Annotated in this window: 51 protein-coding genes (2 of these 51 only partly in view); 35 read left to right on the forward strand and 16 right to left on the reverse strand. The window is 58.5% G+C overall.

The features are described from left to right. The 3 genes from pyrF to ACNA0J_RS05885 all read right to left on the reverse strand — a co-directional run. A protein-coding gene (gene pyrF, locus ACNA0J_RS05875; protein WP_415817355.1) for an orotidine-5'-phosphate decarboxylase crosses the window boundary here: on the reverse strand, positions 1-338 show its 5' portion. 481 nt of this gene lie to the left of the window's left edge; 338 of the gene's 819 nt are visible here — the first part of the coding sequence; its start codon is at positions 336-338; its stop codon lies off the left edge, out of view. Positions 339-388: 50 nt separating this feature from the next. Beyond that, positions 389-1720, reverse strand: a complete 1332-nt coding sequence (locus tag ACNA0J_RS05880) for an NAD(P)/FAD-dependent oxidoreductase (RefSeq protein WP_415817356.1) — start codon at positions 1718-1720, stop codon at positions 389-391. 134 nt (positions 1721-1854) lie between these two features. Continuing rightward, positions 1855-2250: a diacylglycerol kinase gene (locus tag ACNA0J_RS05885; RefSeq protein WP_415817357.1), complete on the reverse strand. Its 396-nt coding sequence runs from the start codon at positions 2248-2250 to the stop codon at positions 1855-1857. Between the two features lie 169 nt (positions 2251-2419). Between ACNA0J_RS05885 and ACNA0J_RS05890 the strand changes: the two genes are divergently transcribed. From ACNA0J_RS05890 to ACNA0J_RS05930, 9 genes are all read left to right on the forward strand, one after another. After that, a complete protein-coding gene (locus tag ACNA0J_RS05890; RefSeq protein WP_415817359.1) occupies positions 2420-3124 on the forward strand; it encodes a FadR/GntR family transcriptional regulator in 705 nt (234 codons plus the stop codon). Next, positions 3121-4152 (forward strand): L-idonate 5-dehydrogenase, encoded by a 1032-nt coding sequence (locus ACNA0J_RS05895; protein ID WP_415817361.1) that lies wholly within the window; start codon positions 3121-3123, stop codon positions 4150-4152. Before ACNA0J_RS05890 ends, ACNA0J_RS05895 begins: the two co-directional genes overlap by 4 nt. A gap of 72 nt (positions 4153-4224) precedes the next feature. Then, positions 4225-5199 carry a sialic acid TRAP transporter substrate-binding protein SiaP gene (locus ACNA0J_RS05900; protein ID WP_415817363.1) on the forward strand — a complete coding sequence of 325 codons (975 nt, stop codon included), beginning with the start codon at positions 4225-4227 and terminating at the stop codon, positions 5197-5199. Between the two features lie 72 nt (positions 5200-5271). Further along, entirely contained in the window at positions 5272-5907 is a 636-nt protein-coding gene (locus ACNA0J_RS05905; RefSeq protein WP_415817365.1) for a TRAP transporter small permease, read from the forward strand. Positions 5908-5928: 21 nt separating this feature from the next. Continuing rightward, positions 5929-7335, forward strand: coding sequence for a TRAP transporter large permease (locus tag ACNA0J_RS05910; RefSeq protein ID WP_415817367.1), 1407 nt, complete (start codon positions 5929-5931; stop codon positions 7333-7335). A gap of 35 nt (positions 7336-7370) precedes the next feature. Continuing rightward, positions 7371-8891: a UxaA family hydrolase gene (locus ACNA0J_RS05915; RefSeq protein ID WP_415817752.1), complete on the forward strand. Its 1521-nt coding sequence runs from the start codon at positions 7371-7373 to the stop codon at positions 8889-8891. Between the two features lie 66 nt (positions 8892-8957). After that, positions 8958-10169: a D-mannonate dehydratase ManD gene (gene manD, locus ACNA0J_RS05920; RefSeq protein ID WP_415817369.1), complete on the forward strand. Its 1212-nt coding sequence runs from the start codon at positions 8958-8960 to the stop codon at positions 10167-10169. After that, the gene (locus tag ACNA0J_RS05925; RefSeq protein WP_415817371.1) at positions 10169-11689 is read left to right on the forward strand and encodes a mannitol dehydrogenase family protein; all 1521 of its coding nucleotides are present in this window, start codon (positions 10169-10171) and stop codon (positions 11687-11689) included. Before manD ends, ACNA0J_RS05925 begins: the two co-directional genes overlap by 1 nt. A gap of 114 nt (positions 11690-11803) precedes the next feature. After that, positions 11804-12880, forward strand: a complete 1077-nt coding sequence (locus ACNA0J_RS05930; RefSeq protein WP_415817373.1) for an Ldh family oxidoreductase — start codon at positions 11804-11806, stop codon at positions 12878-12880. Between the two features lie 7 nt (positions 12881-12887). Here the strand turns inward: ACNA0J_RS05930 and ACNA0J_RS05935 are convergent, their stop codons facing one another. From ACNA0J_RS05935 to ACNA0J_RS05950, 4 genes are all read right to left on the reverse strand, one after another. Next, a complete protein-coding gene (locus ACNA0J_RS05935) occupies positions 12888-13817 on the reverse strand; it encodes a YihY/virulence factor BrkB family protein (RefSeq protein WP_415817375.1) in 930 nt (309 codons plus the stop codon). An 81-nt stretch (positions 13818-13898) separates the two neighbouring features. Further along, positions 13899-14285 (reverse strand): copper homeostasis periplasmic binding protein CopC, encoded by a 387-nt coding sequence (gene copC / locus ACNA0J_RS05940; protein ID WP_415817377.1) that lies wholly within the window; start codon positions 14283-14285, stop codon positions 13899-13901. Positions 14286-14313: 28 nt separating this feature from the next. Further along, positions 14314-15213: a copper resistance protein B gene (locus ACNA0J_RS05945; RefSeq protein WP_415817379.1), complete on the reverse strand. Its 900-nt coding sequence runs from the start codon at positions 15211-15213 to the stop codon at positions 14314-14316. Positions 15214-15239: 26 nt separating this feature from the next. Next, positions 15240-17099: a copper resistance system multicopper oxidase gene (locus tag ACNA0J_RS05950; protein WP_415817381.1), complete on the reverse strand. Its 1860-nt coding sequence runs from the start codon at positions 17097-17099 to the stop codon at positions 15240-15242. 253 nt (positions 17100-17352) lie between these two features. Between ACNA0J_RS05950 and ACNA0J_RS05955 the strand changes: the two genes are divergently transcribed. Together ACNA0J_RS05955 and ACNA0J_RS05960 are read left to right on the forward strand one after the other, a co-directional pair. Then, positions 17353-18036, forward strand: a complete 684-nt coding sequence (locus ACNA0J_RS05955; RefSeq protein ID WP_415817383.1) for a heavy metal response regulator transcription factor — start codon at positions 17353-17355, stop codon at positions 18034-18036. Continuing rightward, on the forward strand, positions 18026-19435 hold the full coding sequence (locus tag ACNA0J_RS05960; protein WP_415817385.1) for a Cu(+)/Ag(+) sensor histidine kinase: 1410 nt from the start codon (positions 18026-18028) through the stop codon (positions 19433-19435). Before ACNA0J_RS05955 ends, ACNA0J_RS05960 begins: the two co-directional genes overlap by 11 nt. Before the next feature lie 132 nt (positions 19436-19567). On the opposite strand, the gene groL is transcribed toward ACNA0J_RS05960, so the two are convergent. Together groL and groES are read right to left on the reverse strand one after the other, a co-directional pair. Then, entirely contained in the window at positions 19568-21208 is a 1641-nt protein-coding gene (gene groL, locus ACNA0J_RS05965) for a chaperonin GroEL (protein ID WP_415817387.1), read from the reverse strand. Between the two features lie 32 nt (positions 21209-21240). Continuing rightward, complete coding sequence (gene groES, locus ACNA0J_RS05970) at positions 21241-21528, reverse strand: co-chaperone GroES (protein ID WP_012250823.1); 288 nt, start codon at positions 21526-21528, stop codon at positions 21241-21243. Positions 21529-21797: 269 nt separating this feature from the next. On the opposite strand from groES, the gene ACNA0J_RS05975 reads away from it, so the two are divergent. Further along, on the forward strand, positions 21798-22973 hold the full coding sequence (locus ACNA0J_RS05975) for an MFS transporter (RefSeq protein WP_415817389.1): 1176 nt from the start codon (positions 21798-21800) through the stop codon (positions 22971-22973). Positions 22974-23045: 72 nt separating this feature from the next. Here the strand turns inward: ACNA0J_RS05975 and panD are convergent, their stop codons facing one another. After that, complete coding sequence (panD, locus tag ACNA0J_RS05980; protein ID WP_415817391.1) at positions 23046-23426, reverse strand: aspartate 1-decarboxylase; 381 nt, start codon at positions 23424-23426, stop codon at positions 23046-23048. 356 nt (positions 23427-23782) lie between these two features. Here panD and ACNA0J_RS05985 point away from each other — a divergent pair, with 356 nt between their 5' ends. From ACNA0J_RS05985 to ACNA0J_RS06045, 13 genes are all read left to right on the forward strand, one after another. Beyond that, positions 23783-25231, forward strand: a complete 1449-nt coding sequence (locus tag ACNA0J_RS05985) for an aldehyde dehydrogenase family protein (RefSeq protein ID WP_415817393.1) — start codon at positions 23783-23785, stop codon at positions 25229-25231. Positions 25232-25250: 19 nt separating this feature from the next. After that, positions 25251-26282, forward strand: a complete 1032-nt coding sequence (locus ACNA0J_RS05990; RefSeq protein ID WP_415817395.1) for a Bug family tripartite tricarboxylate transporter substrate binding protein — start codon at positions 25251-25253, stop codon at positions 26280-26282. Positions 26283-26301: 19 nt separating this feature from the next. After that, positions 26302-27279 carry a Bug family tripartite tricarboxylate transporter substrate binding protein gene (locus ACNA0J_RS05995; protein ID WP_415817397.1) on the forward strand — a complete coding sequence of 326 codons (978 nt, stop codon included), beginning with the start codon at positions 26302-26304 and terminating at the stop codon, positions 27277-27279. 36 nt (positions 27280-27315) lie between these two features. Beyond that, positions 27316-28479 (forward strand): iron-containing alcohol dehydrogenase, encoded by a 1164-nt coding sequence (locus ACNA0J_RS06000; protein ID WP_415817399.1) that lies wholly within the window; start codon positions 27316-27318, stop codon positions 28477-28479. Between the two features lie 114 nt (positions 28480-28593). After that, entirely contained in the window at positions 28594-29763 is a 1170-nt protein-coding gene (locus ACNA0J_RS06005) for an ABC transporter substrate-binding protein (protein ID WP_415817401.1), read from the forward strand. 23 nt (positions 29764-29786) lie between these two features. Next, a complete protein-coding gene (locus tag ACNA0J_RS06010) occupies positions 29787-30653 on the forward strand; it encodes a branched-chain amino acid ABC transporter permease (protein WP_415817403.1) in 867 nt (288 codons plus the stop codon). Positions 30654-30657: 4 nt separating this feature from the next. Continuing rightward, positions 30658-31677, forward strand: coding sequence for a branched-chain amino acid ABC transporter permease (locus ACNA0J_RS06015; RefSeq protein WP_415817405.1), 1020 nt, complete (start codon positions 30658-30660; stop codon positions 31675-31677). Then, complete coding sequence (locus tag ACNA0J_RS06020; protein WP_415817407.1) at positions 31674-32438, forward strand: ABC transporter ATP-binding protein; 765 nt, start codon at positions 31674-31676, stop codon at positions 32436-32438. The genes ACNA0J_RS06015 and ACNA0J_RS06020 overlap by 4 nt, the downstream gene beginning before the upstream one ends. Then, positions 32431-33123 carry an ABC transporter ATP-binding protein gene (locus tag ACNA0J_RS06025; protein WP_415817409.1) on the forward strand — a complete coding sequence of 231 codons (693 nt, stop codon included), beginning with the start codon at positions 32431-32433 and terminating at the stop codon, positions 33121-33123. The genes ACNA0J_RS06020 and ACNA0J_RS06025 overlap by 8 nt, the downstream gene beginning before the upstream one ends. Then, positions 33120-33959, forward strand: a complete 840-nt coding sequence (locus ACNA0J_RS06030) for an N-acyl homoserine lactonase family protein (protein WP_415817411.1) — start codon at positions 33120-33122, stop codon at positions 33957-33959. The genes ACNA0J_RS06025 and ACNA0J_RS06030 overlap by 4 nt, the downstream gene beginning before the upstream one ends. An 87-nt stretch (positions 33960-34046) precedes the next feature. Next, positions 34047-35078 carry a LacI family DNA-binding transcriptional regulator gene (locus tag ACNA0J_RS06035; protein ID WP_415817414.1) on the forward strand — a complete coding sequence of 344 codons (1032 nt, stop codon included), beginning with the start codon at positions 34047-34049 and terminating at the stop codon, positions 35076-35078. A gap of 45 nt (positions 35079-35123) precedes the next feature. Next, positions 35124-36215, forward strand: a complete 1092-nt coding sequence (locus ACNA0J_RS06040; protein WP_415817416.1) for an NADH:flavin oxidoreductase/NADH oxidase — start codon at positions 35124-35126, stop codon at positions 36213-36215. 37 nt (positions 36216-36252) lie between these two features. After that, positions 36253-37389, forward strand: a complete 1137-nt coding sequence (locus ACNA0J_RS06045; protein WP_415817418.1) for an NADH:flavin oxidoreductase/NADH oxidase — start codon at positions 36253-36255, stop codon at positions 37387-37389. A 37-nt stretch (positions 37390-37426) separates the two neighbouring features. Here ACNA0J_RS06045 and ACNA0J_RS06050 read toward each other — a convergent pair whose 3' ends face one another. The 3 genes from ACNA0J_RS06050 to ACNA0J_RS06060 all read right to left on the reverse strand — a co-directional run bounded on the left by ACNA0J_RS06050 (position 37427) and on the right by ACNA0J_RS06060 (position 40004). Beyond that, the gene (locus ACNA0J_RS06050; protein WP_415817420.1) at positions 37427-37804 is read right to left on the reverse strand and encodes an EF-hand domain-containing protein; all 378 of its coding nucleotides are present in this window, start codon (positions 37802-37804) and stop codon (positions 37427-37429) included. Positions 37805-37812: 8 nt separating this feature from the next. Continuing rightward, positions 37813-38043 carry a glycine zipper 2TM domain-containing protein gene (locus ACNA0J_RS06055; protein ID WP_415817422.1) on the reverse strand — a complete coding sequence of 77 codons (231 nt, stop codon included), beginning with the start codon at positions 38041-38043 and terminating at the stop codon, positions 37813-37815. A 158-nt stretch (positions 38044-38201) separates the two neighbouring features. Further along, entirely contained in the window at positions 38202-40004 is a 1803-nt protein-coding gene (locus ACNA0J_RS06060; RefSeq protein WP_415817424.1) for an acyl-CoA dehydrogenase, read from the reverse strand. Positions 40005-40223: 219 nt separating this feature from the next. On the opposite strand from ACNA0J_RS06060, the gene ACNA0J_RS06065 reads away from it, so the two are divergent. The 7 genes from ACNA0J_RS06065 (at position 40224) to ACNA0J_RS06095 (ending at position 47565) form a co-directional block, all read left to right on the forward strand. Next, entirely contained in the window at positions 40224-41177 is a 954-nt protein-coding gene (locus ACNA0J_RS06065; RefSeq protein WP_415817427.1) for a tripartite tricarboxylate transporter substrate binding protein, read from the forward strand. Positions 41178-41208: 31 nt separating this feature from the next. After that, positions 41209-42030: an IclR family transcriptional regulator gene (locus tag ACNA0J_RS06070; protein ID WP_415817429.1), complete on the forward strand. Its 822-nt coding sequence runs from the start codon at positions 41209-41211 to the stop codon at positions 42028-42030. Between the two features lie 68 nt (positions 42031-42098). Further along, positions 42099-44183, forward strand: a complete 2085-nt coding sequence (locus ACNA0J_RS06075) for a 3-hydroxyacyl-CoA dehydrogenase NAD-binding domain-containing protein (RefSeq protein WP_415817431.1) — start codon at positions 42099-42101, stop codon at positions 44181-44183. 23 nt (positions 44184-44206) lie between these two features. Further along, complete coding sequence (locus ACNA0J_RS06080; RefSeq protein ID WP_415817433.1) at positions 44207-45385, forward strand: acetyl-CoA C-acyltransferase; 1179 nt, start codon at positions 44207-44209, stop codon at positions 45383-45385. A gap of 26 nt (positions 45386-45411) precedes the next feature. After that, positions 45412-46188: an SDR family oxidoreductase gene (locus tag ACNA0J_RS06085; protein WP_415817435.1), complete on the forward strand. Its 777-nt coding sequence runs from the start codon at positions 45412-45414 to the stop codon at positions 46186-46188. Positions 46189-46229: 41 nt separating this feature from the next. Next, positions 46230-46910 (forward strand): 3-oxoacid CoA-transferase subunit A, encoded by a 681-nt coding sequence (locus ACNA0J_RS06090; RefSeq protein WP_415817436.1) that lies wholly within the window; start codon positions 46230-46232, stop codon positions 46908-46910. A 7-nt stretch (positions 46911-46917) separates the two neighbouring features. After that, entirely contained in the window at positions 46918-47565 is a 648-nt protein-coding gene (locus tag ACNA0J_RS06095) for a 3-oxoacid CoA-transferase subunit B (RefSeq protein ID WP_415817438.1), read from the forward strand. Positions 47566-47624: 59 nt separating this feature from the next. On the opposite strand, the gene ACNA0J_RS06100 is transcribed toward ACNA0J_RS06095, so the two are convergent. Further along, positions 47625-48593 carry a LysR family transcriptional regulator gene (locus tag ACNA0J_RS06100; protein ID WP_415817440.1) on the reverse strand — a complete coding sequence of 323 codons (969 nt, stop codon included), beginning with the start codon at positions 48591-48593 and terminating at the stop codon, positions 47625-47627. A 149-nt stretch (positions 48594-48742) separates the two neighbouring features. Between ACNA0J_RS06100 and ACNA0J_RS06105 the strand changes: the two genes are divergently transcribed. From ACNA0J_RS06105 to ACNA0J_RS06115, 3 genes are read left to right on the forward strand one after another with little or no spacing between them, the layout of a single operon-like run. After that, positions 48743-52063: an acetyl-CoA carboxylase family protein gene (locus ACNA0J_RS06105; protein WP_415817442.1), complete on the forward strand. Its 3321-nt coding sequence runs from the start codon at positions 48743-48745 to the stop codon at positions 52061-52063. 29 nt (positions 52064-52092) lie between these two features. Further along, complete coding sequence (locus ACNA0J_RS06110; RefSeq protein ID WP_415817444.1) at positions 52093-54543, forward strand: CaiB/BaiF CoA-transferase family protein; 2451 nt, start codon at positions 52093-52095, stop codon at positions 54541-54543. A 56-nt stretch (positions 54544-54599) separates the two neighbouring features. Then, complete coding sequence (locus ACNA0J_RS06115) at positions 54600-55607, forward strand: tripartite tricarboxylate transporter substrate binding protein (protein WP_415817446.1); 1008 nt, start codon at positions 54600-54602, stop codon at positions 55605-55607. Between the two features lie 32 nt (positions 55608-55639). Here the strand turns inward: ACNA0J_RS06115 and ACNA0J_RS06120 are convergent, their stop codons facing one another. Then, positions 55640-56683 (reverse strand): TRAP transporter substrate-binding protein, encoded by a 1044-nt coding sequence (locus ACNA0J_RS06120; RefSeq protein WP_415817448.1) that lies wholly within the window; start codon positions 56681-56683, stop codon positions 55640-55642. A 217-nt stretch (positions 56684-56900) separates the two neighbouring features. Further along, positions 56901-57671, reverse strand: partial view of a TauD/TfdA family dioxygenase gene (locus ACNA0J_RS06125; protein WP_415817450.1) — the 3' portion only. 312 nt of this gene lie beyond the right edge of the window; the window shows 771 of its 1083 coding nt (coding positions 313-1083); the start codon falls outside the window, past its right edge; its stop codon occupies positions 56901-56903.

A 57671-nucleotide genomic window follows, 5' to 3' on the forward strand; every position in this document is an offset into this window, starting at 1 on the left:
CGCTCATAGGCCTCGCGCGCGTAGTTTTCGGCCGTCGAGCCGATGTCGCCGCGTTTGGCGTCCAATACGATCGGCAAGCCGGGATGTTTGTCACGGATATGGGCACACAACGCCTCGAGTTGGTCCTCGGCGTGATTCGCCGCAAAGTACGCAATCTGCGGCTTGAAGCTGCACGCGTAGGGCGCGGTGGCGTCGACGATGTCGCGGCAAAACTGGAAAATCGCATCCGGCTTGCCGTCGAGTTCGCGCGGAAGGCGCTGAGGATCAGGGTCGAGGCCGACTTGCAGCAGAGTGTTGCCGGTGGCCCAGGCTTGTTCGAGTTGTTGAATAAAGGTCATTAGTCGCGTCGAAAAATCTCAGCTGTCATGCCGGAGAAAGAGAGGAGCCGTCAGTGTAATTTGACGCGCGGATGCGTACGGCGCAGCAACAAGCGTGCCAGCGCCAGCGTCCCCGTGCGCCAAATGCCCAGCACCGCATGGTGATGCATCAGGTGCAGGCTCATGTACATCAGGCGCGCCAGTGTACCGCTGACAAACAATCCACGTCCTGCCAGTTTGCCCATCAAACTGCCTACGCCAGCATCCTGGCCCAGCGATACCAGCGAACCATGATCATGATAGACGTATGGCTTTGTCGGCTCGTCGGTGTTGCGGATACGGGCAGTGAGCTTGTCCATCAAATAGCTGGCTTCCTGGTGCGCGGCCTGCGCGCGGGCGGGCACCGTGCGGCCATCCTCGCCCATGGGCACGGCGGAGCAATCGCCCAGCGCCAGAATATTGGGATCGGGTGACTCCAGGCGGCCATTGAGGATCAACTGGCCGATCCGGTTCAGCGGTAAATCCAGTGTTTTCATCAACGGCAGGCCTTGAATGCCGGCGGCCCACATACATAGGCCCGCTGCGAACTCACGACCATCCGCGGTCTTGATGCTATCGGGAGTGACCTCGGCCACGCGGCAGTTGGTTTCTACACGGATGCCCAACTCTGTCAGACGTTTGAGGGCGGCATCGGAAATTTTTTCCGGCAGCGCCGACAAAATGCGCGGGGCGCCTTCGACCAGCGTGATGACCAGATCCCTATCCGCACGGAAATTCGGCAAGCCATAGGCGGCCACAATACCGCCGGCCTCGCGCAGCTCGACGGCCAGTTCGACGCCCGTCGCGCCGCCACCCACGATCACCACATTCAACTCGGCAGACGGATCATTGACCTTGGCCTGATCGACCTGCACCATGGCCTTGAGCATGGTGAGCCGAAAGGCTTCGGCATTCTCGGTCGAGTCCAGCGTCACAGCATGTTCTGCCGCGCCGGGGGTATTGAAAAAGTTCGATTCGCTGCCCAGCGCCAGCACCAGCGTGTCGTAGGGTAGTTCACGCTCGGGCAACACGATTTCGCCCAGCGCATCCCGCACCTCTGCCACATTGACGGTGCGGCGTTCGCGGTCCACGCCTTGTACCGCGCCCAGCGCGAAGGTGAATCCGCACAAGTTGGCCAACATCAGATATGACAGGCCCTCTTGGTAAATATCCAGCGTTCCCGCGGCGGCCTCGTGCAACGAGGGTTTCCAGATGTGGATCGGCCGGCTGTCGACGAGGGTGACGTGTCTTGGGCCATGTTTGCGGCCGAGCTTTGCGGCCAGCTCCAGGCCGCCGGCGCCACCGCCGACGATAATGACATGATGAGGTTGGCCTGATGCCGGCCTGGCGGGTGCTTGATTCATAGCGGCCAGTATAAAGTGTGCCGCTCGAAATCGTGCCGAAATTTCGGTCTTATAAAAGACTAGAAGTTCTCTAAGCTATTGATTGAAAACGTATTGTGCAGTGCAAAAAGTGTTGCAAATACATTCGTCCCCATCTACATGACAAATCGGCTGATTGCCACGCCGACCCACACGGCGATGGTGAACAACAGCATGAGCATGACTGCCGCGCTGCCGAGGTCTTTGGCGCGCCCTAATAGCGGATGGGTCTCGACTGACAAGGCATCGGCCAGCGCCTCGACGGCAGAGTTCAGCAGTTCCACCACCAATACCAGAACGACCGAGGCAATCAGAATAAAGACCTCGTCCGTGCTGCGCCCCAGGAAAAATGCCGCTGGAATCAGCAGAATCGCTAACGCCAGTTCCTGACGGAATGCCGCCTCGTATTTGAACGCGGCATGCAGGCCCTGCATCGAATAGCGCAGCGCGTTCAGCACGCGGCGCAGGCCGCCCGTGCTTTTGTAGGGCGAAGGGTGCGGAGTATGAGACATGAATTCAGCAAGTAGATGAGAGGCGCGTCGTTTTTAACAGATTCGCGTTGCGCGCGTCAGGGGGATTGCCAATCCGCGCCTAGCGGAAACCCTAATTGTGAGGCTTATCCATATCGGCGCAAGATGCGGAACAAATTGGTCAGGCCACTTTACCTCCTAACCGGTCGTCATGCCCTTTCAGCCTATTGAGCCTCGTCGTCTATACCGTCAGATCGCAGATCAGATCCGCTTGTTGATCCAGGGCGGTGAATTCCCGGTGGGCGCGCGCCTGCCTCCTGAGCGCGACCTGGCGATCAAACTCGGCGTATCGCGGCCGTCTGTACGCGAGGCGTTGATTGCGCTCGAGGTGGAAGGCCTGGTTGAGGTCCGCATGGGTTCGGGCATCTATGTGCACAGCAGCCACGCCGCCGATAGCGTCGTGGCCGAAAGTCCGTTGGAAACCATCCGGGCCAGGCAATTGGTCGAGGGCGAACTGGCTGCCCAGGCTGCCGAATTAGCCCAGCCGGCCCAAGTCGCCGGACTACGCGAGGCGCTGCAAGCCATGCAGGCAGAGGCCGCGGCCGGACAGATACCTATCCAGGGCGACCGCCTATTTCATTTGCGCATTGCCGAGATCAGCAACAACTCCGTATTGCTGCGCGTGGTGGGCGATTTGTTCGACGAACGCCACAACCCGTTATCGGTCAAGCTCGGCGATTATTTTGAAAACCCCTCGAGCTGGAAGGCTGCGATTTCGGAACACGGCCTGGTAGTCGATGCCATTGCGGCAGGCGATGCCGTACGTGCACGCGATGCCATGCGGCATCACCTGTCTTGCTCGCACGATCGTCTGACCGCCAATTGGGCGCCCGCATCCGACAAGGTGAAAACATGACCCTGGCCTGTAAGATCCACGGCGCGCGCGACCTGCGTCTGGAGCATGACGACGAACGCGCGCTCGCGCCGCATGAGGTCGAGTTGCGGCTGGGCGCAGCAGGAATTTGCGGATCCGACCTGCACTATTACCTGCATGGACGTGTCGGGGCCTTTGTCATTCGCGAGCCCTTGATCCCTGGCCATGAGGCCTCGGGCGTCGTGCTGCGCGTGGGCGATGCGGTCACGCGCGTACAGCCCGGCATGAAGGTCGCAATCAATCCGTCGCATCCCTGTGGGCAGTGTGATTACTGTCGTGCCGGACGCGACAACTTGTGCCGCAATATGCGTTTCCTGGGCAGCGCCAGCATCTATCCGCATGTGCAGGGCATGTTCCGCGAGCGTTTTGTCATGGGCGAGCGGCAGTTGACCCCTGTGCACGAAGACATCTCGTTGGGTGAGTTGGCCTGTGCCGAGCCGCTGTCCATCGGCCTGCATGGCGTGAATCGCGCCGGCGCCTTATTGGGCAAAACCGTGCTGGTCACAGGCGGCGGCACCATCGGCTGTATGAGCGTGATTGCGGCTCGACTCGCTGGCGCAGCGCATGTGATCGTGACGGACGTTGCAGATCGTCCGCTGCAGATGGCTAGCCAGGTGGGCGCCGACGAGACTATTCGGTCTGATCAAGCCGATCCTGGCGCTTTGGCGGATATCGCCGATGTTTCTATCGAGGCTGCCGGTAATCCCGCCGCGCTGGACACTTGCCTGCGCGCCACGCGCCGTGGTGGCCGCATTGTGCAAGTGGGCACGCTGCCCGCCGAGGGGATTGCCTTTCCCGCCAACAACATCATGGCGCGCGAACTGGATTACGTCGGTGCATTCCGCGCCGGTATCGAATTCGATTGGGCGGTTTCGTTCTTGCGTTCTCGACGGGTCGATGTGCGGCCGTTGATGAGCGCGCAATTACCGCTCGATCGTGCTGTGGAAGCTTTTGAATTGGCGGCCGACCGCCAGCGTAGTACCAAGGTGCAACTCGTATGTGAACCCTGACCACCACCAAAGGCAACGGCAATCATAAAAAACACCGCTGTCGCCTGCTTAATCGCAAGAGAGGAGACAATAATGATGCAAGGTAACGCTCTCAAGGTATTGCTAGCCGCTGCTGCCCTGGCTGCATCGGGTAGCGCATGGGCCCAGACCACGCTGAAATGGGCACACGTGTATGAAACCTCCGAGCCGTTCCACACCAGTTCGGTATGGGCGGCCAAGGAAATCGAAAAACGCACCAACGGCCGCTATCACATCGATGTGTATCCGGCTTCGCAACTGGGCAAGGAAAACGACATCAACCAGGGCCTGACACTGGGTACGGTTGATATGATCATCTCCGGTTCCAGCTTTGCCGCCAAGAGTTTTCCGCGCATCGGCGTGACGTATTATCCCTATACCTTCCGCAGTCCCGAGCATCTGCTGGCCTACACCAAGAGCGATATCTACAAGACGCTGACCAAAGGCTACGAGGAAAAGAGCCGCAACCACATTGTGGCGACCACGTATTACGGCACGCGCCATTCCACCTCCAATCGTCCTTTCTCCAGTTGCGAGGAAATGAAGGGCCTGAAAATGCGCGTGCCTGATGTGCCGGCCTACTTGGCCATGCCGCGCGCATGCGGGGTGAATACGTCGCCCATCGCCTTTGCCGAGGTCTATCTGGCATTGCAGAACGGCACGGTAGAGGCCCAGGAAAACCCGTTGACCACCATCGAAGCCAAGAAATTTTTCGAGGTGCAAAAGAACATCATCCTGACCGGGCATATCGTTGATCACTTGAATACGGTGATTTCCGGAAAACTGTGGAAGAGCCTGTCCGAAGAAGACCGCAAGATCTTTGCCGAGGTCGCGCAAGAGGCTGCCGCCAAGGCATCGCTCGAGGTCATCGCCCGTGAAAAAGAACTGGTCGATGTGTTCCGCAAAAAAGGGTTGACCGTGACCGAGGTCGATACCGCCGCCTATCGCGACACCGTGCTCAAGAAAGTGCCGTTCGAGCAATACGGCTACGAGAAAGCCGATTGGGAAGCTATCCAGGCAGTCAAGTAATCGCCCACTGACGGGGTCGTAATTGGCCCCGGTTGGTACACGCCACAGGTACATAACCGACAGAGGGAAAGCATGCACGTCAATACAGGAGCCGGCCCGAGCGTCATGGCTCAATACCGCAACGACGGCGAACGTGTCGCAACGACACATCATGAATCGTCCGTCGAATCGATTGTCCACAGCTTCGAAGAAGCCGACCAGAATCAGAAAGTCGATCTCTCACATTACGCGTTCGAAGACTGGCTCTGTTTGATCCTGTTCTGGATTATGGGCGGCCTGGTTTTTCTGCAATTCTTTACGCGCTATGTAATGAACGATTCATATGCGTGGACCGAAGAGCTCGCCGTCTATGCCCTGATAGGAGTCGTTTTCCTCGGATCGGCCATGTGCGTGCGCGCTTGCCGTCATATTCAGGTGGACTTTCTTTACCGGTACCTGCCCAAAGCCGTGGCACGCGTGCTGTCCACGGTGATCGATATCGTGCGGACGGTGTTTTTCGGCTACGCAGTCTGGCTCGTATACAACTATATCGATCTGGTTGGCGTAGAGCCGATGACCACTATCTCGTGGGACAAGAGCTATGCATACTGGCTGGCCGAGGCTGGCTTCGTGATGATGTTTGTGCGCTCCATACAAGTCAGCGTGCAGAACTGGCGCCAGGGATATTCGTCGCTGGATAACCCCGCCGCTTATCAAAGTCTGGACTGACCTGACGCCCAAGGAGCCAGTATGGGAATTCTGATCGGAACCTTTCTGTTATTGATGATCTTTGGCGTGCCGGTAGCCGTGTCTATGGCCGGTGCGTCCTTATTGTTTCTGCTGTGGTCTGGCAGCGTGCCCGACGTGGTGATCGCGCAGCGCATGATCGCTGGCGTCGAATCGTTTCCGTTGCTGGCGGTACCGTTTTTTATCCTGGCCGGCAACTTGATGAATATCGCCGGGATTACAGGCCGCATTTATAACTTTGCCGTGGCGCTGGTAGGGTGGATGCGAGGCGGATTGGGGCAGGTGAATATCATCGGCTCGGTGGTGTTTGCTGGCATGTCGGGCACCGCGATCGCCGATGCCGCAGGGCTGGGCACCATCGAGATCAAAGCCATGAAGGACCATGGCTATGAGACGGAATTTGCGGTAGGCGTCACCGCTGCCTCGGCGACGTTGGGCCCGATCTTGCCGCCGTCCTTGCCATTCGTGATCTACGGCATGATGGCCAACGTGTCTATTGGCTCGTTGTTTCTGGCAGGCATTGTTCCCGGTGTCGTGTTGACGCTGCTGATGATGTTCACCGTCGCGTATTTCGCACGCAAGAACAATTGGGGCGGCGACGTGGCCTTTGATTGGAAACGGCTCGCTGGCGCGTCCCTCGAGGTGTTGGTGGTGTTGGCATTCCCGTTCAGTATTTGGGTAATGACCCAATTTGGCGTCTCCGCCAATACCGCCACGTTGATTGCCTTCGCCGCATTGCTGGCGGTCGACTGGTATTTCGATTTTTCTGCAGTGATGGCACTGATGGCGCCGGTGATCTTGATTGGCGGCATGACGATGGGGTGGTTCACGCCCACTGAGGCGGCCGTTGCCGCGGTGATCTGGGCCTTGTTCCTGGGCTTGGTGCGTTATCGCTCGATGAGTCTGCGTACCTTGGCCAAGGCTACCTTCGACACCATTGAGACCACGGCATCGGTGCTGTTCATCGTGACGGCGGCATCGGTGTTCGCCTGGCTGTTGACCACGACCCAGGCCGCGCAGACCCTGACCGACGCCATTCTGGCGGTGACCCATAACAAATGGGTATTCCTGCTGTTGGCGAACCTGTTGATCCTGGTGGTGGGCTGCTTCATCGATACCATTGCGGCGATCACCATTCTGGTGCCGATTCTGCTGCCCCTGGTGTTGAAGCTGGGCATCGATCCCATCCACTTTGGATTGGTGATGACGCTGAACCTGATGATAGGCCTGCTGCATCCGCCACTGGGGATGGTGCTATTTGTCTTGGCGCGGGTGTCAAAGCTATCCGTCGAGCGCACCACGATGGCGATCTTGCCATGGCTCGTGCCGCTGTTCATCGCCCTGATTGTCATTACTTATATTCCCAGTGTCAGCATGTGGTTACCCGATCTGGTCGGAGGTGGTAAGTGAGTCACGCAGCACAAGCCGGCGCGCGGGCCGGCGATATTCCAATTATTCGTATTCATGCCGCTGATAATGTCGTGATTGCGCGCCGTCAATTGGTAGGCGGTACAACGTTGCCGACCGAGGGCATCACCGTGGCCGGGTTGATTCCGCCCGGGCATAAGGTCGCAGTGCGCGCGATTGCTGCGGGGCAGCCCGTGCGCCGCTATAACCAGGTCATCGGCATTGCGCGGCAAGACATTGCGCCGGGTCAACATGTGCATACGCATAATCTGGCGTTCTCCGATTTCGAGCGCGACTATGCTGTGGGACAGGATGCTCATGAGACGGACTACGTGGCGCAGTCCGCCACGTTTGACGGCATCGTCCGCGCCGACGGACGTGTGGCTACGCGCAACTACATCGGCGTGCTGACGTCGGTGAATTGCTCTGCCACGGTGGCGCGCGCCATCGCCGATCATTTTCGGCGCGACATCCATCCGGAGGCCTTGTCTGCCTATCCCAATGTCGATGGCGTCGTAGCGTTGACGCATGGCGCGGGGTGTGCCACTGGCAGCGACGGAGAACCCTTGCGGGTATTGCGTCGTACCTTGGGCGGTTACGCGCGTCATGCCAATTTCGGTGCGTTGATGGTAGTGGGCCTCGGCTGCGAAACCAATCAGATCGAAGGCCTGATGGAACAGGAACATCTGCGGGAAAGCGGCCGGCTGCATACCTTCAGCATCCAAGGCACCGGAGGCACTCGACGTACGGTAGCACGTGGCATCGAGCTGATCGAACAGATGCTGGAGGAAACGAATCGCGTGCAACGTCAACCCGTGTCGGCCAGTCATCTGACCATAGGCCTGCAATGTGGCGGGTCAGACGGCTATTCGGGGATCAGTGCAAATCCGGCGCTCGGGGCGGCGGTGGACTTGCTGGTGCGCCATGGTGGCTCTGCCATCCTGTCCGAGACGCCGGAAATCTATGGCGGCGAACATCTGCTGACGCGCCGCGCCGTGTCTGCCGCCGTGGCCGACAAGCTGCTCGCGCGACTGCGCTGGTGGGAAGATTACTGTTCCCGCAATGACGCCGAGATGGATAACAACCCGTCGGCAGGGAACAAGGCCGGCGGCTTGACGACTATCCTGGAAAAATCTCTAGGCGCCATTGCCAAAAGCGGCACGACCAATTTGGTGGATGTCTATGAATACGCGCAGCCCGTCACGGCACGGGGGCTGGTGTTTATGGATACGCCGGGCTACGACCCCGTGTCTGCGACTGGGCAAGTCGCAGGTGGCGCGAACCTGATCTGCTTCACGACAGGCCGTGGCTCGGCCTATGGCTGTGCACCGTCGCCCTCATTAAAGCTCTCGACCAATACCGAATTGTGGCGGCGTCAGGAGGATGACATCGACATCAACTGTGGTGAGGTCGTCGACGGCGATAGCGATGTGCAAGCCATGGGCGAGCGAATTTTTCAGTTGATGCTGGACACGGCTTCGGGCCGGCGCAGCAAGAGCGAAATCCACGGTTATGGACAGAATGAGTTCGTGCCCTGGCAATTGGGCGCTGTGATGTAGCGATCCCGGTCGATTTGATTTTGCCGCGCCTTGACGCGCGCGGATACCTGTTTCTCGGAGCTTCGGATGAAGATCAGCAACGCACGTGTCATCGTGTGCAGTCCTGGACGCAACTTCGTTACCCTGAAAATAGAAACCGACGAGGGCCTCACCGGCATCGGCGATGCGACGCTGAATGGCCGCGAATTAGCGGTGGCCAGTTACCTGACCGATCATGTCATACCCTGCTTGATCGGCCGCGATGCTCATCAGATCGAGGACATCTGGCAGTTCCTGTATCGCGGCGCCTATTGGCGGCGCGGGCCGGTCACCATGTCGGCCATCGCGGCAGTCGATACGGCGCTGTGGGATATCAAGGCCAAGGCCGCTGGCATGCCGCTCTATCAACTGCTGGGCGGCAAGAGCCGCACCGGTGTCATGGTATACGGCCACGCCAATGGGCGCGACATCGACGAAACGGTTGACGAGGTGTTGCGCTATCGCGACATGGGCTACCGCGCCATCCGGGCGCAAAGCGGCGTGCCTGGCCTGAATGCGGTCTACGGCGTAGGTCGTGGACGTATGTTTTACGAGCCCGCCGATGCAGATCTGCCATCCGAGCACGACTGGTCTACCGAGAAATATCTGGACCACGCCCCTAAACTGTTTGCACGCGTGCGCGATGCCGTGGGCTGGGACACGCATCTGCTGCACGACGTCCACCACCGCCTGACGCCCATCGAGGCAGGGCGCTTGGGCAAGTCGCTGGAGCCTTATCGGCTGTTCTGGATGGAGGACGCCACCCCTGCCGAGAATCAAGAAGCGTTCCGGTTGATCCGCCAGCACACCGTGACGCCATTGGCGGTGGGCGAGATATTCAACACCGTATGGGACTGCAAAGACCTCATCCAGAATCAATTGATCGACTATATCCGCACCACCGTGGTCCACGCGGGAGGCATCACGCATCTGCGCCGGATCGCTGATCTGGCATCGCTGTATCAGGTACGCACCGGATGCCATGGCGCGACAGACTTGTCGCCAGCGTGCATGGGCGCTGCGCTGCATTTTGATCTGTGGGTGCCTAATTTCGGGATCCAGGAATACATGCGTCATACCGACGAGACTGATGCGGTCTTTCCCCATGCCTATTCCTTTGCCGACGGCATGATGTATCCGGGCGATGCGCCGGGGCATGGCGTGGATATCGATGAAAAGCTTGCAGCGAAGTATCCGTATCAGCGTGCGTATCTGCCGGTGAATCGTCAGGCGCACGACGGTACGTTGTGGAACTGGTGATGAGGTCTTCCCGCTCTGAGACTCAGCGGCTGGGGGCCAGCAGCTTGGCTCACTTACCCGCTGATATTGGGCGCCCAGGTTACGACCGAGCACAGTTGCTGCCAGGTATTGTTCACCTGGGCATCGGTGCATTTCACCGTGCCCATCAGGCGCCTGTCACCGACATGGCGCTCGGGGCCACTGGTGATCTGCGCTGGGGAATTATTGGCGTATCGTTGCGCAGTCCCGATACGCGCGACGCTTTGTTGCCGCAAGACGGCTTTTATACGCTGTCACTGCGCGACACGGATGCCGGCGGCGCATCGCGCGAGACGTTATCCATCGTAGGTTCGGTTCTGCGTGTGTTGGTGGCAACTGAGGACCCAGGCGCCGTACTGGCACAGATTGCGCATCCCGGCACCCGTATCGTCAGCCTCACCGTGACCGAAAAGGGCTATTGTCACGAGCCCGCCACGGGACGTTTGCGTCGCGACGATCCGGATATCGCTCACGACTTGGCTGACAGCGAGACGCCACGCAGCGCCATCGGCATGCTGGTGCATGGTCTCGCACGCCGTCGCGATGTCGGTTTGCCGCCGGTTACCTTGCTCTCATGCGATAACCTGCCTTCTAACGGCGATACGCTACGCGGCTTGGTGCTGGAATTTGCGAGGCTGCGCAATCCTGGTCTGGCGGAATGGATCGCCGCGCATTGCACCTTTCCCAATTCCATGGTGGATCGCATTGTGCCGCGCACGACCGATGCCGACCGTCAGCGTATCGCGGCACGGTTGGGGATGGACGATGCCTGGCCTGTGGTCGGAGAACCGTTTCTCGAATGGATCATCGAGGATCGCTTCGTCAACGGCCGCCCTGCGTGGGACCAACCCGGTGGCGCCCGTTTTGTCGAACACGCTGCGCCATTCGAGCATCTGAAGCTGCGCATGGTCAATGGGCCGCATTCCGCGCTGGCCTATCTGGCGGCATCCGCAGGGCTGGACACGGTCAGTCAGGCGATGGCCGACCCTGCATTGCATGACTATCTCGATGCCCTGATCAGAGAGGAAATTGCCCCCACACTGCGGTCTGTGCCCGGCGTCGATCTCGCTGCGTTACGCAAGCGTCTGTTGATGCGCTTTGCCAACGCTGCGTTGCCGCATCGCACACAGCAGATCGCCATGGACGGATCCCAAAAACTGCCGCAGCGCTTGCTGGGGACAGTGCGCGACCGTATGCATGCAGGAGCCGGTTATCAACGATTGGCTTTGGCATTGGCGGCTTGGATGCATTATTTGCGGGGGCATGACGAGCAGGGAAAAGCCTATCCGATACAGGATCCCTTGGCAGAGGAATTGCGAGCCCGCCTCGCATCCGTGGAACAGGAGCGCGACATCGATATTCAACGCGCGCGTGCATTGATCGGCTATGCACCGGTCTTCGGCGATCTTGCCGGATGTGAGGAACTCATTATCGAGGTGGCGCGCCATGCGGCGGTATTGAGACAACAGGGCGTGCGCGCTGCGGCGCGACAGGCAGTGTGAGCACCGTGCCGAGGTACGAGAGGCTCCCGTTGTCTGGCGATGGATCCGCCGTGTTTCTATCGACCGCCGCGGTTTGTCGGGCGGTCGGTTTTTTCTGATGGGATGAGCGTGGATATGACTACGGACGACACATCGAATTTATTGCGTCATTGCGGCACCGCCACGCTGCGGGAATGGGGGCGAGACTGTCTGCTGGCCATGGACGTTTCCGAGACCGACGCGGCCTGTGTGGCAGATAGCCTGGTCCAGACCAGTCTATGGGGTATAGATTCTCACGGTATCGCGCGTTTGCCGCATTATCTGAATCGCCTGGCGCATGGCTCCATCCTGCCGCGCCCGGACATCCGCGTCGTGCAGAGCGGCCCCGCCACGGCACAAGTGCATGGCGGCCAAGGCTTGGGTATTGTCGTCGCGCATCGCGCCAATGCACTGGCCATGGACCTGGCACGAGAAACAGGCATCGCTGCGGTAGGCGTCAGCGACTCGTCTCATTGCGGTGCCGTCGGTCTCTACAGCCGTGCCGCTGCCGAGGCTGGCCTGATCGGCCTTGCGTTTACGCACTCTGATTCCATCGCAGCGCCTTTTGGCGGCTATGTCCCATTTTTAGGCACCAATCCCATTTCCGTGGCGGTACCTCGCCACAATGCTGCCCCAGTATGCTTGGACATGGCCTCGACCGCTATCCCTTGGAACCGAGTGATGAACGCTCGTCGCGAGGGCCATGAACTCCCGCCGGGTATGGCCTTTGATGTAGATGGCAACGAAGCCACCGACCCTCAGTTAGCTCGTGCATTACGCCCGCTAGGCGGCCCGCAACAAGGGTACAAGGGCTACGGCCTCGCGTTGATGATCGAACTGCTGTGTGGACCATTGAACGGCAATCCATTCGGTCCGCATATCTCACCGATGTACGAACAGTTGGACGTGGCTCGCCGATTGGGGGCGTTCTTTATCGTGATAGACCCTGCGCGTTTTGCCGGCGGCCCTATGTTGGGCGCTGTGGTTGCTCAAATGGCGCAAGAGCTCGCGGCGCAACCGGGCCAGCCTCGCATGCCCGGCGACCCCGAGCAGTCGGCCCAAGCGCAGCGTCTGCATGATGGCATTCCCATCGAGCCCGGGCTATGGCGGGAGTTTATGCAATGGAGTGATCGGTTACATCTGTCGCCACCCACAGTCGCTGATGCGGCATGACTATCGACTACACCGTCCCGGGGTCGTCGCCTGGGGCCTCGGCAATGACTTCCTCGGCCTGCCTGCTGCCGAATCGCTCGGCAAATTGGCGTGTGAATACCGCGCCAAAAAAGAAAATCTGCGCGGAATAATAAATCCACAACAACAGCGCAATCATCGACCCTGCAGCGCCATACGCAGATACTGCGCCGCCACGGCCCAAGTAAAGGCCTATCCCCCACTTACCGATCAGAAACAGGCCGGCGGTCACAATCGCACCAGGGATAACGTCACGCCAGGGGATATTGATGCTGGGCAGCAGCTTGTACACCACAGCAAACAGCGCTGCCACCACTGCAAAGGAAAACAGATTCGACATCCATTCGGCCACCGTCGCGAAAACCGAGTTCGTCCACAGATCGCCGTAATACGCCTTGGCCCCGCCCAGCGCCGCGTTCATCATCAGCGACAGCAGCAAAAACATCGCCAGCACCAGCACCAGCCCAAAAGACACCATCCGGCTGCGAACCATGCCTTGCAGACCCGATTTGCGGTTCTTGGTCGCGTCCCACAGCTCATCCAGGCTGGCCTGCAGTTCCGCAAATGCGGTCGTCGCGCTGAATACGAGAATCGCAATGGACAGCAGCGCCGCGATCCAGCCCCCGCCCGACTCGTGGGCGCTGGCCAGCACAGTCTGGATCACCTCGGCTCCGCGTGTCCCTATCATGTCGTGGACTTGCGCAAAGAGCTCCGAGCGGACGGCTTCCTCGCCGAAAAATACGCCCGCCACCGCAATCACCAGAATCAACATCGGCGCCAGCGAAAACACCATATACAGCGATAGTGCGGCGCCCTTGCTCGATGCGCGGTGTTTGGACCACTGCTTGCCTGATTCGACAAGCAGTCCATAGATCTCCGAGGGACGCAGTAATTTCAGCAGACGGGCAGGGATAGGCATGGCGTGCGGCGGAATGCAGTCAGAGTGTCTGCATTGTAGGGGGCGTTCCCGTGATGTTACAAATCCCCCCGTGCTGATCACTTACTTCACTTGAAAAGTCATTTTCCCGACAGCAGGGAGCGCGTCCGACGAGACGGCACGCCAGTCCACTCGATACGTGCCTGCACTCAACTTACTGGCGGGTGTGATGACCATTGTCTTGCCGTCGCCGGCACCCGCCACGCTGATTTTCATCTTCATTTCGCCATGGTTCGCCATGCCCGGCATGCTCGTCATGGTCAAGCTTGCTGCCGACGACTGCGTCGCCAGAGTTTCGGAGAACTTCAGTTCAATAGCGGTCGGCGCCGCTCCTTCTGATTTGTCTTTCGGTGTAGAAGACAACAGCTCGGGTTGCGCAATCGCAGCGGTAGCAAATAGTGTGCCGGCGGCTGCCATCGCGAGCTGTGCTGCAAGGCGGGAAATGTACATGGAAACTCCAGTTGCATTGAGGTTCAAGTTAAAACCAGAAGCGCACGCCCGCCACGAAACGAGTCTGTGTCGTTCGTTCACCCTCGGCGCGCACGTAGTCGGCGGTCTTTCCAAAAGTCGCGGCCTGTTCTATGCCTATGTAGGGCGCAAACTGCCGGTGCAGTTCGTAGCGCAAGCGCAGTCCAACCGCGCCCTCGGACAAGCCGCTGCCGATTTGGCGAGCGGGATCGTCTTTACCAAAGAGCTGGACCTCGACCTTGGGTTCGAGTATCAGTCGCTGGGTGAGGAGCATTTCATAGCTCGCCTCGAGACGCAGCGCGGTGCGGCCGCCGCTGCCAACGTAGGCCGTGGCATCGACTTCAAACCAATAGGGAGCCAGCCCTTGTACGCCAAATGCCAGCCACTCCCGATTAGGGCCTTCGCCGGCGTCCAAGCGCACACCCAGCTGGCTGTCCCAGTACGAAGAAATCGCGTGGCCCCATAGCAGTTCGGTCCGGGACTCTTGCAGCTTTCCTTCGGCCCACTCGCCCTCGGCCTTCATCACCAGCCGGTCGTATGTGGTGCCATACCAGCCTTGCAGAGAATAGGCTGTGCTGTCGGCGCCCTTGCGGGCAAAGCGGCGTTCAAAGGTATCGGCGCGCAGCGACATGAAACGGTGTTCTCCGTGGAGCATCAGTTTCGGAACTCCTGGCACCGCGTAGTCACCTTCGCCCAGCTTCAAACCATTGGAGTAAGCATTCGGGTCGCGTGCATCCGGTGGAGCCGAGCCACCCTGCATTTGCATGTCACCGTGATCCATTGATGGCTCGGATGCGGTGGCATTCTGTTCAGTGCCGTGGCCTGCGTGTGGGTCAGCCGCATTTACCGCAATGCTTGTCAGGGAAGCAACAGCCATGGCCAGTGCTCTGATAGGTGCTAGTTTTGACATCAACGTTTCCTTTTTTCTGCACTGGCTCAAGACACCACGACCTCGCGGAACATGCCCGCATCCATGTGGAACATCAGGTGGCAATGCCACGCCCAACGGCCAAGTGCATCGGCGGTCACCAAGAAACTCACCCGCTGCGCCGGTTGCACGGGCAGGGTGTGGCGGCGTGCCAGGAACTTTCCGTCCGGGCTTTCCAATTCGCTCCACATGCCATGCAGGTGCATCGGATGCGTCATCATGGTGTCGTTGTGCAAGATCACCCGCAGCCGCTCGTTATGGCGGAAGTGGATCGGCGTGGATTTGCTGAATTCCAATCCGTCGAACGACCAGGTGTAACGCTCCATATTGCCCGTCAGATGCAGCTCGACTTCCCGGCCCGCCCCGCGCGCGTCCATCGGGCCAGAGGGGGTGTGCAAATCAGCGAGCGTCAGTACTCGCCGTCCGTTGTTGCGCAGCCCTATGCCGGGATCGTCAAGATTGGTGCGAGCCATATCCACGCGCATATCCGTGCTCGGTCCGTATTCGGTACGGGCGTGGCGTGCCGTCGTTGACGGCGCAGTCAGGCCTCCCGCTGCAGCGGTGTGCTGACTGTGATCCATCGCCATGGCGCCATGGTTCATCCCCGCCATCGCGCCATGATTCATACCGGTCATCCCAGTCATTTCGGTCGTATCAGCCATGCCGGTCATCGAACCATGGTCCATCGATCCTTGTCCCATGGACCCATGATCCATCGACCCCATCATGTCCGCCATGCTCAGCCACTCAGCCGCATCGATTGCCGGTACGGCCGCCTGCAGTCCTTCCCGCACGGCCAGTGTTGCCCGCGCGAATCCGGAACGATCCATCGATTGGGCAAAGATCGTGTACGCATCATCACGAGGTTCGACGATCACGTCGATCGTTTCTCCGGGACCAAAGCGGAACTCGTCCACAGTCACAGGCTCGACATCGACGCCATCGACCTGCACGACTCGCAGCTTCAAACCGGGAATACGCACGTCATAAAAAGTATTGCCAGCCCCATTGACCATCCGCAACCGTACGCGCTCACCGGGGCGGAAAAGCGCTGTCCAGTTACCTGCGGGCGTGACGCCGTTGGCCAGGTACGTCAACGTTTCCGAGGACAGATCGGCCAGATCGGTCGGGCTCATCCGCATCTCGTTCCACATCTTGCGCTTGTCGAACGCCGCGCCGACGCCGTCCTGCGCCGCATCGCGAAAGAAATCGAGGACCGTAGGCTGGTGATAGTTGTAGTAGTCGCCCTGTGACTTGAGCTTGCCGAATACCCGCATTGGGTCCTCATCGGTCCAGTCGGAAAACACCAGCACGTGATCCCGATCTGCTTTGATGGTCTCGGCGCCGGCGGGATCGATGATGATGGCCCCGTACATGCCGGTCAGTTCCTGCATGCCCGAGTGCGAGTGGTACCAGTAGGACCCGCTTTGCTGGACTTTGAAGCGATAGGTGAATGTGGCTCCCGGAGGAATGCCCGCAAAACTGATCCCAGGCACGCCATCCATCTGGTAGGGCAGGATGATCCCGTGCCAATGAATGGAGGTCGCCTCGCGCAGCTTGTTGGTCACGCGGATCGTGACCGTCTCCCCCTCGCGCCAGCGCAGTGTAGGGGCGGGCAGCGAGCCGTTGATTGTCGTCGCCACACCGGGCTTGCCCGTGAAGTTCACCGGAGATTCGGCCACCACCAGGTCGAATTCGTTGCCACGTAAAATCGGCGCTGCACCAAAATTCGTCTTGGCTCCCTGGGCCATCGCCTGCATTGCCGGAACCGACAAGCTGGCTAGTACGCCGCCTGCCGCCAATCCCTGCACAAAGCGCCGGCGGCTCCGGCCAAAGGGAGGCAAGATAAATGGTGATTGAGGTGGCATAGAGAGATTTCCTCAGAGGATCAATGAAAAGCGTCGGCACAGATCCCTGCGGGCATGGAATCGCTTGTTTTGACGTGTAGCAGGCAGAATACGGATCCGCCACTTTCCGTTAAATGACCCGCGCATTACATTTATGTAATGTTCCAGTAATGTTGATGGCAGGTGGCGGTAGGTAAATTGCAGGGCAATGGTCTACTCGGAATCGCATGCTGATGCTTTACGGGGGACATACAGGAATACCAAGAGGTGCGCGATGAAATTGCTTGTGGTCGAAGACGAAAACAAGACCGCAGACTACGTTAGGCAGGGCCTCACCGAGGCGGGGTTTGTGGTGGACTTGGCTCGCAACGGGCTCGATGGCCAGCATATGGCGATGAACGAAGCCTATGACCTGATTGTGTTGGATGTCATGCTTCCCGACATGGACGGTTGGCGTATTGTTCAGTCGCTGCGAGATGCCGGTGAACGAGTGCCGGTGTTGTTTCTCACGGCACGCGGCAGCGTGGAGGATCGTGTCAAAGGCCTGGAACTGGGGGCTGATGACTATCTGATCAAACCCTTTGCTTTTTCAGAGCTGCTGGCTCGTGTACGCACGCTCTTGCGGCGCGGAAATGCTTCCGCCCATCCGGACCGTATCGAAGTCGCAGATCTGGTTCTCGATCTGCCACGCAGGCGCGCAACGCGCCAAGGAGTGCGGATCAATCTCACCAACAAAGAGTTTTCCTTGCTTGAGTTATTGGCAAGACGAAAAGGCGAAGTGCTGCCGCGCTCTCTCATCACATCCCAGATATGGGATATGAATTTCGATAGCGATACCAATGTGATCGACGTTGCCATACGCCGGCTTCGCGCAAAAATAGACGATGCGTTCGAGCCCAAGCTCATTCATACCGTGCGAGGAATGGGCTATATGCTGGATACTCCCGATGAGCAGTAAACAAGCAGGCAGTCGTCGGCCCGCTTCACTTGCATTGCGCGTAACCTTGCTTGTGGGTATCGCAACGACATTGGTATTTCTCTCATTCAACTGGGTTGTCTTGCGTGCGCTGCATATGCATTTCTCGGAGCAGGACGCGGGGGAACTGGATGCGGTGGCAAAAGCGGTCGTCAACACCCTGCAAACGGGGAGTCGTGACGACGCTTCGCTAACGCAGCGGCTGAGTGCGATCGCCGTCGGGCACCATGGGGTGTTCTATGGCGTGTTCGACAATGCGGGCCAGACTGTTTATGCCAGTCCCGGCCCTGATCTTTCTGCCATCTCCCCGCCCAGCAAGGCATCCCGATTCGATCCTGATAGCTTGTCAGTGTGGGATGAGGGCGGTAAATCGTATCGCGGTGGGGCATTCTGGGCCGAGGCTGTCGACCTTGGTGAGTCCGCGCCCCGAGTCGTCGTGGCGATGGATATCGATTTCCACGTTCATTTCCTGGATTCGTTCAAGCAGATGCAACGCTGGGCAACGGGCATCGTGCTCCTGATATCGATCGTCGTTGCTTGGTTAGCCGTCCAGTGGGGGCATCGTCCGATCCGCAAGATCACTCGAGAGATTCGGGCCATTCGTTCTTCGCAGCTCGACGTCAGGCTGCATCCCGCCGATGTTCCGATGGAACTGGCTGAGCTGGCCACATCGTTCAACGACATGATCGGCCGCCTCGAAGACAGCTTTTCCAGGCTATCGCATTTTTCTGGGGATATTGCGCACGAGCTGAGAACCCCTGTCACGAATCTGGTGACTCAGACAGAGGTAGCGCTGCGCCAGGCTCGCTCCTCTGACGAATACCGGGAAATCCTCTACTCGAATCTCGAAGAGTTTGATCGCATGGGCCGCATGATCGGCGACATGCTGTTTCTGGCTCAAACGGAAAATGATCCCGGGAATTTACATCGCTCGGATATTGATCTGGCTGAGCTGATCCGAGGATTGTTCGACTACTTTGAAGCACTCGCAGAGGATGCGGGTATTGTGCTTCGATTAGAGGGCGAGGCCCAACCGGTGCGCGCAGATAAGGAGATGATCTTGCGTGCGCTGAGCAATCTTCTGTCCAATGCGATCCGCTATACGCCTCGTGGTTCGTCGGTCACCGTCAGCTTGGCGCAGGACGAGCGGTCGACGCGAATCAGGGTGGAAAATCCCGGCCGCAAAATTCCCGAGCAGTATCTGCCCAAGTTGTTCGATCGCTTTTTCCGAGCCGATCCTGCACGTCAACGGAACTCCGCCGGTGCGGGGTTGGGGCTGGCCATCGTAAAGTCCATCGCGCAAGCGCACGGCGGTGCCGTGTCCGTCACATCGGACGACATAGCGACGAAGTTTGATTTAACGTTGCCTCGCATTGCGTAAAAAGGCCCCTACGCTGCACCTACGGCTTGCTGTCGCTCCGGCGAAAAAAACACCCTCGGAGCATAAACCCCGAGGGTGTTGATTCGGCATATCCCCGGCGTGCCGGGGATACTTCGCGACAATGGCGTGGACTTAGAAGTCCATGCCACCCATGCCGCCCATGCCACCAGGCATTGCGGGAGCAGCGGGCTTGTCTTCAGCCAGTTCGACCACAGCGGCTTCAGCCGTCAACAGCAGGCTGGCAACCGAAGCGGCGTTTTGCAGCGCGGTGCGGGTCACCTTGGTGGGATCCAACACGCCTTGCTCGACCAGGTCGGTGTACTCGCCGGTTGCAGCGTTGTAGCCGTAGTTGCCCTTGCCGCCCAGAACCTTGTCCACCACCACGCTGGCTTCTTCGCCGGCGTTGGTAACGATGGTACGCAGGGGTTCTTCGACAGCACGCAGGATCAGCTTGATACCAGCGTTTTGGTCGGGCGTATCGCCTTGCAGGCCAGCGATGGCTTGCTTGGCACGCAGCAGAGCTACGCCGCCGCCAGCAACCACGCCTTCTTCCACAGCAGCGCGGGTAGCGTGCAGGGCATCTTCGACGCGGGCTTTCTTTTCTTTCATTTCGACTTCGGTGGCAGCACCGACGCGGATCACAGCAACACCGCCGGCCAGCTTGGCCACGCGTTCTTGCAGTTTTTCACGGTCGTAGTCCGAGGTCGCTTCTTCGATTTGCACGCGGATTTGCTTCACGCGGGCTTCGATCGACTTGCTGTCGCCAGCGCCGTCGATAACCGTCGTGTTTTCCTTGGCAACTTCGATGCGCTTGGCTTGACCCAGGTCTTCCAGGGTAGCCTTTTCCAGCGACATGCCGGTTTCTTCGGAGATCACAACGCCGCCGGTCAGGATGGCGAGGTCTTCCAACATGGCTTTGCGACGATCGCCGAAGCCAGGAGCCTTGACGGCGGTGGTCTTCAGGATGCCACGGATGTTGTTCACAACCAGGGTCGCCAGGGCTTCGCCTTCGACGTCTTCGGCGATGATCAGCAGAGGACGGCTCGACTTGGCAACTTGTTCCAGCACGGGCAGCAGATCACGGATGTTGCTGATTTTCTTGTCGAAAATCAGAACGTACGGATCGTCCAGAGCGGCAACTTGCTTCTCGGGGTTGTTGATGAAGTAGGGCGACAGGTAGCCGCGATCGAATTGCATACCTTCGACCACGTCCAGCTCGTTTTCCAGCGACTTGCCGTCTTCGACGGTGATGACGCCTTCCTTGCCGACCTTGTCCATCGCGTCAGCGATGATCTGGCCGATCGACGAGTCGCTGTTGGCCGAGATCGAGCCAACTTGAGCGATTTCCTTGCTGGTGGTGACCGGCTTCGATTGCTTGGCCAATTCAGCCACGGCAGCAGCCACAGCCTTGTCGATACCGCGCTTGAGGTCGATGGGGTTGAAACCAGCGGCAACGTACTTCAGGCCTTCTTGAACGATGGCTTGAGCCAGCACGGTGGCGGTGGTGGTGCCGTCGCCGGCGTTGTCCGAGGTCTTCGAAGCAACGTCTTTAACGAGTTGAGCGCCGATGTTTTCGAACTTGTCTTTCAGTTCGATTTCCTTGGCAACCGACACGCCGTCTTTGGTGACGGTCGGGGCGCCGAACGAGCGCTCGAGCACAACGTTACGGCCCTTGGGGCCCAGGGTGGTTTTGACAGCGTTGGCGAGAACATTCACGCCACGAACGATGCGCACGCGCGCGTCATCGCCGAACAGGACTTGCTTGGCAGCCATTGTGAGCTTCCTTCGAAATTTTGTTCAGGTAATTACTGGATCACGGCGAGGATTTCTTCCTCGCGGATGACGAGCAGTTCTTCGCCGTCGACTTTCACCGACTGGCCGGCGTACTTGCCGAACAGAACCTTGTCACCAGCCTTCAGATCGACCGGCAGCACTTTGCCGTCTTCGGTCTTCTTGCCCGGGCCAACGGCCACGACTTCGCCTTGATCCGGCTTTTCAGCGGCGCTATCAGGGATAACGATGCCCGAGGCAGTCTTGCGCTCGTTGTCCAGGCGTTTGACGATCACGCGATCGTGCAGGGGACGCAGGGCCATGAGGAACTCCTGTTTCTAAATATAGAAGGTGAAAAAAATCGGGTTTCAGGCCGGGAAGCAGTGTTAGCACTCACCGGCAGCGAGTGCTAATTATAGGGATGATGGCGAGAGGTTCAAGGGGGGGAAGGGGTGTTGTTACATTTTTGGTGGGAGATTTCACGCAACTTTCGCCAAATCCAGAAGTGGCTTGGACGAAACATTCGTTCAGGTGCAGAAACCTATCGAGCGTTGAGCACATGCTCCAGCGTGTCTATGATGGGCTGATATATATGAATAACCAACAATATCGGCCTCTTCATAGCGTCCCCACCGCCATGCTGATCATCGGGGCCGCATTCTTGGGCAGCACGCTCGCGACGCCTTTTTATCTGCCGTACCAGCAAACTTTCGGATTCAGCGAATTCACCCTGACGCAGATCTATGCAATCTATGTGCTGGGCAATATGGTGGCGCTGCTGTTTCTGGGGCGCCTGTCCGACAGCCTGGGCCGAAAACCCATCCTGATGGCCGCATTGCTGCTTGCCTGCCTGTCCACCTTGCTGTTCATTTTCGCGGCTGGCACGATTTGGTTGTTCGCAGCCCGACTGGTCAGCGGGCTGGCGGTAGGCCTGGCGTCCAGCACGGGCACAGCCTGGCTGGTCGATATAGACGCTGAGCACCACACCGAGCATGCTACCGTGCGGGCGGCGGGGGCGAACTTCGCCGGATCTGCTATCGGGCCGCTGGCGGGCGGTGTGCTGTATCAGTACGCGTTCGCGCCCATGCAATTGGCATGGGTCTGCTATCTTGCCGCACTCGCTGGTGTGCTGATATTGCTGTATCGCGTGCCGGCGGGCCGGCCGACAGCATCTGGCCGGCCGGACCTGTGGCCGCGCATCGCGGTACCGCGGCGCCTGCGCCGATACTTCATCACGCCGGCCCTGACAGCCTTCTGCGTGTTCGCCTTCATTGGTTACTACCTGGCCTTATTGCCCAGTATCGTGCAGGTAATTCTGCCGTCCGGCGGTGGCCTGGCGACCGGCGCCATCATGTTCGTGCTATTCATGGGAGGGCTGGGTGCACTGCTGGCTGAGCGTCGCTTTCCTTGCGATCGTAGTATGCGCATCGGCCTGATATTGCTGGTGCCGGCGCTGTGCACATTCTATCTGGCACAGCGCGAGGCGTCGCTCTGGTTGCTAATTCTGGGTACGCTGCTCACGGCCGCGGCATCGGGTATGGGGTTCGGCGGAAGCCTGCGCGTTGTCGGCCAAATCAGCCCGTCCAGCCATCGTGCGTCGATTTCCTCCGCATACTATCTCGCTTGTTTCGTCGGCGCGTCCATTCCGGTATTAGGCATCGGCCTGGCGGCAGTACTGTGGGGTTTGTCTGCTGCCAGCTTGATCTTCACGGTAGTGACTTCCTTGCTGGTGGCGGCCGCGCTCATCACCCGTAGAAGCCGGTCCTAAAGCAGATGAAGCCGTGCCTGCCCGACTTCATCTGTTCTGAACAGGGGCAGGTCAACGTCAGCGCTCGGCATTCTAGCGGGCATTGCGCGGTTCAAACGCGCGGACTTCCTTAACCTTGTTCGCCTCATCCAGCAGCACGACCGTCGGGAGATGTGTCGTCGCGAGCTGCTCGTCTACTGGGCTGTATGTGCAAATGATCAAGTGGTCACCGACCTGTGCTCTGCGCGCCGCAGCGCCGTTCAGAGAGATCGCGCCGCTGCCGGCGGGCGCCTCGATGATATAGGTGTCAAAGCGCTCGCCATTGGTGACGTTGTAAATCTCGATGCGCTCGAACTCCAACATACCGGCGGTCTTCAGCAATGTCGCGTCAATGCCGCATGAGCCTTCATAGTTTAGATCGGCCTCGGTAACGGTGGCTCTGTGCAGCTTGGCGCGAAGCATTATTCGTTGCATGAAGATTCTCGAAAATAAATTTTGGACAAAAGGACAGGGAATGGGACGCAAGCATTTGCGTCTCGGCCTCGGCAATCAACGCACATTTGTCTTTCGCTGGCGAAGATCAGCTCGTGGCGGGGAATTGTATCCATGACGCTCAGAAAATCCCATCGCTCCCGAGCTCGGGGGCATGTTGAGCGGTAAAGCGACTTCACCTGCCTTAAACACCTCTTCATGAAAACTGGATACGGATGAACGATTGAACTACCTATAATCCGAGAATGAATCATTTCATTTAAATGGCGATGTGTGGTGAAAGCATCCCTTATTTATCGATGAAAATCACAGATAACGTTTCACATTAAGGCAAAATAATGAGCGCAGCACCTTTGCACATCGATGGACTGCCACCGACCGGGCAACTGATCAATGGCCGATGGCTGGATGGCGGCCCCAGCTTTACCGTCGAGGACAAGTTCAGCGGCCGTCCTATTGCCCAGGTCGCCTCGGCGACGCGTGAACAAGTGGCCGAAGCCGTCCGCGTCACGCGAGCCGCCGTTGATGGCGGTCCGCCTCCGCCGCATGACCGCGCCCAGGTATTGCGCCGCGCTGCCGGGCTGGTTGAGTCCTTCCGTCAGCGTCTGGTCGACGTGATGGTGGCCGAGGCCGGCTTCACTATCGTCGATGCCAATGGCGAAATCGATCGTGCGATCGTCACGCTGAGTCTGTCTGCCGATGAGGCTTTGCGTCTGGTAGGCGAAGTCATTCCGTTCGGTGCCAGCCCGGGCGCACATCGCCGGATGGGTTTCACGCAGCGATTCCCCATTGGGGTCGTCTGTGCCATTACGCCTTTTAACGCGCCGCTCAATACGGTGCTGCACAAGGTCGCGCCCGCGTATGCGGCAGGCAACTCAGTCGTACTCAAGCCGTCGGCCTTTACGCCGCTGACCAGTGCGTTGCTGGCTCAGCTGCTTTTGGAAGCCGGAATGCCACCTGCTTTTCTTGCCGTCGTGCAAGGGGAGGGGGATACGGTCGGCACGTGGCTGCTCGAGGAACAGGACATTGCTTTCTACACCTTTACGGGCAGTACGAGAGTGGGGCGCATTATTCAACAGGCGGCAGGCCTGCGACGTACCCAGATGGAGCTGGGTAGTATCGCCAGCACGATCGTCTGCTCTGACGCAGACCTGGACCGCGCGATACCCAAGATCGCCAACGCGGGACTACGCAAGGCCGGACAAGTCTGCACCTCTGTGCAGCGGCTATACGTGCAGCGGGATATCGCCGAAGAGGTCGGCCAGCGTCTCGCGGCATTCGCTGCCACGCTCAAAGCCGGCGATCCGCGCGACCCGGATACCAAAGTCGGGCCGCTGATCAGCGAACAGTCTGCCATCCGTGCCGAAAGCTGGCTGCGCGAAGCAGAGCAAGGCGGAGCCAAACTGCTGTGCGGCGGGCAACGCGAACGCTCGGTCATCACACCTGCGGTCGTGACGCATGCTCCCGATGGCGGCCGAGTCTGGTGCCAGGAAGCGTTCGCGCCATTGCTGGCCCTGCGGCCTTTCGATGATTTCGAAGAAGCGATACGCGACGCCAACTCGACGCCGTTTGGCTTGTCGGCCGGCGTGTTTACGCAAGACATTGATCGTGCTTTGCGTGCGGCTTCGACCTTGCGTTTCGGGACTGTACAGATTAATGAAACCTCAAGCGCCCGTTCTGACGTGATGCCTTTTGGCGGAGTCAAGGACAGCGGCTTCGGCAAAGAAGGCCCCGCTCACGCGATTCGCGAAATGACCGAAGAACGGCTGGTCGTTTTCAATCCATGAGGCGCTCTGCAAAAGAATCATGAAAAAAGAAAAATTCATCCGGAGTGAGACATGCGATGCGCGACGCCGCCTCCTGTTGGGAGCGGCCGTCGCAACGGCTAGTGCTGCCTTCCCCTTGGGACGGGCCGGTGCTAGTGGTGGCGCCTTTCCCTCCAAACCGATTGTCCTAATCGTTCCATTTGCGCCGGGTGGCCCCACCGATGTGCTGGCACGCGTCATCGCCGAGGGAATGGCCAAGGACCTGGGGCAGCCCATCATCGTCGAGAATACTCCTGGCGCTGGCGGCACCGTGGGCAATGCCCGCGCAGCACGCATGGCCGGCGACGGATATACGCTGCTCATTGGCAACGTAGGTACGCTGGCGGCCAACACGACTCTGTATAAAAAACTTCCGTACGACATCCTCAAGGACTTCATTGCCTTGGGCTCTGTCGGCGATGCCCCCCAAGTCTTGTCGGCGCGAAAAGATTTGCCGGTCTCTGGTCTGGACGAGTTTGCGGCCTACGCCCGCGATCACGCCAAGGAGATGAACTTCGGCGCAGCCGGTGTGGGTTCAGGTTCGTTTCTGGGAGGGATCCTCTTGAACGAGCGGCTGGGCCTGAAAATAACTGCGGTCAACTACCGCGGTGCCGGTCAGGCGCTCAATGATGTGATCGCTGGCCATCTGGACTACCTGGTGGACAGCAGCACAACCTCGGTCGGCTATGTGAAGTCCAACATGGTGCGCGGTGTCGCCGTGCTGAGGCCGCAGCGAATTGCCGCGCTGCCCGACGTGCCGGCTGCTGGCGAGTCGGCATTCGCCGACCTGCACTACGACATCTGGAACATGCTTCTGGTGCCTCAGGGTACACCGGCGCCTGTCGTTGAGCGCCTGAATCAGGCGCTACGCAATTCCGTGGCTGCGCCCGCTACCCGCGAGCGCCTATCCGGCTCCGGTATCGAAGTGCCCAACTCACACAGCCAGACGCCGGAAGGTGCGGCCGAATTGCTCGCCAGCGAAGTACAGCGCTGGACTCCCATTCTGACCAAACTCAACATCACCGTTGATTGACAACAATACAGGAGACACAATGCGTCAACTCAGTTCACGTGCCGCGGCTACGCTCGCCACCTGTGCAATGTTCCTCATGCCGGGTACGGCGGCTCAGGCAGCCGAGTGGCCCCAACAGCCCATCACCTTGGTTGCGCCGTTTACCCCGGGCGGCACGACCGATATCGTCGCACGTGCGGTAGCGATGCAGTTGCAACAGCAACTGGGCCAAACCGTGATCGTCGAAAACAAGCCTGGCGCAGGCGGCACCCTGGGAGCGGGCATCGTCGCTCGAGCCAAGCCTGACGGCTATACCTTGTTGCTCGCCAATGTCGGCCACACAGCAGCCAGTGCGCTGTACAAGAATCTGCCGTATGACTTCGAACGCGACATGACGCAAATCACGACAGTGGCCGATGTGCCCAATGTCCTGGTCGTCGCGAAAAGCTCGTCAGTCAACCGTGTCCGCGAACTGCTGGACTATGCCAAAGCACATCCCAAGGAAATCGACTACGGCTCGGCCGGCATTGGCACCACACAGCATCTCTCGGCGGAACTGCTAAAGAAACAGACGGGTATGCAAGCCCTGCATATACCGTTCAAAGGCGCTGCGCCCATGATGACGGATCTCATTGGCGGCCGTCTCACCTTTGCCCTCGATTCAGCAGCTTCGGCGGCGGCGCAGATCAACGGCGGGGGCGTCAAGCCCCTAGCGGTGACCAGCCTGGAAAGAACGCGGTTCCTGCCCGATGTGCCGACATTGAACGAATCCGGTGTGCCTGGTTATCAGATGTCTACTTGGTACAGCCTGGCTGGACCCAAGGATATGCCGCCTGCCGTCGTCCAACGCATATGGCAAGCCGTCAAGGCCAGCATGGAAGACCCTGTCATGCGCAAGACGCTCGAAGGCATGGCCGCAAACCCTGGCGGCATGGACCCGGCCGAATTCCAGAAATTCGTCCACGAGGAAACAGTACGTTGGACCAATCTGGCCAAAGACTGGGATAGCAACGACTAAGCGCTCACAGCAAGACAACACACAAAAAGGTTCAGCATGGCAGTCTCCGAAATCAGCACGTTCTTTTGTCCAACCCGCTTGTATATGGGTATCGGATCGCATCGCAAGCTTGGCGATCTGCTGCGAGCACAGGGTTGCAAACGACTGTTCGTCGTCATCGACGGCGCGCTATTGTCCGGCGAGTTCTATACCAACATCCGCACGATGCTGGATGATTTAGGTGTCGCCATCGCGAGCTATTCGGAGATTGAGCCGGACCCCAGCGCGATTACTGTAGAGCGCGCCTTCGCGGCATGCCAGGCACATCAAGCCACCGCATTGCTTGCAGTGGGCGGTGGCAGCGCCATGGACGTCGCGAAAGCGGTCGGCATTCTCGCCACCAACGGCGGACGCATCCACGACTATGAGGGCATCGAGAAATTCACTACGCCGCCGCTGCCGTTGATCGCTATTCCGACAACGGCGGGAACAGGCTCTGAAGTATCGGGATCATGTGTCATCACCGATACGGAGAAGAACCTGAAAATGTCGATCCGTCATGCTGCGCTCAACCCTGCGCGATTTGCCATCCTCGATCCGCTCGCATTGCGGACACTACCGGCACACGTGGCGGCGCATTCAGGCATGGACGCATTTGTACATGCGTTCGAATCATATATTTCGCGCCAGGCGAATCTGGTCACCGACGCCATCAACATCGAAGCAATCGAGCTGCTGGCGGCCAATATCCGGCCCTTTGTCGCGAACCGTGACAACCTGCAGGCTGGCCTGAACATGCTGGTTGGTTCCGCGCTGGCTGGCATCACATTCGGTCAGACAGGCTTGGGCAACGTGCACTGCATGGCGCGCTTTGTCGGTGCTTATTGGCATTTGTCTCACGGCCTATCCAACGCCGTTTGTTTGCCATATGTTGCGCGCTTCAATCTCTCTGCCAACCCGGGCAAGTTCGCTCGCGTGGCCGCTGCCATGGACCGCCCGGTGCGAGGACTGGCCGAGATGGATGCGGCGCGTGCTGCGGTAGAGGCTATCGAGACATTGTGCAGGGATCTGGCGATACCGGCCCGGTTGCGCGATGTCGGAGCAACAGAAGACAAATTCGACGAAATCGCGGAGTTATGCACCCAAGCCAATTACAACCGATGGAATCCACGCATGACAACTACAGCGGACTTTCGCGCCTTGTTCGCTGAGGCATTCTGATGTTTGCGCGAGAGTAGAGATGAACGGACAAGCCAGCAACGCTTGAACCTACTTCATTTATTCAAAACGGTCATAGCTTTGATTATGGCCAATCAAAAGGTTGAGGAGACGACAATGAAACATAAGCTTGTAGGCCTGGTCGCGGCATGCACGATAGCTGCTCTGCCCGGTGTGGCTGCGGCGAATTGTGAAATCAAAATAGGCGCAACGGGTCCGCTATCCGGCGCCGCCACGCAGTGGGGATTGGCGATCAAAGGGGCTGCTGACTATGTGGCCGCCGAAGTCAATGCCAAAGGCGGGATGAAGGTCGGAGACGAAACCTGTCAGCTGCGTGTTGTTGCCATTGACGCGAAGTACACCGCAGAAGGCGCCGCCGCAGCGGCGAACAATTTTGTCAGCCAGGGCGTCAAATTCATCCTGGGACCCATGGGTTCGCCGGAGGTCACCGGTATGAAGCCGATCGCCACGCGCAACAAGATGCTCATGATGAGCGATAGCTACGCGCGTGACGCCATCGGTCCTCGTTGGCCGCTCACCTTCCACATTGGTCCGGGCCCGGCTGCCTGGGGAGACCCGATCGTCAAGCACGCCAAGCAGACCTTTGGCATTAAGAGTGCATTGACGATTGCACCGAATGACCAGGCAGGCACCGATGTGGCCGAGGTGGTTGCTGCCATTTATGAAAAAAATGGCGTGCCGACCAAGCTGGAGTACTACCAACGCGGCACGACCAACTTTGCACCCATTGTCACACGCATCATGGCCAGCAATCCCGATACAGTCGATACCGTATCGACCCCACCGGGCGATGCGGGAATTCTCGTCAAACAATTGCGCCAGGCAGGCTACAAGGGAGTGATCGGCCGACTCGGCGGACCAGGCACTGTCGAGATTGCCCGTGTGGCAGGCGGTATGGACGTGTTGCGCGATTTCTACTGGTTTGAGCCGGTCTTCATTGATGAAAACGTGTTGAAGCTGCAGGAAAGCTACAAGACGCTGTTAAAGGCAGAGCCGCCAGAGAACAATTTTTTCTATCTGTTTGTCGCCGGTGGCCGGGCGTTGGTGCAAGCCATTGAAAAAGCAGGCACGTACAGCGACGCTGACAAGGTAGCAGAGGTGCTGCGCAAGCTCGACGTGGTCGATCCCAACCTCGGTGAAGGCAAATGGATCGGCCAGGCCACCTACAAGATCAATCAAGAGTTGTCGTTGCCGTTTGGTATCGGAACGATTCTTGGCGGCAAGGAACAACCTGTTATCCAGGTTAAAGCTCCTGTCGATTATTGAGACCCAAGACGAGGGGCGAGATCGTGGATAGTTTTATCTCAGCGGGCCTGATTGGGCTTTCGCTCGGCGCTCAGTATGCATTGCTTGCCTTGGGGTTCACTTTGATTTTCGGAATCCTCGGTGTGGTGAATTTTGCCCACGGAGGGTTCTATCTCTTGGGCGGGTATGTGGCATACGTAGGCGTATCGTGGTTCGGGATGCCTTATCCTCTTGCGGTCGTCTGCGCCGCATTGGCGACAGCAGCATTGGGATATCTCTTCGAACTTCTGCTCCTCGAACGGGTTATCGATAACCACTTGGCAACATTGATTCTGACGCTGGGGCTGTACCTGGTCATCTGCACCGCAGTAGTCGTGGTGTTCGGGCCGGATGCGCCGCTCTTTCAGTTCCCGGTAGATGGGGTGTTGCATTTTGGCGGTGTGTATCTGCCGTTGGCGAATCTCATCGTTTTTGCGGTGTGCTTTGCTGCAATCGGCGTGACTTATGGGCTTTTGTACCGGACCAACTTCGGACGCAGCCTGCGAGCATTGTCCGAGGACCGCCCGGTGGCAGTGGCTTTGGGTATTCGTGCCAGAGTGATGTTTCCACTGGCTTTCGCTCTGGCTACAGGCCTGGCGGGTATGACCGGCGCATTGGTTACGCCCATACTCTCGCTCACTCCTCACGTAGGTGATCCCGTGCTGGCCGCCTCTTTCCTGGTGGTCATATTGGGAGGGCTGGGCAGCTTGGGTGGCGCAACAATCGCTGCCTTTCTGGTTGGTCTGGTCGAGGCCTATGCCGCGGTCTATCTGGGCGGGTCCAAGGGTGCACTGATGTTGTTTGTGCTTGTTCTGATTGTCTTGCTTGTGAGACCGACGGGACTCATGGGCGTGCGGACACGCGGAGCCTGAGATCATGCAAAAAAGTAATCTGATACGTATTGTCGGGCCTTCGGAGTTGATCGCGCTGGCAGTGATGGCGCTTGCGCTGATTCTGCCTGCGATCATGACGGACGCGGCCACTGTTTCTGTCCTGACGCAGTTCATGATTGCGGCGATGGGGGCGCTTAGTGTCTACATCATGTTGCGTATGGATCTGATGTTTTTCGCGGTGCCCGCTTTTATGGCGATCGGGGGATATGCCGCAGCTATTCTGAGCGCTCGTCACGACATTACCGATCTAACAATCTTGACCGTGACAGCATTCGGCTTGCCGTTTCTGCTGGCGATTCCGCTCGGTCTGCTGGTACTGCGGATGAAGGGCGTGTATTTCGTGCTCGTTACCTTTGTCCTTGCCGAAATCATGCCACTCATTCTTTTCGAGACACCTGGCTTTACGGGCGGATCGAACGGGGTAGCGGGATTGCCTGCCGTTACGGTTCTTGGCGACACCTATGCCATCGAGTCCAATAACGCGGTGCTGATGCTGGCGTCTGGCTTGGCGTTGCTGTCTGTTCTGTTGACTGTAGCGCTCACTCGCTATTTCAAGTCCCAATTCGACTCTATCCGCGAAGACGAGGTCCTGGCCCAAAGCGTGGGGCTGGCAGTTGCTCGCTACAAAATCATCGGTTTCTGTTTTGCCGCGGGTATTGCAGGATTGGCTGGATTTGCACTGGTGGAAATGCTGATGACCGCACATCCTTCGTCGTTTTCCGCGATGTCGTCGGTCAATTATGTGGCTTATGCCATCGTAGGCGGGCAAAGCGCAATACTGGGTCCGTTGCTGGGAGCAGGCATTTTGGTGTGGGCGGCCAATCTATTCAGCTTGCAGGGCGAAATCTCGCAAGGCCTGTTTGGTCTCGTGCTGATGCTCGCCGTAGTGTTCGCCAAGGGTGGCCTGATCGGCCTCATTCAGCAGCATGGGACTCGCGTTTTCTCGCGCAAGCGTTCCTCCACCGGACAGCTCAAGGACCAAAATGAAAAGGAGTACGTATGACTGACGTTTCTGCCTATTCTGGTCCGATACTGCAGGTCGATAACGTCTCCAAGCAATTTGGCGGCAACCGGGTGTTCAACAATGTCAGCTTGTCCTTGACCGCAAGCGAGGTGCTTGGCGTCATCGGCCCTAACGGGGCGGGCAAAACCACACTGATCAACGTGGTTTCCGGTCAGATAGCACCCACTAGCGGCCGCATTCTATACCGTGGACGCGACATCAGCGACAAGCTGTTCCATACTCGCAGTGCGATGGGTCTGGTTCGTTCTTTCCAGCAGACGAAAACCTTCAAGACGGCATCGGTATATGAGAATTTGCATCGGGCGAAATTATTCAGCAGAAGAGGGATTTCGCTTGATGAGGCCTATTTGACCGAGCTTTTGCGTACGGCGGGTTTGCTCGGCCGCTTGGATCACCTTAGCGATTCCTTGCCCTATGGCATGCAGAAGATGCTGGGCCTGCTCATGGCGTTGGTCACTGACCCACGCATTCTGTTGCTCGACGAGCCCGCCGCCGGGCTAGAAAAAGAAGAGCGTTTTTTCATCGATCAGTACGTGCAGGCAGCCCGAAGAGAGATGGGCTGCTGCGTACTGTTAGTCGAACACGATATGGATCTCGTAAAACGGCTTTGTCCCCGCGTGTGCGTGTTGGACGGAGGCGTTCTGATCGCCGACGGTCCGCCTGCCGAGGTCTTGGCCCGCCGCGACGTGATCGATGCCTATCTTGGAACGACGACCGAGGAGGAGCACGCTCATGCTTGAGACACGCAATCTCGCCGTTCGCTATGGCGGTATTTCCGCCTTGAACGGTGTTTCCATTACGGTGCCAAAGAGCGAAACCGTCATCCTCGTCGGGGCCAATGGCGCGGGCAAATCCAGCTTGATCAACGCAATCATCGGAATGGCGCCCATCAGCGAGGGCAGCATCCTTCTCGATGGTGTCGACCTGGGAAAGATCCCGCCCTATGAGCGCGCCAATCAGGGAATAGGATATTCCCCGGAAGGGCGCCGAGTATTTCCGACCATGACGGTGCGAGACAACGTGCTCGCGGGTGCATCCCGGCTCGGTAGGGCCAAGCAGAACGCCATATACGACAAACTGGCTGATTTGTTTCCCATGCTCAGAGAGCGCGCGAATGATTACGCCGGCTTTCTGAGTGGAGGCCAGCAGCAAATGGTCGCGATTGCCCGGGCGATGAGTGCTGCGCCCAAGCTTCTGCTGTTAGACGAACCCTTTCTTGGTTTGGCGCCTGTGTGGATCGAACAGATCAGCAAGGCGATTCGCGTATTTCGCGCCGAAGGCGTAACGGTGCTGATGACCGAACAAATGGCAGTGCCGGCACTCAAGGTGGCGACCAGTGGTTATGTGATGCGTACGGGCCATATCCTGCGTCAGGGGACGGTGGATGAGCTGCGTAGTACAGCGCTTGAGGAGGAATATCTATGAATTCGTCAAAGAAGGTCCAGGTGGACGATACCCAGTATCGGCTGCTCACCGTGCACTATGCGTCCAGCCCGGCAAACCGCAAGGCACAGCATAATTTCATGGCAGCCGTGGATTTTCACGATGTGCCCATGCCATTGGATTTTTATGTCTGGGTGGCGATATCTAAAGACAAAGTTGTGCTGATAGACAGCGGTTGCGACGAGGAAACCTGCAATCGCCGTGGACATACGTTTCATCGTTGTCCGACTGACGCGTTACGCAGCCTGGGCGTGTCACCCGAGCAGGTTACGGACGTTATCGTCACCCATATGCATTGGGATCATCTGGGCAATCTGGAAAAATTCCCCAATGCACGGATACATGTGCACAAGACCGAGATGCAGCACGCGACGGGCTGCGCGATGTGTCACGAAACGCTACGCCGTCCATACGATGTCGATCAGGTCTGTACCGTGCTGCGCGCGCTGTATGCCGGCCGTGTTTCATTTACAGATCAGACCGCGGAAATCTTGCCAGGTATTTTCATTCGGCCAGTTGGAGGCCATGCGCCGGGCCTTCAGATCGTTGAGGTCACTACCGCTCGCGGGCAAGTGATTCTCGCGTCAGACGCGATGCATTTCTATGCGAATGGGGAGTTGACCAACCCCTATCCCGTGATTGTGAATGTGCTGGATTATATGAATGGCCTGGCGCTGCTCAAGCGTCTGGCGGCAACGCCGGACCACATTATTCCCGGGCATGATCCCAAGCTGCGCGAGCGATTCCCTGCTGTTGCGGGCATTGATGGTGTATGGGATATTTCCCAACCTGCACTACCTACGGCGAATGAGAATTAAGGCCTTGACTCACTCTTGCGGCGCCGTAGCTATGCTGAAAGAAACCAGCTGAATTGGAGCATTTTTATGGCGCGCGCAAAAAAAACGATGTCACCATCATCACCCCTCAGAATCACGGTGCAAGAGGTTGCCGATCGCGCAGGAGTATCGATCGGTACGGTCTCTCGCGTTGTCAACAACGTTCCCGGGGTTCGGCCTGCCTATGTCAAGAAAGTGCAGGCGGCGATAGACGAGTTGGGCTGGAGCCCGAACATCGCCGCGCAGAACATACGGTCGCCGTCGCTGCGAATGATCGGATTCATATTCTCCGATATTCGAAATTCGCTCTATTCGAGTATGACCAAAGGCGCTGAAGAAGTGCTGAGTACCAGGGGGTATTTGCTGGTCACCGCCAGCAGCGATGGCAACCCCGAGCGTGAAGTGGCGTTGATGGATTTTTTCAAGCGACGCCGTGCCGACGGAATGATCCTGACGATCCAGGACGAAAACAATAGTGCGGTGCTGTCTGCCATCTCGAATTGGGGCATTCCGCATGTGATGATGGAGCGGGAAATTCCCATGAATTCGGTGTCCATCGGCGCCGATCATTTTCATGGGACCCGTCAGGCAGTGGAATATTTGCTGGGCCTGGGCCATCGGCGAATTGCTTTGATTACAGGCGGCCGAGGTACGAAAGTCGCTCGCGATCGAGTTCGCGCACTCGAAGAAGCCCTGCGCTCGGCAGGGATTGAGCCTGATCCTACGCTGTTTTGCCTGGATTCTTTTTCGGCCGAGTACGGGCTGTCGCAGACCCAACGCCTGATGAATATGAAGGAGCCGCCAACGGCCCTGTTATCGATGGGGGTCCGCCTGCTGCCGGGTGTACTGGAGGCCTTACAACTGATCGGCAAAAGGATCCCCGACGATCTTTCTTTGATTTGCGGCAATGACACCGATATCGCGCGAATTGTGACACCACAGATCACCGCTGTGCGATATGACGCCTTGGCCCTGGGCCGAATGGCTGCGGAAAACCTGATTGACCAAATAGAAAACCGGACTCACGAGGACAAGTCCGTCAGGATTGAGATTCCAACGGAATTGATATTGCGGCAATCCTGCAGACGCGTTCCTTCATAACACTCTGCTGATATCGGATTCAGCAACGGATGGAGAGAGATACAAGTGAACGATTTGTTGTTTCAACCTTATCGTATGCGCGAGCTGACGTTGCCGAATCGAGTTGTCGTATCGCCAATGGCGCAATACTCGGCCAATGCCGATGGCCATGTGACGGACTGGCATCTCGTTCATTACGGCAGTCTTTCTCTGTCAGGCGCCGGGCTGGTCATCATGGAAGCCACTGCCGTTTTGCCCGAGGGCCGTGTATCGCCGTGTTGCTTGGGTTTGTGGGACGACGCCCACGTTGACGGTCTGCGGAGAATCGTGAATTTTGCCCGCCGCCCTAATGCAAGCTACATGGGAATCCAGCTGGCGCACGCTGGACGCAAAGCCTCGGTTGCCCAGCCCTGGAAGGGGGGCGCTGCACTATCTGAATCAGATGGTGGATGGAGGTTGTGGGGAGCGTCGGCCAAGCCCTACCCGGGCCGTGATGAACCGATCTGCCCCGATGAGGCGGACCTGGAACGGATTGCCGAGAGCTATCTGGCAGCACTCAGAAGGGCCGATGAAGCTGGGTTTGATCTGGTGGAGCTGCATGCGGCGCATGGCTATTTTTTGAATACCTTTTTATCTCCCTTGAGTAATTCCCGCGACGATCAGTGGGGCGGAGACATCGAAGGGCGAATGCGTTATCCCCTGGAGGTTTTCCGGCGTCTGCGCGAGGCGTGGCCGGCAGAGAAACCCATGGGGGTACGCATTTCCGTCACCGACTGGGTGCAAGGCGGTTGGGATATCGCATCGTCTGCGGTGTTCGCCGCGCGCCTGAAGGCATTAGGTTGCGATTACGTCGCCATCTCGAGCGGCGGAATTTCCCCTGATCAAAAAATTACCGTTGGTCCTGCCTATCAGGTCCCCGCTGCCGCCGAGGTTCGTGCTCAGTCCGGAATACCGGTGATAGCAGTTGGCATGCTGTCCGATCCGGATGTGGCGAATCGCGTATTGATCGAAGAAAAAGCCGATCTGATTGCCGTGGGCCGCGGAATGCTGTTCAACCCGCGTTGGGCCTGGCATGCCGGCCTGACGCTAAAAGGCGAAATGCGCGTTGCGGATCCGTATCTGCGCTGCCACCCCAGCTTAAGAAATCTGCCCCGCTAACTTGCTGCGTTGAACCCATATTTTGCGAGTGTTGATCATGTCCAATGACTATTTGATTTTCAGCCCGATCACCTACCGTGGGGTGACGCTTCCGAATCGCATTGTCTTGTCTCCTATGGCGATGTATATCGCTGAAGAAGCCGCACTGAATGACTTTCATATGACCCATTATGGCAAGTTCGCCATGGGGGGGGTGGGCTTGGTCACTGTCGAGCAGACGGCGGTTTGCCGTCGAGGCAGAATTACCAATGGCTGCCTGGGGCTTTGGAGCGAAGACCATCTGCCGGCATTTCGCCGGCTCACCGATGTGATTCACAGCTTTGGCAGCAAGGCGGCGATTCAAATCAATCATGGTGGACGCAAAGCCAGTGCGCAGCGAGCGTGGCAGGGTAATGGCCCCCTGACTGCAGACGATATCTCGCGAGGAGAGGAGCTGTGGCAGCCGGAAGGCCCCTCGGATCTGCCGTTCGCACCCGGGTGGCCGGTACCTGAAGCAATGACGCTGGATCGAATTCAGCTGCTGCGCCAAGAATTTGTACAGACTGTTTTATTGGCTGAGCGGGCGGGGTTCGACATTATTGAGCTGCATTTGGCGCATGGCTATCTGCTGCAGAGTTTTCTCACGCCGCTGGCAAACAAACGTACGGATGCTTATGGCGGCTCTCTCGAGAACCGGATGCGTCTCCCTCTGGAAATCGCGAGTGACCTGCGGGCGGCGCTATCCGATAAAACGCCGATCTTTGCGCGTATCTCCGCCACCGACTGGGTTGATGGCGGCTGGACACTGGAAGACAGTGTGGTGCTGGCCGAACGCCTGAAGGAGGCCGGTGTTGATTTGATCGATTGCTCGTCTGGCGGGAATCTGCTCAGGGGCGCAACCAACTCCAACCTCGCTCGCGGGCCGCTCTATCAGGTTCCCTTTGCAGAAACTGTGCGCCGCAAGGCCAACGTTCCTACCATGGCGGTTGGCATGATCCGTACCGGCGCCGAGGCAGAACAAGTGCTGCGCGACGGCAAGGCGGATCTGGTGGCGATTGGCCGGCAATTGCTGTTCAACCCGTCCTGGGTGCAGCATTGTGCGCAAGAGCTCGGAGAAGACCCGAACTTCTCGCGCTGGCCAGAACCCTACGGGTGGTGGCTATCCAAGTGGGCAAAGGCCTTGGCGGCGGTGTAAAGACTACTCTGTAATTTCACACCGCCAGCGGAACATATCAACGGGTCAGCATGCCGTTACCGTCACGATCCTGCTTGCTGAAGTCGTCCATGACCTGGCTCATGAATTCATCACGCGTGACGTAGCCACGCTTGTTCTTATCCAGCATGGTGAACTCGGAGTCCGTGAGTACGGTAGTGGTTTCGGGCCGGGAGAGCTTGCCGTCACCTGTGGTGTCGAGCTTGGTGAAGGCTTGCTCCATGAAGGTGCGATACTCGGCTTGGGTAACGTTGCCGTCGCGGTTGGTGTCCATCCGCTCAAAGAGTTCGGCTTCGGTCGGGCGCGGCTGCATCTGGGTCTGGGCGTGGGCCGTAAAACCGGCCAGGCAAAACGACAGCGCGGCAATGGGGGCGAGGCGGTGCAGTGTCTTTTTCATGGTGGTCCTCATTTGCAGCCTAAGCGATTACCGGCATAGCCGCCGGCACCTGCGCCTGCGACGGTAGCAACTGTCTTGCCCGTGCCGCCGCCGACCATGCTGCCTAGCAGGCCACCCGCAACAGCTCCCCCCACGGTGCCGGCAATACAGTCGAATTCCGAGCTGGTGTGCATGCCGCCACCCGATTGGCAGCCCGCCAACGCGCCCATCAGCGCGATGGCTATGAATGTCTTGTTCATTGCATTTACCTCCTTTGATCGGTCAATACAGGGACCTAATGCAGTAGGACGTCAGGAGTAGCATATACAAAGTTTCGGAAAATAGCACTCTCGGGCGTTCATCAGCGCACGGCGCAACGTTTCAGGGGGGGGACGACCCAAAAGGAGGTATCGTCCGTCTACAACCAATCAATCTCCACGCCTAGCGCCGAACTATTCGTGGCCTGCAGCAATTGATGCACCGGCAACGTCAATGCAAGTTCAGTGTGAAAGAACCAATCGCACGCCGCAATCTTACCCAGGTAAAAATCCGCAAGGTCAGGGCGCGCCGTTATCTGCGCATGCGCGACTTGAGCCTGCCACAGCCAAATCCACGCGACGACGTTATGACCGAACAGGTCCAGGTAGTAGGCCGCATTGGCGCATCCTTCGCGGGGGCTTTGCGCAATTGCGTCCAACAATACCCGTGTTGTTTCACGCAGTTGCTGCCACGACAGGTTTAATGCAACCGCGTGCTCGGCGAACTTCGGGTTGCCGCTGGCTTTTGCAGCCTCTATCGTACGCATCACACGCTGGTGCAAACGCTCCAGCGCCTGCCCGTTGTGCATGCCGACCTTTCGATTCAGCAAGTCCATCGCTTGAATACCGTGCGTGCCTTCATGTAGCGCATTCAGGCGATTGTCTCGATAGAACTGTTCCACAGGGTACTCGCGCGTGTAGCCGTATCCGCCGTGCACCTGGATCGCAAGGTCGTTGGTTGCCAATCCGAAACGCGCAGGCCAAGACTTGACCACGGGAATCAGCAGCGGCAACAACAAGGCGGCCTCCGCGCGTTCATCCGCGTCGGGATGATTCGCCTCATCGTCGGCCAACCTCGCTGCGACGAGACATAAGGACAACGCGCCTTCTGCATAGGCTTTCTGAGTCAGCAGCATCCGTCGCACATCCGCATGTTCGACGATAGGTACCTGTGGACTATGTGGGTCGTTAGCACCGGGCAGCCGCCCCTGGCGTCTCTCTTTCGCATAGGCCAGCGCATGGCGATAGCCCGTGTAGGCCAACATGGTGGCGCCCATGCCGACGCCGATTCTCGCCTCGTTCATCATCGTGAACATACAGCGCAGGCCTTGGCCGGGTTCTCCGATCAACTCTCCGATGCAACCATCGTTTTCTCCGAATGAGAGCATCGTTGATGTGGTGCCCCGGTAGCCCATCTTATGGATCAAGCCCGCGAGCGCGACATCGTTCGATTCACCAACTCGTCCCTCATCATCAACGCGGAACTTCGGCACGATGAACAGCGACAGGCCTCGAGCGCCCGGCGGTGCGCCGGCAATGCGCGCCAGAACGAGGTGCACGATGTTCTCGCTGATATCGTGGTCGCCTGCGGAGATGAAAATCTTCTGACCCTTGATCGAATAGCGGCCGTCAGATAGCGGGGTGGCGGTAGAGCGCAGATCAGGCACCGAGGACCCGGCATCGGACTCGGTCAACGCCATCGTTCCCAGCCAACGCCCCTCGAGCAAGGACGGTAGGAATCGCTTTTTTTGTTCGAGCGTGCCGAACGCGCGTATCAGGTTGGCATTGGCAGCGGTGAGAAAACAGTACGCTGAGGTTCCCACATTCGCCGCACGGAACAATGCCAGGCAGGACTGAGAAATGGTGATCGGCAGCTGCATGCCACCCAGTTCGTAATCGTGCGTCGCGGCCAGGAATCCGCCTTTGGCAAAGGCGCGTACCGCTTCGCCGACCGCGGGCAAGGTTTTGACTGCCTGGCCATCGAACTCTGGCTCGTTCTCGTCCGAGAGTCTATTGTGAGGAGCGAAATGTTGACTGGCCAGGCGCTGTGCCGCGTTGATCGCGGCGTCGAAGGTCTCGCGAGAATGATCGGCATAGCGTTCCCGCTGGGTCAACGACACACTGTCCAGCATGTCGTACAGCACAAAATCGAGATGGTCGCGGCAGATAAGAAGATTTGTCATCAGGCTTCCGAATCGTCAAACAAGGCGATTTATGTTCCGCTATGCAGAATATAAAACTGCATTGCAGAACCAATTAAGCCATGCTAGCATCAAATCACATAAAAAACGGGAAAAATCCGGTATCGGGTTCTACACGCTGCGTTTGGTTGTGGCTGACGAATTAGGTGCACGTTTGCCGCGGCTTCGGCAGTTTCGACATGCCCACCTATGGAGACAACTATGAAATTCAGTGCTGCCTTGGCGATATCCGTGCTGGCCGTCAGCCAGGTCCCCTCAGCTGCCGCTGCCCAGGACAACTATCCTGAAAAGCCGATCACCATCATTGTTCCGTATGGCGCCGGTGGCACCACTGACGTCATGGCGCGAGCGCTGGCGACCAGCTTGTCGAAACAGTTGAAGCAGCCCGTAGTCATCGAAAACAAGCCAGGCGTGGGCGGGTCCATGGGGGTGGCGGCGATGCAGACAGCCAAACCCGACGGCTACACCCTGACCATGACGCCGGTAGGCATCTTTCGCCAACCGCATTTACAACCAGTGTCCTGGAATCCCATCCGTGACGTGACCTACATTGCGACGATTCTGACCTATGACTTCGCGCTGGCCGTGAAGGCTGATTCACCGTTCAAGACGGCCAAGGACCTGGTTGACTATGCGAAACAGCATCCGGGCGAGATCGATTACGGTACACCGGGGCGGTACACGGGCAATCAAGTTGTGCTCGCTATGCTGGGCAAACGCGAGGGCGTAGAGTTCACTCACATCCCTTACAAAGGCGACGCGGACGCGACCGCAGCGTTGGTGGGCGGGCATGTTCGGGCCGCCGTAGTGACGAACAGCATTCTCGCTCAGGTCAAATCGGGCAACGTACGCGTGCTGGCGACGGCGGACGAAGCGCGCAACCCTGAGTTCGCGGGCGTACCAACCTTGAAGGAACTAGGCTACGACGTCGTGGTGAAATCGCCCCTGGGAATCGGAGGCCCTGCGAATCTGCCTGCTCCTATCGTCGAAAAGCTGGACAAAGCCATCAAAGCGGCATTGGAAGACAACGAGGTCAAGACTGCTGCCAAGAACTTCGGCGTCAGAACGTACTACCTCGATCATGATGCTTATGCTGCGTTCGCCAAGAACGAGTATGAAACCCAAAAACCCTTGATCACCGATCTAGGCCTGTAACGATCCGGGCTTCGTGCCCTAGATGTAAAACATGACTATTGCGCAAACCTCTACAGACACTCTGCCGCGTTCAAAAAGCACGGACACGGAAGACAGGCATTTCGTGACAGCGCTAGCGCGCGGCTTGGAGGTTCTCGCCAGCTTCAACGGCGGCGACAGTGCGTTGGGTAACCAAGAGATCGCGCGTCACTGCGGGCTGCCAAAGTCCACAGTGTCGCGCCTGACCGCCACGCTGGCACGACTGGGCTACCTGCGGCTGGACGAGAGCACCGGCAAATATCACCTCGGCGTAGCCACGTTGGCTTTGGGGGCCGGTATGCTCGCCAAGCTGGACGTACGCCAGATTGCCAAGCCTGGCATGCAGCAGTTGGCGACCGCCTGCGGTGGTCTGGTGGCACTCGGTGCCCGCGACAGATTTTCGATGCTGTATCTGGAGGCCTGCCGTAGTCAGGTCGCCTTGACCTTGAATCTGCAAATGGGTTCGCATGTGCCCATTGCCGTCACGGCCATCGGACGCGCTTATCTGGTAGAGGCGGGCCCCGCAGAGCAACGCGAGATCATTGAGCGCGCCAGTGAACTGGACATCGGCTCCGGACAAGCTATCGCACGAGGACTCGAGCAGGCACAGGAAGACTACGACAAGCTCGGGTGCACCTGCTGCTTTGGCGACTGGAACCCGGACGTGCACAGCATCGCCGTCGGCCTACGGCTGGGCGGCAGCCAGCCTCTGATGGCGCTGAACTTCGGCGGGCCTGCGTTTCGCATGTCTCGCGAGTATCTGCTTAACGAGGTTCGTCCCCGATTGCTGGATCTGGCATCACAGATCAAGGAACAGACAGGCGCTCCTGCCTAGGCTGCCGCCGTAGGCAATGCCTGTATTGCTTTTTCCATTACACCGAACGTGAAAGGTTCTTCATCCATATGACGCAGCTCACCTATACCGTGGTCGACGGCATCGCTCTGATCACGATGCAGAATCCACCCGTCAACAGCATGGGGCACATGCAACGCCGACAGATCCTGGAGGCGTTGGACCAGGCCGAGGCAGACGCAGCGGTACGGGCTGTGGTGATAACGGGCTCCGAGCAGGTGTTCTCGGGCGGTGCGGACATTACCGAGTTCGGAACGCCAAAGGCGAACTGGCATCCCACGTTGCGCGATGTCATTGACGCGCTCGATGCATATTCAAAGCCCGTCGTTGCCGCCATCGATGGCATATGTCTTGGTGGCGGTCTCGAGTTAGCCCTGGCGGCACATTACCGTGTTGCTGCCGGACGGACTTTGGTTGGTTTGCCGGAAGTAAAGCTGGGCCTATTGCCCGGCGCGGGAGGCACGCAACGGCTGCCACGCCTGGTGGGGCTGGAACGAGGTCTGGATATGATCGTCAACGGCAAAAAGGAAAAAGCCGCTGATTTGGCCGACACCCGTTTGTTTGATCTGGTGGTCGAGGGCGCTGTAGCGGATGCCGCCATGGCGTTTGCCCGCGAACGCGTTCGCGCCGGCGATCCGATCCGGCGCACGCGCGACATCACTATCACGGAGCCGGACGCACAAGCGTTCCTGCAAGTCGTTCGACGGAATACGGCAGCCGCTCATCCTCGGCTGCCCGCACCCTCGCAATGCGTCGAGGCCGTTGCCGGCTGCCTGCTTCCATTCGATGATGGGATCAAGAAAGAGCGGTCGCTTTTCATCCAACTGATGAATACACCTGAATCCGCAGCACTACGGCATGTCTTCGCTGCCGAGCGTGCCGCGACCAAGGTGCAGGGCATCTCGCCGCACACTCCGAAGCGCGAGATCCGGCGAGTCGGCGTCATTGGCGCTGGCACCATGGGTAGCGGCATCAGCATGAATTTCCTGAACGCCGGCATACCGGTGACCTTGCTTGATATGAACGACGAGGCGCTTGCCCGAGGTGTCGCCGCCATCCGTAAGAACTACGAAGCGACCAAGCGCAAGGGCAGAATCAGCCAAACGCAGATGGACCAGCGAGTTGCCTTGCTACAAACGACCCTCAGCTATGGTGATCTGAGTGATACCGACCTGGTCATCGAGGCCGCGTTCGAAGACATGGCAATCAAGGAAAAAGTATTCCGCGTGTTGGACGAGGTGCTAAAACCTGGCGCGATCCTGGCGACTAACACCTCTACCCTTGACGTCAATGCGATCGCGACATTCGTAAAGCGTCCCGCAGATGTGGTGGGCCTGCATTTCTTCAGCCCGGCCAATGTCATGCGACTGCTTGAAATCGTCCGCGCGGATCAGACCTCCGACGAAGTTCTCGCGACCTCTCTCAATCTGGCAAAGGTGATCGGTAAGCAGCCGGTCGTTTCTGGGGTGTGCGACGGCTTTATCGGCAACCGCATGCTCAATGGCTATCGTGATGCAGGCGAGGAATTGCTGTTGCTGGGGGCGTCGCCCAAGGAGATCGACAGCGCGCTCGAGGACTTCGGTTTTGCCATGGGGCCTTACCGCATGGGCGATCTGGCGGGCTTGGACATTGGTTGGGCCATCCGAAAGCGCCGGCAAGCCGAGCAACCGGACCGGGATTTCTCCTGCGTCGCGGATCGCCTCTGCGAAGCAGGACGATTTGGTCAGAAGACCGGCGCGGGTTGGTATCGATACGAATCCGGTAGCCGCACTGCCCACTCGGACCCCGTGGTCGCCGAGATTCTCGATGCCTACCGCCAGGAGAAATCCATCGTGCCGCGCAGTTTTACCTCGCGTGAGATCGTCGAGCGCTGCGTGTTCGCGCTGGTCAACGAGGGCGCACGAATCCTGGAGGAAGGCATCGCGCAACGGGCCTCTGACCTGGACATCGTATACCTCAATGGGTATGGCTTCCCGCTGCATCGCGGTGGCCCCATGCACTTTGCCCAGCGGGTCGGCCTGTACAACGTGGTACGCGCGATGCGCCGGTTTGCCGCGCAGTCGCGCAACCCGGATTTCTGGCAGCCAGCCTCGATGCTGGTTCAGCTGGCCGATTCCGGCGACGCATTGAAATAATCCGTGATCACATTGAGGACATCATGAACGAGGCTGTCATTGTTTCTACGGCTCGCACCGCCCTGGCTAAATCATGGCGCGGCGCGTTCAACATGACGTATGGCGCGACGCTGGGCGCTCACGCGGTTCATCATGCCGTTGCCCGAGCTGGTGTTGACCCCGCCGACGTCGAGGACTGCATCATGGGCGGCACCTATCTGGAAGGCACGACCGGCGGAAACATCGCCCGTGCCATCGCCTTGCGCGCAGGCCTGCCGGTAACGACGGCCGGCATGAGTATCAATCGGTTTTGCTCCACAGGCCTGCAAAGCATCGCCTTGGCCGCTCAGCGTGTGATGGTCGAAGGCGCGCCGATGATTGTTGCCGGCGGGGTTGAGAGCATTTCGTGCACGCAGAATGAAGCCAATATGCACATGCGCCGCGACCCGTGGCTGCTCGAGCACAAGCCTGCCCTCTATCTGAGCATGCTGCAGACCGCAGAGAATGTCGCCCGCCGATATAACATCAGCAAAGACGCGCAGGACGCTTATGGCGTGCGCAGCCAGCAACGCGCTGCCGCTGCACGTGACGCCGGCCTGTTCGATGCCGAGATCGTACCCATGACGACTATCATGGCCGTGCAGGACAAAGCCACGGGTAAAGTTTCGCGTCGTGAGGTGACAATCTCATCGGATGAGGGGATACGCGCAGACACCACGCTCGAGAGCATCTCGGGCGTCCGTTCTGCGCTGCCCGGCGGCGTGATAACGGCGGCCAACGCGAGCCAGTTCTCTGACGGCGCATCGGCCTGCCTGGTCATGGATGCAAAGCTGGCGGAACGCCGAGGTATTCAACCACTGGGCATATTCCGCGGTTTCGCCGTTGCCGGCTGCGAACCCGACGAGATGGGCATTGGCCCTATCTTTGCCGTACCCCGTCTGCTCAAACGGGCCGGGCTCAAGGTATCTGACATTGATCTATGGGAACTGAACGAGGCCTTTGCCTGCCAGGTGATCTACTGCCGTGACCATCTCGGCATACCCGATGATCGCCTCAATGTGAATGGCGGCGCCATTGCCGTAGGACATCCGTATGGCGTGTCAGGATCCCGCTTGACGGCGCACGCCTTGATCGAGGGCAAGCGCCGTGGCGCGCGGTACGTCGTCGTGACGATGTGCGTGGGCGGCGGGCAGGGCGCCGCCGGTCTTTTCGAAGTGGCTTGATCGGCGCGGCCCGGAAGGAGAAATCGATGAGCGTAAAGTCGCTGTTTCAGTTGGAAGGAAAAGTCGCTCTCATTACGGGCGGATCTCGCGGCCTGGGACTGCAAATAGCAGAGGCCTTGGGCGAGATGGGCTGCAAGGTGGCCATCACCGCTCGCAAAGAAGCCGAGCTGGAGGCTGCTGCGCAGCACCTGCAGTCTCAGGGGATTGAGGTGCTCACTGTGCCTGGAAACCTCTCGCAGTTCGACACCATACCTGGCCTCGTGGACCGGGTGCTGGATCGCTTTGGCGTGATCGATGTGCTGGTCAACAACGCGGGCGCGACTTGGGGGGCGCCTGCGGAAGACTACCCCGATGAAGCGTGGCACAAGGTCATGGACCTGAACATCAACGCCGTGTTTTATCTTTCCAGGGAAGTCGGGCGCCGAACGATGATTCCACGCCGCGCCGGCAAGATCATTACCGTTGCCTCCGCCGCGGGGATGCGCGGTACCGCAAAGGGCGTATCGACGATCGCCTACAACACGTCGAAGGCTGCCGCCGTCAACTTCACGCGGACGCTGGCATGCGAGTGGGGACGCTACAACATCAACGTCAATGCCATATGCCCGGGTTATTTCTCGTCGCGCATGGCGGACGTGCAGATTCAGCGCATGGGACAGTCGCTGTTGGACCGCATACCGTTGGAGCGCGTCGGCGGCGAAGAAGACCTGAAAGGCATTGCAGTCCTGCTGGCCAGTGAGGCCTCTCGTCATATCACAGGCCAGGCGATTCTGGTGGACGGCGGTGCCAGTGTCAGCGCCTGATGCAGGCGAGCGCGACAAAACTTTACTAATGCGGGACTGAGATGATCGACAAGTTCAAGGACAACGTACATGAGGCGGTGGCCGATATCCCCGACGGAGCGACGGTTCTGGTCGGCGGGTTTGGCGGCGCAGGGCATCCGACGGAACTCCTGCACGCGTTGCTAGAGCAGGGCGCACGCGACCTGACGATGGTCAGCAACAATGCAGGCAATCACGAAGTCGGTTTGGCGGCGCTGATAAAAGCCGAGCGCGTTCGCAAGATGATCTGTTCGTTTCCGAGGGCCAGCCATTCTTACGTGTTCAACCAGTTCTACGCCGAAGGGCGCATCGAGTTGGAATGTGTTCCGCAGGGTACGATTGCCGAACGCCTGCATGCGGCGGGGGCTGGGCTCGGCGGTTTTTATACGCGTACGGGCTACGGCACCGAACTGGCAGCGGGCAAAGAGGTCCGAGAGATCGACGGTCATGGCTATGTGTTTGAACGCCCATTGCATGCGGACTACGCATTGGTGCTAGCCGAGAAAGGCGACAGGTGGGGCAATCTCATCTACAACAAGACGGCGCGCAATTTCGGCCCGGTGATGTGCCAAGCCGCAAAAACAACCATCGTACAAGTCAAACACAAGGTCGCGCTGGGCGAGCTCGATCCCGAGGCCATTGTGACTCCCGGCATATTCGTGCAGCGAGTGGTGGTCGTCAGCAATCCCCAATTCTCAAGTTGAAAACGCGATGCAAAAACTCACCCGCATTCAGATGGCCGCGCGGCTTGCAAAGGATATCCCTGCCGGTAGTTACGTCAATATCGGCATCGGTCTGCCGGAACTGGTGGCCAACCACCTCGATCCTGCCGACGAGATCTTGCTGCAGAGCGAGAACGGCATGCTTGGCATGGGACCGGCAGCCGCGCCCGACGAAGAGAACCACGAGCTCATCAACGCCGGCAAGCACCCCGTAACGCTGCTCACCGGAGGCGCCTTTTTTGGCCATGTGGACTCGTTTGCCATGATGCGTGGCGGCCATTTGGACTTGTGCATCATGGGTGGCATGCAGGTGTCGCAGACGGGTGACCTGGCAAACTGGTCCCTGGGCCGCAAAGGCGAGCCGCCCGCCGTTGGCGGTGCAATGGATCTGTCCGTTGGCGCGCGAAAAGTGTTCATCCTGATGGAACACAACGCCAAGGACGGCACGCCAAAGCTGGTCGAGAACTGCACACTGCCATTGACAGGCCCCGGTGTGGTGCATCGCGTCTACACGGATCTGGCGATCGTTGATATCACGCCGAAAGGATTTGTCCTGAGAGAGAAGCTCGTAGATATCAGTGATGGCGAGTTGCGAGCGTGTACCGGAGCACCATTGCACTTTCCGGACGATCGTTGAGATGGTGGGCGGGTGATTTCGTTACAGCGAACTCGGGTTCAATCCCGACGGCAAGACCTTCATGTCAACCCGGGCTGATGGGATTCCCGATCCCCCTCATTCTCCACGAGCCACGTGACACCCGCGTTTTTAAATTTCCGCACATATGGCCGCAGCAAGGCGATCAATTCACTATGCAGCGCCTTTACCGTATGTGGGTTACGCGTGAGCATGGGGCTACAAGATATGATCGTTCTGCCTAGCGACGGACTGACTATTGGTGCGCCTACGAGTCGCTGGGCGTCCAGCATCGGGGTGATGGGCATGACCGGCAGGATGGTGTAGCCCACACCCCGTTCAACCAAGTCCAGGATGACGGCAGTACTGTCCGATTCAGCGACTGGATTCAGGTTGACGCCAATGATGGTGCACGCACGGTCGATGGCGTTGCGCAGACTCTTTGCCTCAGGAACCACCATAGGCAGTTTTACGACCTCTGCGAGGTTGACCGGGCTCGATTGCGAAAGCCCGCAACCCGGCAGGCCTACCACGTAGATGGGCTCACGATATACCGGCGAGGTCTGCAGCATCTCCGATTGCAGGTAGTCGCCCATGAGGCAGATGTCCAGCTTGCCGTCCTCGAGGCCATCCTGCAAAAAATCAGAGAATCCCGCAGCGATTCGTACTTTCAGGTCCGGATACTGGCGACGCAGCGAAGTGACCAATGGTCCCGCCAATACGGCGGCCAGACCGGGCAACATCCCGATGGCCACTGATCCCATCAGGTTCTTGGCCGCAGCGCCAATGTCCGCCTTGGCCTGATTCAGCCCTTTGAGAGACACACGTACCTGATCGACAAAGCGGCGGCCCGGGACGGTCAGAACCATCCCCAGGTGGTTTCGGTGGAACAAAGGCGCGCCCAACTCGTCTTCCAACTGTTTCAGCTGCCGAGATAGCGCGGGTTGAACGATGTGCAGCAATTCCGACGCTCTGGTGAGACTGCCCGTCTCCGCAATGGCCAGAATGGTTCGTAGTTGTCTTAAGTCCATCGTCGGCTCACTCCACTGATTGATCTATGCCAAACCGCTATAGCCGCCAGAGAAAGATGTGAATTGTCTCGTAGTTGCGCGGCAAATACCATGGGTCGGGTTGGAGTGCCTTGCCGGCGATAGAACCATGAGACAAGAGATCAAGAACCATGAAAAGAATTTTGGTTGCCAACCGTGGCGAAATTGCCGTTCGGGTTTTTCGCGCCATACGTGACCTAGGCATGCAAAGCGTGGCTGTGTATTCCCGAGATGACTCGAACTCACGGCATCGAATTTTGGCGGATACGGCGGTTGCGCTGAACGGGTCTGGCCCTGCGGCCTATATCGATATCGACGCCATCATCGCCGCAGCAAAAAGTGAGGACTGCGATGCCATTCATCCAGGCTATGGATTTCTGAGCGAGAGATCGGATTTCGCACAAGCCTGTGCCGATGCGGGGATCACCTTCATTGGCCCAGAGGTCGAACAGTTGGCTTTGTTCGGCGACAAGGGGCGCGCCCTGAAACTCGCCCGAGAATGCGAAGTTCCGGTGATGCCGGCGACGCACGGTGGGGCGACGCTCGAAGAGATCATGCAGTTCTTCGACCAACAGGGCGGCGTCGGCATCGTCATCAAGGCGGTTGGCGGGGGTGGCGGCCGCGGCATGCGTGTCGTACAGGATAAATCCGAAATTCCAGAACGCTATGCCCGCTGTCGATCCGAGGCGACGTCCGCATTTGGAGTGGATGCGCTCTATGCGGAACGCCTGGTCAATCGTGCTCGCCACATCGAAGTGCAAATCATCGGCGATGGCGCCAATGTCGTTGCGCTGGGTGAGCGCGATTGCACGCTGCAGCGGCGTTTTCAGAAGGTCGTCGAAATAGCGCCCAGTCCGGTTCTCGACGCCGCGTTGCGCACTGGCATTCTCGCTGCCGCAAAAAAGCTCGCATCGAAAGCGAACTATCGCGGCCTGGGCACATTTGAATTCCTCGTCGAGGAAGACGACCGTGGCGTACAGACAAGTTTCGTTTTCATCGAAGCCAATCCTAGACTGCAAGTCGAGCACACCATCACAGAGCAGGTCACAGGTGTAGATCTGGTGGCAGTGCAAATCGGTATCGCGCAGGGGAAAAGCCTGCAGGCCTTGGGTTTGGATCCTGCGTGCCCTCCGCAGCCGCGAGGGTATGCCATTCAGGCGCGGATCACGACAGAAACGACCGATGCTACCGGCATGGCTCGCCCTGCACACGGGCGGCTTGAGCGGTTTGATCCGCCTACCGGTCCGGACGTGCGAGTCGATACGCACGCCTATAGTGGCTACTCGCCAGCGTCGGCCTTTGACACGCTTTTGGCCAAGTTGGTCGTATCGAGTGCCAACGAGGATTTCTCCAGCGTCGTCAGACGCCTGCGCCGCAGCTTGGGGGAGTTCCGCGTCGTTGGGGTGGCGACGAATATTGAGCTGCTCAGGGCGCTAGTCGAGCGTGATGATTTCCTGCTGCAGCAGAACCATACGCGGCATGTAGAGGCGATTTTGCCGGAACTGCTGACTGCTGCTACTCAGTTAGAACTGGAACAGCAGGCAAAGGATCGGCTCATCGGCGAGGACGCGCATACGCCTGCTGTGTCGTCTGTTTTGAAAGCAATTGCCATTGATGAGCGGATCGATGACCATTTGGTCGCTTGTCGCGCGCCGTTGAGCGGTCGTATTGTCGAGCTGTCGGTTGCCGTGGACGACGTGGTACAGAAAGGCCAACCCATTGCGGTCATCGAAGCGATGAAAATGGAGTATTCCGTTGTTGCCGAGGGCAATGGCCGAGTCGTGGACGTCCGCGCCATTCAGGGAAATCAAGCGGCCGAAAACGAAATTCTGGTGGTGATCGAGCAGGGCCCGGGCGGCGTCGACCTGGACGTCGACGTAAAAACCGTTGACTTGAACGCCGTCCGCCCGGATTTGCAGGCCGTATTTGATCGTCATGCGATTCTGTATGATGAGGCACGCCCTGATGCGGTGGCAAAGCGGCAGTCGAGAGGACAGCGCACCGCCCGTGCAAATATCGCCGATCTGTGCGACGACGGCTCCTTTGTCGAATATGGCGCTTTGGTCATTGCCGCACAGGCCACGCGGCGCACAAAGGAAGACTTGATCGCCAATACGCCTGCCGACGGCATTGTTACGGGTGTTGGCAACATCAATGGCGCTGAATTCGGCTATGACGCCTCGCTGAGCGCCGTGCTGGCCTACGACGCAACGGTCCTGGCAGGCACGCAAGGCAAACGTAATCACATCAAAACAGACAGGCTGGTCGAACGCGCGCATCGCGATGAGATGCCATTGGTGTTGTTCGCGGAGGGCGGCGGCGGCCGTCCGGGAGACGTGGACTTTCCATTCGTGTCCGGGCTGTATCAACCCACCTTTGCGTCTCTGGCGGAATTGAGCGGCGAGGTTCCTCTACTGGGCATCGTGTCGGGTCGATGCTTTGCCGGCAATGCTGCTTTTCTAGGCGTATGTGACGTCATCATTGCGGACAAGTGTTCAAACATCGGCATGGCGGGGCCGGCCATGATTGAGGGCGGGGGGCTGGGTATTTTCAAGCCCGAGGAAGTCGGCCCTGCGCCTGTGCAGTTTGCCAACGGCGTGATCGACATTCTGGTGGAAAACGAAGCCGAGGCCGTCGCGGTGGCAAAGCGCTACCTCTCGATGTTTCAGGGACGCACGACAACCTGGTCGGCGCCCAATCCGCTCGAACTGCGGCATATGGTCCCGGAGAATCGCCTGCGTGTCTACGATAGCCGCAAGGTCATCGAAGGCATCGCGGATGTGGGCAGCGTACTGATGTTGCGCTCTGGATTCGGGCATGGGCTGCACACGGCTTTGGCTCGGGTCGAGGGCCAATCGGTCGGCATCATCGCCAATAACCCGCACCATTTGGGCGGCGCCATCGACGCTGATGCGGCGGACAAGGCAGCGCGCTTTATGACGCTGTGTGACGTTCACGGGTTGCCGATCATTTCCCTGATCGATACCCCGGGATTCATGGTCGGCCCTGACGAGGAGGCAAAGGCGCAGGTTCGCCATGTGTCCCGGATGTTTGTGGTGGCTGCCAAATTGCGCGTCGCGCTGCTGGCGATTGCGCTGCGTAAAGGCTATGGTCTGGGCGCCATGGCAATGGCGGGGGGGAGTTTTCGCTCTGCAAGTTGTGCGGTGTCGTGGCCGACAGGAGAGTTCGGCCCTATGGGGCTGGAGGGCTCGATCAGGTTGGGTTTTAAAAAGGAACTCGAGAATGTTCCGCCAGGGCCCGAGCGCCAAGCACTTTACGACCAATTGGTAGCGCGCGCATACGAGCGTGGCCATGCCATCAACGTCGCTTCTACGACCGAAATCGACGCAGTCATCGATCCGGCCGAAACTCGCACCTGGATTCGTCAGGGGATCGCGTCCGCAGCGCTGCGTGCGGGCCGGGCACGTCGCTCCTTTGTCGATACATGGTGAGCATAAAAATTACTGAGGAACCGACCGTGATGAAGCACGACTCTACGGACCAGCTTGCCCTCGCTGGACTGCGCGTCCTCGAAGTAGGTACCGGAGCGGCACTGGCTTATGCGGGCAAACTCTTCGCCGACTTTGGCGCTGAAGTAATCAAATTGGAGGACCCCGCTGCGGAAGAACTTCGACTTGTTCCGCCGTTGTTGAGTTCTCCTGGCTCGGCGCAGCAAAGCGCGCTGAACGCCTGGCTCAACGCAAATAAACGCAGCGTTACCTTGAACAATAGCAGCTTCGAAGAGCACGCATGGCTATCACGTCTGGCGAGAACGTGTGACGTGATTCTTGATGCCAGAGCGTTGAGCGCAGGCGTTGACGTACTGAGCCGGCCGGTTTGCGGCACTGGTGAGGCTGCCGACGAGTCAAACGCTCCCATTGAGGTGTGTTTGACCTGGTTTGGGGAAAGCGGGCCCTATCGCAATTTCGTGGGAACGACGGCTGTATGCCGTGCCTTGAGCGGCGCCGTCTACACCAGCGGGGCGGTGGAAGGTCCGCCGCATTTGCCGCATGACATTCAAACCGGCATTGTCGCCGGCCTGGCCGCGTTTTCGAGTGTGATGTCAGCACTGATCGGAGCGTCCGACGGGACTCGCCGGTATGTGCTCAGTATTCACGAGCTGACGTTCTCGGTGGTGGAAATGGAAGCAGGCATGGTGCAAGACGGGCGTCACCCCAAAGCCCGTCTGGGTGTGAACCGATTCTGCACGACCCACCCGGGGGGCATCTACCAGACCAAGCAGGGCTGGATCGGGATTTTCGCGCATACGGCTCCTCAATGGACGGCGCTATGCTCGGCGATCGGCCATCCGGAACACGCCAATGACGCTCGTTTCGTCAATGGCCCGACGCGTATTCAACATGCCGACGAGATCGACGCATTTTTGATTCCAGCGCTGCTGACCAAGACTGCGCAGGAATGGTTTGAGCAATTGGCACGCGAAAAATTCCCCGCCGTGCTGGTGCCGACCATGAAGGAATTGCTTGAACAGAGAGTCCATCGGGAACGCGGCGCGTTTGTTCCGGTTCAATTCGGATCGAGCCGATTCGAGGGCGTGGTCGTTCCGCTGCCGCTTGGCGATGCGGGGCCTTTGCCTGGCGGGGCTGCTCCGGCAATGGGGGCAGATAACGCCTTTTATCGCACTGAGCAGGCGTTGCGCCCCAGATCACGCCGCGCACGCGCACCGGTGGCTGTGGCACCGCTGCGGCAGATTCGTGTGATTGACCTGACGATGGGTTGGGCAGGTCCGCTGGCAGCGCGCACGCTTGCCGACTTTGGCGCCGAAGTCATCAAGGTCGAGGCAACGCAATATCCAGATTGGTGGAGAGGCACCCACTATACCGAGGAGTTTTATCGCGATCGGTTGTACGAAAAAAATTCGAACTTCGCGTTGATGAACCGCAACAAGCTCGGCATTACGCTTGATTTGACCCGGCAGGAGGGGCGCTCGGTTTTACTCGATCTGGTAAAAAGCGCCGACATTGTCATCGAGAACTATTCAACCGAAGTGCTTCCAAAATTGGGCTTGGACTACGCAGCCTTGTCTCGGGTAAACGATCGGCTGGTGATGATTTCCATGCCGGCATTCGGCGGCGGCAACGAATGGAGCACCACCAGGGCTTATGGCGGCACGCTTGAGCAGGCTAGTGGCTTGCCCCATCACACCGGATTTCCTCAGAACCCGCCGTCACTGACATCCTATGCTTATGGAGACCCTGTCGGGGGATGGAATGGAGGCGCCGCTGCGTTGGTATCGCTGCTGGTACAGGCGCGCACGGGGAAAGGGCGGCACGTCAATCTGTCGCAGGTCGAATGCATGCTCTCGATGGTCGCACCGTTCCTCATCGAGCAGTCGGTATGCGGCCATACTACCGCTCGTAACGGGAACGCGCATCCTGTTTTCGCCCCGCATGGCATATATCAATGCGCAGGCGACGACGATTGGGTGGTTGTGAGCGTGATCAACGATACGCAATGGCGCACGCTGACCGACTTGATACAGGCACCGCAATTGGCACAGGATCCATCGTTGAGTCATGCCCTAGGCCGCCACGCCCGGCGACAAGAGATCGATAGCCAGATCAGCAAGTGGACCACGCAACGGTCGGCAGAAGAGGCTATGTACGTGTTGCAGACCGCCGGTATCAGTGCCGGCGTCGTAAAGCCCGTGTGGGAGATCCTGGAGGATCCACATCTGAATCAGCGGGGGTTCTTCAAAGAGATTCCGCGCGCATATCTGGGGCAATACCTGACCACCACACCGTGGTTCAGAGAAACAGCAGCGCCCACGGAAGTCATTCGTGCGGCACCCACGCTGGGGGAGCACAGCCGAGAGGTTTTCTCGCGAGTGCTCGGACTGACTCAAGCGCAGCAGCAGGCACTTGAGGCGGGCGGCATAACAGGAACCGCCGCAACGAAGAAAGCAGCTTAGATAACAAGCCCGGTATTTTCGGCTTGGAAGTTGTCAAACTATTCGGAGACAAAAAAATGACTATATTCAAATCGCGTAGAGACTTTCTCATAGCATGCGCCGGTATCGCAGGCGGTGCCGGGCTCGGGCTGGGGCCGAGCGCGGTGTTCGCGCAAGACCCCAAGTGGCCTGCCAAACCTATTCGAATCGTCGTACCGTTTCCGGCGGGATCCATTACCGATGCGATGGCTCGCTTGTTGGCGGACGACCTTTCGAAAACATTGGGACAGCCAGTAATTGTAGAGAACAAAGGTGGCGCCAATGGTTCAATCGGAGCCGCCGAGGTCGCGCGTTCAGCGCCGGATGGGTACACCTTGCTGGCCACCAACAGTAGCAGTATTACCGTGAATCCATTGGTCTACAAGAATTCGCCCTATAAGTCGACGGACTTTGCACCGATCGCGTTGGTGCTGGACGCTCCATTCATCGTGAACGTCAATGCCGATTGGGCAAAGAAGCACTCGATCAACTCACTCAAAGATTTGACGGCCTTTGCCAAGAGCCATCCGTCTGAGCTCACTTACGGCTCGGGCGGTATGGGGAATCTGGCGCATTTGGCGTATGCGATGTTGAGCAACGAAGTGGGGTTCAAGGCTACGCATGTGCCCTACAAGGCCGGGTCACAGGCCAGCACAGCTGCGATGTCTGGGGAGGTCAACACGCTGTTTGACACGCTGACGAGTATTCCGCAGGTCAAAGCCGGAAAGCTCAAGGCACTGGCAGTGACGTCACAGCAACGGCTTGCCCAGCTGCCTGATGTCCCTACCATCGCCGAAGCGGGATTCCCGAATATCGCTGTGACGTTCTGGTTGGGATTGCTAGCACCCGCAAAAACCCCACCGGAAATTATTGAAAAACTGTACGAGCACGCCAAGCAGGCTATGTCGGTGCCGGCAGCGAACAAGGCGTTGAGCGCACAGGGAACCATTGCCATGGTTGGTCCGAACGATTTTGCCAAACGTATTGCGAACGAGACCAAGCAACTGGCTGAAGTCGTCAAACGAGAGAAAATTACTCTCGATTGACTAACTGAGCCCGCGATCGCGCGCTATTTGGCTTATTGCAAGGAGGATTTTGCAATCAAGTCCTCGTACACCGCAGGGGCATCCGTAAACCCCTGCTGCTGGAGCTTTTTGACATAGGCGTCGGACACGGGCTGAAGGCCCGACTTCCAACGCTGCAACGTCGCAGTGTCCGGCCGCACTATCTCCTGTCCAGGTCCGTGCGCGCCCTCGTAGTAGGGCTTATCCCATTTATCCCACAGCAGGCCTAACTGCGCGACGAGTGTATCGCCAGATAAGCGATCTATGGCTGTGCGAACATCGGCAGGCAAAGAATCGAACCTGGCTTTGTTCATCACGATAAAGAACGCCGATGCATAAAATGGCACAGCGGTGTGTTGCTTCATCTCATCATTGAAGCCGGGAATGGGCGTGCCCCAATTGGTGATAATGCCGTCGAGCTGGTTCGCTCTCAATGCAGGTATGATCTCGTCGGGCTGCAGTAGTTTCGGCTGTGCACCGACATACTCGAGCGTGGTCGCAACGGTGGCGTTTGGCACCCGCAAACGCAAACCCTTTAAATCGCCTAGTTCGACGACTCGCGTCTGTTTTGTGTGTACCAGTCCGGGATTTTGCACGAACAACGCCAACACCTTGAACTCTTTGTATTCATCTGCGATCACGTTATTCTTATAAAGCGCCCATAACGCCTCAGAGCCGCGCTTTGCATCAGAAACCACAAATGGCAGCTCGATAATCGAGCTTCGCATAAAACGTTCACCTTCTGCGCCGCGCAGCCCAAGCGCGATATCGACTGTGCCTGCTTTGACCTGGCTCGCCTGATTTCGCACATTTCCTAATGGCGAACTTGAATTGAGCACTTCGACCGCCACCTTGCCACCAGTCTGCCGCTCGAGTTCGCGCGCCCAAGGTTCGACCAAATCAACTTGAAAGAAGCTTTTTGGACCTAGAAAGTGCGACATCTTTAGATGTATGGCCAGTGGCTCTTGGCTTTCCGTCTTCTGAGCGTGTACCAGCAAAGGTTGACAGGCCAATATTGCAATAGCGACGAGCTTAGTGAGCAGATGTCTACGATGCATAGCGTCCTCCCGGATATGCCGATGTGGCCTGGGCGATGAGATGTCTGCGAATCTTAGTTTAAGTCTGAACTAATATTTATCATCGCTTACCCGTACTTGAGAAAAATCCGCCAGATGTCGCCTGGAGCCAGGGCTATCAACCCTGGGCTGGTGGACGCCGCGATGGCGAAGCAGGAGGGGGATGTCCCCAAGCTAATAGCGGGCCGGCGCCTGTCACTTACTCGACCATCTGACCTAACTGACCGTCTAATAATTGCTGGTAATGCACCGACGGCAGTTCAATCAACGGTTTGCGATACTGACTCCATAACCGGCGGTCTTCGGCCGTGTGGAAAATCTGTTTTTCCGGCATGGCAGGCCACGAGGGGACCTCGAACCACAGTCGCAGCAGATGGCGGCGATCGGCCAGTTCTTTGGCGTCCTGGTAGTCGGTGCGGCCGTGAACCATCATGCGATTGTTCAGGAACTGGATATCTCCTTCTTTGAATCCCATGTCCAGATATAGCTCGGGCGACGCCGATACTTTGCGCACGCGGTATAGGGCCTCGGATTCCTCGGGCGTATAGTTGCATTGCCCGCTCTTTTCGGCCAGGCGGGCATATCCCGTGGGCAGATAGCAGGTGACCTCGCCGTTTTCTTCGTAAAAGAACGGCACGCGGTCTGGGCTGTACGTGCGGGTGGCGCGGCGGCCGTCTTCGTCGGTGCGTTTCAGGTACAAGCCGCGCGCCAGGATCTCCAACAGTTGCGGATATTCGCGGGCCATGGTGTTGTGCACCGCCAGGGCGCTGCTGATACGGCTTTCACCGCCCGATATCGCGGACTTCAGGCACATCAGGCCGATAATGTCGCAAGAATCGGTGTGCATGAGTTGGCCGCCGCCTTTGCGATAGCCGCGCGACTTGGGTTCATAGTCGCTGACGTCCATGACGTGGCCCAGTATGTCACCCAGATAGGATTGCGTCATCGGTTTGCCCAGATACGATCCCAG

It is taken from the genome of Bordetella tumbae (assembly GCF_965139195.1).
Taxonomy (GTDB): domain Bacteria; phylum Pseudomonadota; class Gammaproteobacteria; order Burkholderiales; family Burkholderiaceae_B; genus Bordetella_A; species Bordetella_A tumbae.

Excerpts from the sequence above, each read along its gene's own strand:
- ACNA0J_RS05880 (WP_415817356.1), bottom strand. The coding sequence starts at position 1,720 with ATGAATCAAGCACCCGCCAGGCCGGCATCAGGCCAACCTCATCATGTC.
- ACNA0J_RS06065 (WP_415817427.1), top strand. The coding sequence starts at position 40,224 with ATGAAATTCAGTGCTGCCTTGGCGATATCCGTGCTGGCCGTCAGCCAG.
- ACNA0J_RS06115 (WP_415817446.1), top strand. The coding sequence starts at position 54,600 with ATGACTATATTCAAATCGCGTAGAGACTTTCTCATAGCATGCGCCGGT.
- ACNA0J_RS05885 (WP_415817357.1), bottom strand. The coding sequence starts at position 2,250 with ATGTCTCATACTCCGCACCCTTCGCCCTACAAAAGCACGGGCGGCCTG.
- ACNA0J_RS05945 (WP_415817379.1), bottom strand. The coding sequence starts at position 15,213 with ATGTCAAAACTAGCACCTATCAGAGCACTGGCCATGGCTGTTGCTTCC.
- ACNA0J_RS06035 (WP_415817414.1), top strand. The coding sequence starts at position 34,047 with ATGTCACCATCATCACCCCTCAGAATCACGGTGCAAGAGGTTGCCGAT.
- ACNA0J_RS06025 (WP_415817409.1), top strand. The coding sequence starts at position 32,431 with ATGCTTGAGACACGCAATCTCGCCGTTCGCTATGGCGGTATTTCCGCC.
- ACNA0J_RS06070 (WP_415817429.1), top strand. The coding sequence starts at position 41,209 with ATGACTATTGCGCAAACCTCTACAGACACTCTGCCGCGTTCAAAAAGC.
- ACNA0J_RS05950 (WP_415817381.1), bottom strand. The coding sequence starts at position 17,099 with ATGCCACCTCAATCACCATTTATCTTGCCTCCCTTTGGCCGGAGCCGC.
- ACNA0J_RS05930 (WP_415817373.1), top strand. The coding sequence starts at position 11,804 with ATGACTACGGACGACACATCGAATTTATTGCGTCATTGCGGCACCGCC.
- ACNA0J_RS06095 (WP_415817438.1), top strand. The coding sequence starts at position 46,918 with ATGCAAAAACTCACCCGCATTCAGATGGCCGCGCGGCTTGCAAAGGAT.
- ACNA0J_RS06120 (WP_415817448.1), bottom strand. The coding sequence starts at position 56,683 with ATGCATCGTAGACATCTGCTCACTAAGCTCGTCGCTATTGCAATATTG.
- groES (WP_012250823.1), bottom strand. The coding sequence starts at position 21,528 with ATGGCCCTGCGTCCCCTGCACGATCGCGTGATCGTCAAACGCCTGGAC.
- ACNA0J_RS06090 (WP_415817436.1), top strand. The coding sequence starts at position 46,230 with ATGATCGACAAGTTCAAGGACAACGTACATGAGGCGGTGGCCGATATC.
- ACNA0J_RS05960 (WP_415817385.1), top strand. The coding sequence starts at position 18,026 with ATGAGCAGTAAACAAGCAGGCAGTCGTCGGCCCGCTTCACTTGCATTG.
- ACNA0J_RS05890 (WP_415817359.1), top strand. The coding sequence starts at position 2,420 with ATGCCCTTTCAGCCTATTGAGCCTCGTCGTCTATACCGTCAGATCGCA.
- ACNA0J_RS06015 (WP_415817405.1), top strand. The coding sequence starts at position 30,658 with ATGCAAAAAAGTAATCTGATACGTATTGTCGGGCCTTCGGAGTTGATC.
- ACNA0J_RS06020 (WP_415817407.1), top strand. The coding sequence starts at position 31,674 with ATGACTGACGTTTCTGCCTATTCTGGTCCGATACTGCAGGTCGATAAC.
- ACNA0J_RS06100 (WP_415817440.1), bottom strand. The coding sequence starts at position 48,593 with ATGGACTTAAGACAACTACGAACCATTCTGGCCATTGCGGAGACGGGC.
- ACNA0J_RS06085 (WP_415817435.1), top strand. The coding sequence starts at position 45,412 with ATGAGCGTAAAGTCGCTGTTTCAGTTGGAAGGAAAAGTCGCTCTCATT.
- ACNA0J_RS06075 (WP_415817431.1), top strand. The coding sequence starts at position 42,099 with ATGACGCAGCTCACCTATACCGTGGTCGACGGCATCGCTCTGATCACG.
- ACNA0J_RS06030 (WP_415817411.1), top strand. The coding sequence starts at position 33,120 with ATGAATTCGTCAAAGAAGGTCCAGGTGGACGATACCCAGTATCGGCTG.
- ACNA0J_RS05990 (WP_415817395.1), top strand. The coding sequence starts at position 25,251 with ATGAAAAAAGAAAAATTCATCCGGAGTGAGACATGCGATGCGCGACGC.
- ACNA0J_RS05925 (WP_415817371.1), top strand. The coding sequence starts at position 10,169 with ATGAGGTCTTCCCGCTCTGAGACTCAGCGGCTGGGGGCCAGCAGCTTG.
- ACNA0J_RS05985 (WP_415817393.1), top strand. The coding sequence starts at position 23,783 with ATGAGCGCAGCACCTTTGCACATCGATGGACTGCCACCGACCGGGCAA.
- ACNA0J_RS06045 (WP_415817418.1), top strand. The coding sequence starts at position 36,253 with ATGTCCAATGACTATTTGATTTTCAGCCCGATCACCTACCGTGGGGTG.
- ACNA0J_RS06050 (WP_415817420.1), bottom strand. The coding sequence starts at position 37,804 with ATGAAAAAGACACTGCACCGCCTCGCCCCCATTGCCGCGCTGTCGTTT.
- panD (WP_415817391.1), bottom strand. The coding sequence starts at position 23,426 with ATGCAACGAATAATGCTTCGCGCCAAGCTGCACAGAGCCACCGTTACC.
- ACNA0J_RS05955 (WP_415817383.1), top strand. The coding sequence starts at position 17,353 with ATGAAATTGCTTGTGGTCGAAGACGAAAACAAGACCGCAGACTACGTT.
- manD (WP_415817369.1), top strand. The coding sequence starts at position 8,958 with ATGAAGATCAGCAACGCACGTGTCATCGTGTGCAGTCCTGGACGCAAC.
- ACNA0J_RS06080 (WP_415817433.1), top strand. The coding sequence starts at position 44,207 with ATGAACGAGGCTGTCATTGTTTCTACGGCTCGCACCGCCCTGGCTAAA.
- ACNA0J_RS06000 (WP_415817399.1), top strand. The coding sequence starts at position 27,316 with ATGGCAGTCTCCGAAATCAGCACGTTCTTTTGTCCAACCCGCTTGTAT.
- ACNA0J_RS06110 (WP_415817444.1), top strand. The coding sequence starts at position 52,093 with ATGAAGCACGACTCTACGGACCAGCTTGCCCTCGCTGGACTGCGCGTC.
- ACNA0J_RS06105 (WP_415817442.1), top strand. The coding sequence starts at position 48,743 with ATGAAAAGAATTTTGGTTGCCAACCGTGGCGAAATTGCCGTTCGGGTT.
- ACNA0J_RS05895 (WP_415817361.1), top strand. The coding sequence starts at position 3,121 with ATGACCCTGGCCTGTAAGATCCACGGCGCGCGCGACCTGCGTCTGGAG.
- ACNA0J_RS05900 (WP_415817363.1), top strand. The coding sequence starts at position 4,225 with ATGATGCAAGGTAACGCTCTCAAGGTATTGCTAGCCGCTGCTGCCCTG.
- groL (WP_415817387.1), bottom strand. The coding sequence starts at position 21,208 with ATGGCTGCCAAGCAAGTCCTGTTCGGCGATGACGCGCGCGTGCGCATC.
- ACNA0J_RS05935 (WP_415817375.1), bottom strand. The coding sequence starts at position 13,817 with ATGCCTATCCCTGCCCGTCTGCTGAAATTACTGCGTCCCTCGGAGATC.
- ACNA0J_RS06060 (WP_415817424.1), bottom strand. The coding sequence starts at position 40,004 with ATGACAAATCTTCTTATCTGCCGCGACCATCTCGATTTTGTGCTGTAC.
- ACNA0J_RS05905 (WP_415817365.1), top strand. The coding sequence starts at position 5,272 with ATGCACGTCAATACAGGAGCCGGCCCGAGCGTCATGGCTCAATACCGC.
- ACNA0J_RS05910 (WP_415817367.1), top strand. The coding sequence starts at position 5,929 with ATGGGAATTCTGATCGGAACCTTTCTGTTATTGATGATCTTTGGCGTG.
- ACNA0J_RS06005 (WP_415817401.1), top strand. The coding sequence starts at position 28,594 with ATGAAACATAAGCTTGTAGGCCTGGTCGCGGCATGCACGATAGCTGCT.
- ACNA0J_RS05995 (WP_415817397.1), top strand. The coding sequence starts at position 26,302 with ATGCGTCAACTCAGTTCACGTGCCGCGGCTACGCTCGCCACCTGTGCA.
- ACNA0J_RS06055 (WP_415817422.1), bottom strand. The coding sequence starts at position 38,043 with ATGAACAAGACATTCATAGCCATCGCGCTGATGGGCGCGTTGGCGGGC.
- ACNA0J_RS05975 (WP_415817389.1), top strand. The coding sequence starts at position 21,798 with ATGAATAACCAACAATATCGGCCTCTTCATAGCGTCCCCACCGCCATG.
- copC (WP_415817377.1), bottom strand. The coding sequence starts at position 14,285 with ATGTACATTTCCCGCCTTGCAGCACAGCTCGCGATGGCAGCCGCCGGC.